Annotated in this window: 49 protein-coding genes and 2 pseudogenes (1 of these 51 running past the window's edge); 24 read left to right on the top strand and 27 right to left on the bottom strand. The window is 70.6% G+C overall.

Annotation, left to right across the window (positions count from 1 at the left end):
* The 4 genes from GUY59_RS13365 to GUY59_RS13350 all read right to left on the bottom strand — a co-directional run.
* On the bottom strand, positions 1–213 hold the 5' portion of the coding sequence (locus GUY59_RS13365) for a homoserine dehydrogenase (RefSeq protein ID WP_289513560.1). Its footprint begins 1,077 nt before the window's first position; 213 of the gene's 1,290 nt are visible here — the first part of the coding sequence; it begins with the start codon at positions 211–213; its stop codon lies beyond the left edge, outside the window.
* Positions 210–1,595, bottom strand: coding sequence for a diaminopimelate decarboxylase (lysA, locus tag GUY59_RS13360; RefSeq protein WP_138200035.1), 1,386 nt, complete (start codon positions 1,593–1,595; stop codon positions 210–212). The genes GUY59_RS13365 and lysA overlap by 4 nt, the downstream gene beginning before the upstream one ends.
* Before the next feature lie 125 nt (positions 1,596–1,720).
* Positions 1,721–2,344, bottom strand: a complete 624-nt coding sequence (locus GUY59_RS13355) for an anticodon-binding protein (protein ID WP_138200034.1) — start codon at positions 2,342–2,344, stop codon at positions 1,721–1,723.
* A 10-nt stretch (positions 2,345–2,354) separates the two neighbouring features.
* The gene (locus GUY59_RS13350; protein ID WP_201760817.1) at positions 2,355–4,202 is read right to left on the bottom strand and encodes a hypothetical protein; all 1,848 of its coding nucleotides are present in this window, start codon (positions 4,200–4,202) and stop codon (positions 2,355–2,357) included.
* Between the two features lie 74 nt (positions 4,203–4,276).
* Between GUY59_RS13350 and GUY59_RS13345 the strand changes: the two genes are divergently transcribed.
* Both GUY59_RS13345 and treS read left to right on the top strand, forming a co-directional pair.
* Positions 4,277–5,911 (top strand): asparagine synthase C-terminal domain-containing protein, encoded by a 1,635-nt coding sequence (locus GUY59_RS13345; RefSeq protein WP_138200033.1) that lies wholly within the window; start codon positions 4,277–4,279, stop codon positions 5,909–5,911.
* Between the two features lie 261 nt (positions 5,912–6,172).
* Entirely contained in the window at positions 6,173–7,909 is a 1,737-nt protein-coding gene (gene treS, locus GUY59_RS13340; RefSeq protein WP_138200032.1) for a maltose alpha-D-glucosyltransferase, read from the top strand.
* Here treS and GUY59_RS13335 read toward each other — a convergent pair.
* Genes GUY59_RS13335 through GUY59_RS13325 form a run of 3 tightly spaced genes read right to left on the bottom strand, consistent with a single transcriptional unit; the run spans position 7,896 to position 11,435 of the window.
* A complete protein-coding gene (locus GUY59_RS13335; protein WP_330849160.1) occupies positions 7,896–10,196 on the bottom strand; it encodes an ABC transporter permease in 2,301 nt (766 codons plus the stop codon). The genes treS and GUY59_RS13335 overlap by 14 nt on opposite strands.
* Positions 10,197–10,203: 7 nt before the next feature.
* Positions 10,204–10,932, bottom strand: a complete 729-nt coding sequence (locus tag GUY59_RS13330) for an ABC transporter ATP-binding protein (RefSeq protein WP_138200031.1) — start codon at positions 10,930–10,932, stop codon at positions 10,204–10,206.
* Entirely contained in the window at positions 10,929–11,435 is a 507-nt protein-coding gene (locus GUY59_RS13325) for a PadR family transcriptional regulator (protein ID WP_132334097.1), read from the bottom strand. Before GUY59_RS13325 ends, GUY59_RS13330 begins: the two co-directional genes overlap by 4 nt.
* Before the next feature lie 131 nt (positions 11,436–11,566).
* On the opposite strand from GUY59_RS13325, the gene GUY59_RS13320 reads away from it, so the two are divergent.
* From GUY59_RS13320 to GUY59_RS13290, 7 genes are all read left to right on the top strand, one after another.
* Complete coding sequence (locus tag GUY59_RS13320; RefSeq protein WP_252374868.1) at positions 11,567–12,814, top strand: ABC transporter substrate-binding protein; 1,248 nt, start codon at positions 11,567–11,569, stop codon at positions 12,812–12,814.
* A gap of 7 nt (positions 12,815–12,821) precedes the next feature.
* Positions 12,822–14,141 (top strand): ABC transporter substrate-binding protein, encoded by a 1,320-nt coding sequence (locus GUY59_RS13315; RefSeq protein WP_138200030.1) that lies wholly within the window; start codon positions 12,822–12,824, stop codon positions 14,139–14,141.
* A 12-nt stretch (positions 14,142–14,153) separates the two neighbouring features.
* The gene (locus GUY59_RS13310) at positions 14,154–15,530 is read left to right on the top strand and encodes an ABC transporter permease subunit (protein WP_138200029.1); all 1,377 of its coding nucleotides are present in this window, start codon (positions 14,154–14,156) and stop codon (positions 15,528–15,530) included.
* Positions 15,531–15,556: 26 nt separating this feature from the next.
* Positions 15,557–16,456, top strand: a complete 900-nt coding sequence (locus GUY59_RS13305) for a carbohydrate ABC transporter permease (RefSeq protein ID WP_132334114.1) — start codon at positions 15,557–15,559, stop codon at positions 16,454–16,456.
* A 98-nt stretch (positions 16,457–16,554) separates the two neighbouring features.
* Entirely contained in the window at positions 16,555–17,232 is a 678-nt protein-coding gene (locus tag GUY59_RS13300) for a uracil-DNA glycosylase (protein WP_138200028.1), read from the top strand.
* A 10-nt stretch (positions 17,233–17,242) separates the two neighbouring features.
* Entirely contained in the window at positions 17,243–17,569 is a 327-nt protein-coding gene (locus tag GUY59_RS13295; RefSeq protein ID WP_138200027.1) for a hypothetical protein, read from the top strand.
* Between the two features lie 151 nt (positions 17,570–17,720).
* Entirely contained in the window at positions 17,721–18,011 is a 291-nt protein-coding gene (locus GUY59_RS13290) for an MTH1187 family thiamine-binding protein (RefSeq protein WP_132334102.1), read from the top strand.
* Between the two features lie 85 nt (positions 18,012–18,096).
* Here the strand turns inward: GUY59_RS13290 and GUY59_RS13285 are convergent, their stop codons facing one another.
* The 4 genes from GUY59_RS13285 to GUY59_RS13270 all read right to left on the bottom strand — a co-directional run bounded on the left by GUY59_RS13285 (position 18,097) and on the right by GUY59_RS13270 (position 20,185).
* The gene (locus tag GUY59_RS13285; protein WP_138200026.1) at positions 18,097–18,378 is read right to left on the bottom strand and encodes an alpha/beta hydrolase; all 282 of its coding nucleotides are present in this window, start codon (positions 18,376–18,378) and stop codon (positions 18,097–18,099) included.
* 52 nt (positions 18,379–18,430) lie between these two features.
* Positions 18,431–18,643: a hypothetical protein gene (locus tag GUY59_RS13280; protein ID WP_138200025.1), complete on the bottom strand. Its 213-nt coding sequence runs from the start codon at positions 18,641–18,643 to the stop codon at positions 18,431–18,433.
* Between the two features lie 889 nt (positions 18,644–19,532).
* Positions 19,533–19,748 (bottom strand): heavy-metal-associated domain-containing protein, encoded by a 216-nt coding sequence (locus GUY59_RS13275; protein WP_138200024.1) that lies wholly within the window; start codon positions 19,746–19,748, stop codon positions 19,533–19,535.
* Positions 19,745–20,185 (bottom strand): nuclear transport factor 2 family protein, encoded by a 441-nt coding sequence (locus tag GUY59_RS13270; protein ID WP_138200023.1) that lies wholly within the window; start codon positions 20,183–20,185, stop codon positions 19,745–19,747. Before GUY59_RS13270 ends, GUY59_RS13275 begins: the two co-directional genes overlap by 4 nt.
* A gap of 79 nt (positions 20,186–20,264) precedes the next feature.
* Here GUY59_RS13270 and GUY59_RS13265 point away from each other — a divergent pair, with 79 nt between their 5' ends.
* Both GUY59_RS13265 and GUY59_RS13260 read left to right on the top strand, forming a co-directional pair.
* On the top strand, positions 20,265–20,861 hold the full coding sequence (locus tag GUY59_RS13265) for a TetR/AcrR family transcriptional regulator (protein WP_138200022.1): 597 nt from the start codon (positions 20,265–20,267) through the stop codon (positions 20,859–20,861).
* Positions 20,862–21,107: 246 nt separating this feature from the next.
* Positions 21,108–22,703, top strand: coding sequence for an FAD-dependent monooxygenase (locus tag GUY59_RS13260; RefSeq protein WP_138200021.1), 1,596 nt, complete (start codon positions 21,108–21,110; stop codon positions 22,701–22,703).
* A 245-nt stretch (positions 22,704–22,948) separates the two neighbouring features.
* Here GUY59_RS13260 and GUY59_RS13255 read toward each other — a convergent pair whose 3' ends face one another.
* The 4 genes from GUY59_RS13255 to glgX all read right to left on the bottom strand — a co-directional run bounded on the left by GUY59_RS13255 (position 22,949) and on the right by glgX (position 30,240).
* Complete coding sequence (locus tag GUY59_RS13255; protein ID WP_161714523.1) at positions 22,949–23,899, bottom strand: hypothetical protein; 951 nt, start codon at positions 23,897–23,899, stop codon at positions 22,949–22,951.
* A 393-nt stretch (positions 23,900–24,292) separates the two neighbouring features.
* Positions 24,293–26,020, bottom strand: coding sequence for a malto-oligosyltrehalose trehalohydrolase (gene treZ / locus GUY59_RS13250; protein WP_138202793.1), 1,728 nt, complete (start codon positions 26,018–26,020; stop codon positions 24,293–24,295).
* On the bottom strand, positions 26,010–28,154 hold the full coding sequence (gene treY, locus GUY59_RS13245) for a malto-oligosyltrehalose synthase (RefSeq protein ID WP_138202795.1): 2,145 nt from the start codon (positions 28,152–28,154) through the stop codon (positions 26,010–26,012). Before treY ends, treZ begins: the two co-directional genes overlap by 11 nt.
* Positions 28,147–30,240, bottom strand: a complete 2,094-nt coding sequence (gene glgX / locus GUY59_RS13240) for a glycogen debranching protein GlgX (protein WP_171055464.1) — start codon at positions 30,238–30,240, stop codon at positions 28,147–28,149. The genes treY and glgX overlap by 8 nt, the downstream gene beginning before the upstream one ends.
* Positions 30,241–30,453: 213 nt before the next feature.
* Here glgX and GUY59_RS13235 point away from each other — a divergent pair, with 213 nt between their 5' ends.
* Positions 30,454–31,023, top strand: coding sequence for a hypothetical protein (locus GUY59_RS13235; RefSeq protein ID WP_236667123.1), 570 nt, complete (start codon positions 30,454–30,456; stop codon positions 31,021–31,023).
* Positions 31,024–31,042: 19 nt separating this feature from the next.
* Positions 31,043–32,002, top strand: a complete 960-nt coding sequence (pip, locus tag GUY59_RS13230; protein WP_138202797.1) for a prolyl aminopeptidase — start codon at positions 31,043–31,045, stop codon at positions 32,000–32,002.
* Here the strand turns inward: pip and GUY59_RS13225 are convergent.
* Positions 31,968–32,516 carry a phosphatase PAP2 family protein gene (locus GUY59_RS13225; protein ID WP_138202799.1) on the bottom strand — a complete coding sequence of 183 codons (549 nt, stop codon included), beginning with the start codon at positions 32,514–32,516 and terminating at the stop codon, positions 31,968–31,970. The two genes, pip and GUY59_RS13225, sit on opposite strands and share 35 nt — an antisense overlap.
* A 179-nt stretch (positions 32,517–32,695) precedes the next feature.
* Here GUY59_RS13225 and GUY59_RS13220 point away from each other — a divergent pair, with 179 nt between their 5' ends.
* On the top strand, positions 32,696–33,490 hold the full coding sequence (locus tag GUY59_RS13220; RefSeq protein ID WP_252375050.1) for a universal stress protein: 795 nt from the start codon (positions 32,696–32,698) through the stop codon (positions 33,488–33,490).
* A 3-nt stretch (positions 33,491–33,493) separates the two neighbouring features.
* Here GUY59_RS13220 and GUY59_RS13215 read toward each other — a convergent pair whose 3' ends face one another.
* The 3 genes from GUY59_RS13215 to GUY59_RS48620 are packed head-to-tail and all read right to left on the bottom strand — an operon-like array spanning position 33,494 to position 35,853.
* Positions 33,494–34,612, bottom strand: a complete 1,119-nt coding sequence (locus GUY59_RS13215; protein WP_138202801.1) for a glycosyltransferase — start codon at positions 34,610–34,612, stop codon at positions 33,494–33,496.
* Positions 34,609–35,583: a glucosyl-3-phosphoglycerate synthase gene (locus tag GUY59_RS13210; RefSeq protein WP_138202803.1), complete on the bottom strand. Its 975-nt coding sequence runs from the start codon at positions 35,581–35,583 to the stop codon at positions 34,609–34,611. The genes GUY59_RS13215 and GUY59_RS13210 overlap by 4 nt, the downstream gene beginning before the upstream one ends.
* Positions 35,584–35,607: 24 nt before the next feature.
* Positions 35,608–35,853 (bottom strand): hypothetical protein, encoded by a 246-nt coding sequence (locus tag GUY59_RS48620; protein ID WP_236667122.1) that lies wholly within the window; start codon positions 35,851–35,853, stop codon positions 35,608–35,610.
* Between GUY59_RS48620 and GUY59_RS51340 the strand changes: the two are divergent.
* The 3 genes and pseudogenes from GUY59_RS51340 to GUY59_RS13200 all read left to right on the top strand — a co-directional run.
* A pseudogene (locus GUY59_RS51340) lies at positions 35,749–35,991 on the top strand (Gfo/Idh/MocA family oxidoreductase); the annotation flags it as partial. The gene GUY59_RS48620 and the pseudogene GUY59_RS51340 overlap by 105 nt on opposite strands.
* Before the next feature lie 39 nt (positions 35,992–36,030).
* A complete protein-coding gene (locus GUY59_RS13205) occupies positions 36,031–36,669 on the top strand; it encodes a Gfo/Idh/MocA family protein (RefSeq protein ID WP_236667121.1) in 639 nt (212 codons plus the stop codon).
* Positions 36,666–37,775: a zinc-binding dehydrogenase gene (locus tag GUY59_RS13200; protein ID WP_138202813.1), complete on the top strand. Its 1,110-nt coding sequence runs from the start codon at positions 36,666–36,668 to the stop codon at positions 37,773–37,775. Before GUY59_RS13205 ends, GUY59_RS13200 begins: the two co-directional genes overlap by 4 nt.
* 9 nt (positions 37,776–37,784) lie before the next feature.
* Here the strand turns inward: GUY59_RS13200 and GUY59_RS50690 are convergent.
* The 3 genes and pseudogenes from GUY59_RS50690 to GUY59_RS13185 form a co-directional block, all read right to left on the bottom strand.
* Positions 37,785–39,026 (bottom strand): annotated as a pseudogene (locus GUY59_RS50690) (MGH1-like glycoside hydrolase domain-containing protein); the annotation flags it as partial.
* Positions 38,957–39,742 (bottom strand): sugar phosphate isomerase/epimerase family protein, encoded by a 786-nt coding sequence (locus tag GUY59_RS13190; RefSeq protein ID WP_132335068.1) that lies wholly within the window; start codon positions 39,740–39,742, stop codon positions 38,957–38,959. The pseudogene GUY59_RS50690 and the gene GUY59_RS13190, both read right to left, overlap by 70 nt.
* Positions 39,739–40,773, bottom strand: coding sequence for a zinc-dependent alcohol dehydrogenase (locus tag GUY59_RS13185; RefSeq protein ID WP_138202815.1), 1,035 nt, complete (start codon positions 40,771–40,773; stop codon positions 39,739–39,741). Before GUY59_RS13185 ends, GUY59_RS13190 begins: the two co-directional genes overlap by 4 nt.
* 114 nt (positions 40,774–40,887) lie before the next feature.
* On the opposite strand from GUY59_RS13185, the gene GUY59_RS13180 reads away from it, so the two are divergent.
* From GUY59_RS13180 to GUY59_RS13160, 5 genes are read left to right on the top strand one after another with little or no spacing between them, the layout of a single operon-like run.
* A complete protein-coding gene (locus tag GUY59_RS13180; RefSeq protein ID WP_138202817.1) occupies positions 40,888–41,775 on the top strand; it encodes a sugar phosphate isomerase/epimerase family protein in 888 nt (295 codons plus the stop codon).
* A gap of 30 nt (positions 41,776–41,805) precedes the next feature.
* Positions 41,806–43,170, top strand: a complete 1,365-nt coding sequence (locus tag GUY59_RS13175) for an ABC transporter substrate-binding protein (protein WP_138202819.1) — start codon at positions 41,806–41,808, stop codon at positions 43,168–43,170.
* Between the two features lie 8 nt (positions 43,171–43,178).
* Positions 43,179–44,090, top strand: a complete 912-nt coding sequence (locus GUY59_RS13170) for a carbohydrate ABC transporter permease (RefSeq protein WP_201760815.1) — start codon at positions 43,179–43,181, stop codon at positions 44,088–44,090.
* A complete protein-coding gene (locus tag GUY59_RS13165) occupies positions 44,087–44,932 on the top strand; it encodes a carbohydrate ABC transporter permease (protein ID WP_252375051.1) in 846 nt (281 codons plus the stop codon). The genes GUY59_RS13170 and GUY59_RS13165 overlap by 4 nt, the downstream gene beginning before the upstream one ends.
* 4 nt (positions 44,933–44,936) lie before the next feature.
* The gene (locus tag GUY59_RS13160) at positions 44,937–46,106 is read left to right on the top strand and encodes an ROK family transcriptional regulator (protein ID WP_138202821.1); all 1,170 of its coding nucleotides are present in this window, start codon (positions 44,937–44,939) and stop codon (positions 46,104–46,106) included.
* Positions 46,107–46,110: 4 nt separating this feature from the next.
* On the opposite strand, the gene GUY59_RS13155 is transcribed toward GUY59_RS13160, so the two are convergent.
* Positions 46,111–46,860 carry a helical backbone metal receptor gene (locus tag GUY59_RS13155; RefSeq protein ID WP_138202823.1) on the bottom strand — a complete coding sequence of 250 codons (750 nt, stop codon included), beginning with the start codon at positions 46,858–46,860 and terminating at the stop codon, positions 46,111–46,113.
* Between the two features lie 64 nt (positions 46,861–46,924).
* Here GUY59_RS13155 and GUY59_RS13150 point away from each other — a divergent pair, with 64 nt between their 5' ends.
* The gene (locus tag GUY59_RS13150) at positions 46,925–47,836 is read left to right on the top strand and encodes a TIGR03619 family F420-dependent LLM class oxidoreductase (RefSeq protein ID WP_138202825.1); all 912 of its coding nucleotides are present in this window, start codon (positions 46,925–46,927) and stop codon (positions 47,834–47,836) included.
* Here GUY59_RS13150 and tpx read toward each other — a convergent pair.
* From tpx to icmF, 4 genes are all read right to left on the bottom strand, one after another.
* Complete coding sequence (tpx, locus tag GUY59_RS13145) at positions 47,806–48,306, bottom strand: thiol peroxidase (protein WP_138202827.1); 501 nt, start codon at positions 48,304–48,306, stop codon at positions 47,806–47,808. The genes GUY59_RS13150 and tpx overlap by 31 nt on opposite strands.
* Before the next feature lie 70 nt (positions 48,307–48,376).
* Positions 48,377–49,432 carry a helix-turn-helix domain-containing protein gene (locus GUY59_RS13140; RefSeq protein WP_201760814.1) on the bottom strand — a complete coding sequence of 352 codons (1,056 nt, stop codon included), beginning with the start codon at positions 49,430–49,432 and terminating at the stop codon, positions 48,377–48,379.
* A gap of 14 nt (positions 49,433–49,446) precedes the next feature.
* Positions 49,447–52,995 carry a S8 family serine peptidase gene (locus tag GUY59_RS13135; protein WP_201760813.1) on the bottom strand — a complete coding sequence of 1,183 codons (3,549 nt, stop codon included), beginning with the start codon at positions 52,993–52,995 and terminating at the stop codon, positions 49,447–49,449.
* An 88-nt stretch (positions 52,996–53,083) separates the two neighbouring features.
* Entirely contained in the window at positions 53,084–56,296 is a 3,213-nt protein-coding gene (icmF, locus tag GUY59_RS13130; RefSeq protein ID WP_138202831.1) for a fused isobutyryl-CoA mutase/GTPase IcmF, read from the bottom strand.
* A 104-nt stretch (positions 56,297–56,400) separates the two neighbouring features.
* Between icmF and GUY59_RS13125 the strand changes: the two genes are divergently transcribed.
* Positions 56,401–57,450, top strand: coding sequence for a glucose 1-dehydrogenase (locus tag GUY59_RS13125; protein ID WP_138202845.1), 1,050 nt, complete (start codon positions 56,401–56,403; stop codon positions 57,448–57,450).
* Positions 57,451–57,671: the final 221 nt, after the last annotated feature.

Genomic DNA, 57,671 nt, shown 5'->3' with positions numbered 1-57,671 from the left:
GTCGCGGGTCACCAGCGCCTCGGCGTCGATGGTGAACAGCTCGGGGGCGACCTCGACGTCGCGCTTGCGGCCCAGGCGCCGCACGGCGACGCCGGCCAGTTCGAGCGGGGCGCCGATGCGTGCGGCCAGGTCGCCGGCCTGCTCGTGCATGAGCCTGATGACCTGCGAGCCGACGACGCCACAGCCCAGCAGCGCCACTTTCAGCGGTTTCACAGCTGCCCCCTCAACAGGTCGTCCTCGGTCTCACCTTGCACGATCACGCGGCACTCGCCGCGCGACACGGCCACCACGGCGGGTCTGGGCAGGTAGTTGTAGTTGCTGGCCAGCGAACGGCAGTAGGCGCCGGTCGCCGCCACCGCGATCAGGTCGCCGGGGGCGAGGTCGGCGGGCAGGTGGCAGTCGCGCACGATGATGTCGCCGCTCTCGCAGTGCTTGCCGACCAGGCGGCTGAGCACGGGCTGGGCCTGGCTCTCGCGGCTGGCCAGCACGGCGGTGTATTCGGCGCCGTAGAGCGCCGTGCGCACGTTGTCGCTCATGCCGCCGTCGATGCTCACGTAGGTGCGCAGGCCCTCGACGTCCTTGACGGTGCCGACCTCGTAGAGGGTGATGCCGCCGGGGCCGACGATCGTGCGCCCGGGCTCGACCGTGAGGCGCGGCACGGGCAGGCCCGCGTCGACGCAGACCTTGGTGACGATCTCGCGCAGGCCGTCGGCCAACTCCTTGATGTCGGGCGCCTCGTCGCCGTCGATGTAGGCGATGCCGTAGCCGCCGCCCAGGTCGAGCTCGGGCAGCACCACGCCGTGCTCATCCTTGATCTGCACGAGCAGGGTGGTCAGCCGGCGCGCCGCCACCTCGAACCCGGCGGTGTCGACGATCTGGGAGCCGATGTGCGAGTGCAGCCCGACGAGTTGGAGCTGCGGCAGCGCGAGGATGCGGCGTACGGCCTCAGCGGCGGCGCCGGAGTTGAGCGACAATCCGAACTTCTGGTCGTCGTGGGCCGTCGCGATGAACTCGTGGGTGTGCGCCTCGACCCCGGTGGTCACCCTGACCATCACCTTGGGCCGCTTGCCGAGCCGCTCGGCGTGGTAGCCGAGGCGGGCGATCTCCTCGAACGAGTCGACCACGATGTGCCCGACGCCGGCCTCCAGAGCCCTGGTCAGCTCGGCGGCGGACTTGTTGTTGCCGTGCATGGTGATGCGGCCGGGCGGGAATCCGGCGCTCAGCGCGACGGCCAGCTCGCCGCCGCTGGCCACGTCGAGGCCGAGGCCCTCGTCGTGCAGCCAGCGCACGATCTCCTTGCACAGGAACGCCTTGCCGGCGTAGTGGACGTCGGAGTCGGCGAACGCCGTGGCGTAGTCGCGCATGCGCGAGCGCACGTCGTCCTCGTCGAGGACGTAGAGCGGGGTGCCGTGGTCGCGGGCCAGGTCGCGGACGTCCACGCCGCCGACGGTGAGCGCGCCCTGCGGGGCGCGCGCCGACGTTCGGGACCAGATCGCGGGGTTGATGCGGTTGATGTCGGCGGGCGCCAGCGGCGGGCGCTCGTGGGGCATCATCTCGGCGTGGCGGTCCCCGGCGGGATGGACGTATCGACTCACCCGATCGAGGCTATCGGAACCGCCAGCCCTCCCAGGACTCGTGACCACGGATCGAGACGGGATCACGCCTGGGGAGGGATATTTTTACGCCATTTCGCCGTTTGGCCGGATATTTTTGTGAGCCATCACAACCGATCCGGTCCGGTGAGCACCCTGCCCACCGCCTCCGCCAGCCGCACCCGCGCCGTGTGCACGGGCTCCGCCGGAGCGTCCCCCACCGGCACGGCGGGCGCGTGCTCGTGCGCGTCGTGATAGGCCAGCGCCAGCCGCACCAGGTACGTCTCCCACCTCGGGTCCCTGCTGACCAGCCGCCCCGGCAGCTCGGCCAGCACCCGCAGCACCCGCCGGTCGTACGGGCCGGACAGCAGCCCGGGGGCGAAGCCGTGCGAGGGCACCCCCAGCTGGCGCGCCCACCGCCGCACCGCGCACGCCCGCGCACGCCCGTACCGCACCACGAAACCGGGGTTGTCCCAAGAGCGCGGGAAGTCGGGCCATCCCGGCTCGGGGACGTCCGGCGGCTCCACCGACTCGACCAGCTCGCCCGGCACGTCCACGACGATCCGCAGGAGACCGTCCTCCCGCACCTCCACGGACGACACCCCGCCGAGCCGGCGCACCCGGCCGGCGAGCGTCGCGGCCGGGACCCGCCGCCTCAGCGCGGCGGCCGAGACGTACGCGGCCTCCCGCTCCCACGTCCCCTCGGGCGCCGGCGGCTCCCCCAGCACCTCGGCCAGCTCCCCGGGCGTCATGGGGGCCGGCTCAGATGAGGGCGTGCGGCTCGGCGGAGCCGTACTCGACCAGGTGGGCGGCGCCCAGCAGCCAGCGGTCCTCGTCGCGTACGCGCACGTAGCCGAAGCGGTCGGCCGAGAACACCTTGATCCCGTCGGTGCGGCACTGCCGCATCAGCACCTCGTCCCATCCGTCGGTGAGGTCGGCGAAGCGCAGCTCGCGCAGCGTGTTCCTGCGCGCGAGCAGGGTCGCTCCGGCGATCTCGGGCAGGTAGGAGTATTCGGCGTCCGGCTGCTTGAGCAGCGTGGCCTGCGGCTTGCGCAGGTGGGCGTAGTAGGCGGCCTTGCCGACGATGTCGGCGGTGCTGAACAGGAACGCCCGCCGCAGGTCGGACAGGTAGTGGGCGCCGTAGACGTCCCGCGGATCCATGACCGCCACCAGGTCCGCCTCGCACAGGTCGATGCCGGAGTTGAGCATCGCGCCCTCCGTCATCGACGGCTGCGGCCTGCGGTAGATCACGTCCACGTCGGGCAGCACGTCGCGGGCCCGCAGCTCGGCCTCCGGCGGCCCGATGACGATGAGCTGGTCGACGCCCGACTGCTTGGCGGCCTGGGCCAGCGCGTGCTCCATCAGGTAGGGGTCGAGTATGGGCAGCAGGACGGAGGTGTTGAGGGTGGCGCGGGCGCTGGGCAGGCCGATCGCGTCGAGCAGCTCGTCGATGCGCTCGGTCATCGTGCCCATCTGGTACGCCCTGCGCAGCGCCACGTGCGCCCGCCGCGCGTCGGGTTCGTCGCCGATGGGAGTGCCGCAGGCGGCGATCTCGGCCAGCCGCCACTGGGGCGTGCCCGGCGGGCAGTCGGCCGCGGCCGGCCAGCGGTAGGAGGTCAGCACGTCGGGGTAGGCCAGGTGGCCGGGCAGGAGCTGGTCGAGCGTGAGCACCCGGTCGATGCGCCCGCCGGCGAGCGGCAGCGGATTGTGCACCCGGGGCTGCACCCCGAACTGCAGCCGCGGCCAGGCCACGGTCAGGTCGGTCGTGAAGCGGTGCTCGAACAGCTCGGCCGCCGCGGCGTAGGCGGCCACGTCGCCCCCGGTGTGCCAGAAGACCGTGCGGATGCCGCGCTCGGCGCACCAGGCCAGCAGCGCCCTGAGCCCGTCGCCCGGCTCGCCGGTGATCTCCTCAGCCCACGGGCCCTGCGTGACCGACTCGACCACGAGCAGGTGGGGCACCTCCAGCGGGAGCAGCCTGGCGAAGTCGCGCGGTGTGAAGCCCGTCGTCTGCCGCCACTCGTAGCGCAGCAGCGCCTCGGCGTGGGGGTCGGCGATGACCGCGGCCGTCAGGTGGGGCCGCGTGTTGGGGCCGGTCGGCACGCGGAACGGCTTGAGTTTGAAGGAGGCGCCGTTGAGCGTCCTGGTGGTGCTGGTGGCCTGGAACGCCGCCCCCGGGCGCTCGTCCTTGGCCTTGCCCGCGCCGGCGACGGGCCTGCGCTTGGGCGCGGTCGGCCGCTTGACCGGCTTGGCGGCGCCTCTGAGGCCCTTGGCCAGGCGCACGGGGTTGCTCTTGCCGCTCTTTATGGCGTCGCCGAGCCGGTTCCAGCGCGCGACCTTGATCGAGGACAGTTTCCAGTTGGCCACCTCGGCCTGGAAGCGCTGCTCGGCCAGCTCCCTGCGGAGCTTGTCGGCCGCCGCCTGCTCGGCCTCCAGCCGTTGCTCGGCCTCGCTCAGCTGCTCGGCCAGCACCCTGGCCTCCTCGGTGCTCTGTTCGGCCGCCGCCAGCTTGGACTGGGCGGCGTCCAGCAGCCTCGCCAGCTCGGCGGCGCGCTCGGCCTGTGCCACGGCGTCCCGCAGCGCCCTCCGCGTGCTCTCCAGCTCAGTAGACAAAAACCGGCCCTCCGCTCTCTCGGCCCGGCAAAGGATACTCTTCTGCAGGAAGCGTCTCGAAGGGATGAGATCCGGTGCAGTTCAACGTGCGGCCCTACGTATGCGGCGCTCTCGGCCGGATCGACACCGCCATGCTCGGCAAACTGACCGCCGCGGGCCCCAAGGTCCGGCCGGCGCTCCAGACGGCCGAGGCCGCGCTGTTCAGCTCCACGCCGCTGCCGCCCTACCACCGGTCCCAGGGGTCGTTCGCGTTCTCCTGGGGTGAGCGCAGGCCCGCGGCTCCCGACGACTGGATGACGGTCGCGGAGACGTACGAGACACCGGGCCTGATCGGCGACGGCCGGCGGGTGACGCTGCACACGGGGGCGCTGGGCCTGGTCGACGTCTACTACGTGCGCCACGGCGACGCGGTCTACTTCTCGTCCCTGATCCAGCCGCTGCTCAACCTGGTGCCGATCGCGATCGACTGGGCGGCGTGGGCCTCGATCATCCAGGTGACGTTCCCGATGGGCGAGGCGACCCCGTACACCGAGGTCAAGCGCCTGCCCGGGTCGAGCGCGCTGGTGTTCGAGCACGACCGGCCGATGGTGGAGCGCCGGCTGCCGCGCTGGTTGCGCACCGAGCCGTACGAAGCGTGGATCAGCCCGCGGGAGATCGTCGAGCTGCTGCACGAGGTCTACGCCGGCTACGAAGGGCGCCCGCTGCTCGTGCCGGTCAGCGGCGGCTACGACTCGCGCCTGCTGGCGAGCGTGGCCAAGGCCCGCGGTGCCGACGTCGAGTCGTGGACGACCAGCCCCGACGACGGCACCGACACCGACATCGCGTTCGCCCGATCGATCACCAGGGAGCTGGGCATCCCGCACCGGGTGATCACGCAGGACGCCGCCGACTACCCGGCCGACACGGTCGACGTGGCCCGCAGGCTGGAATACCTGACGCCCCACCACGCCTGGTACGCCCCCTTCGCCAAGGAGGTGCACCGCTCGGGCCGCATCCTGATCGACGGCCTGGCGGGCGGGCCGCTGCTGAAGAACTTCATGGTCAGCGGGGCCGCTTTGGAGGCGAGGACCCAGGCCGAGCGCTCGGCCGCCGTGCTGAGGTCGTTGTCGCTGGGCGCTCCCTCGCAGCCGTTCCTGTCCAAGTCGGCGGCGGAGTGGATGGAAGAGACCGTACGCGAGCAGTTCGTGGCGGCCACGTCCATGCTCCACGGGCACCGGGCCGAGTTGCCGCTGTCGGTGCTGCACACCAGGACCGTGCGGGGCATCGCGCGCTCGGCGGTCAACCTGGTGGGGCCCGAGGCGTCGTTCGCGGCGCCGTTCATCCATCCCCGCTTCTTCGACGCGGCGCTGTCGGTCGGCGTGGCCCGCAAGGACAAGGGCCGCTTCTACCGCGAGGTGCTCCACGCAGCCAATCCGCGGGTGGCCGCGCTGCCCTCGACCAACGTCGTCAAGCAGCCGCTGCGGCGGGTGCCGCTGCGGTCGACGGCCGCTCCTGCCCGAAATTATTCGCACGGGATGCTGGAGACTCTGGTGAACCGGGTCCCCGGTCTGCTGTCGGATGAGCTGCACGAGGTGATCGCGGGCGGCCCTGACGCGCTGACCAGGTTCAACGGGTGGAACGATCGCTTTTGGGTGCGCGGATTGGTGCTTTTCGGGCTCTGGCTGAGCGACTTCGAAAACGACCTCTCGGACGTCGCACCACCTTTTTAGTGAACTCTGGGTAACAGGGTGATTACATACGGATCTCTCGGGTATGAACCCGGCACAGCAGAAGCGGGTTCCGGAAAGCCAACGGGCTGGTAGTGTTCGGCCCGTAAGCGCCGCACAAACGGGCACCAGATCACAAATCCGGTCTCGTTCATGGGCATGGAGTTCGCAGGGATGACGACTCCAGGCGGCGCGGTCACCAGATAAGAACGCCGGGGCAACCGGTGACTTCGTCCTGCCCACATCTCTTCCTGTGAGCGACATATGATCAACGCATCCCCAACACCGGAGCCGATCTCCGAGGCGTTCGTCTCGGAGGATCCAGCCTGGTACAAGCGGGCGGTGTTCTACGAGGTCCTCGTCCGGGGGTTCAAGGACTCCAACGGCGACGGCACCGGCGACCTGCGCGGTCTCATCGAGAAGCTGGGCTATCTCGAGTGGCTGGGCGTGGACTGTCTGTGGCTGCTGCCGCTGTACGAGTCGCCGCTGCGCGACGGCGGTTACGATATTTCGGATTATATGAAGATCCTCCCGGACTTCGGGGATCTGGGCGATTTCGTCCAGCTGATCGAGCGGGCCCACGAGCGCGGCCTGCGGATCATCACCGACCTGGTGATGAACCACACGAGCGATCGGCACCCCTGGTTCCAGGCCTCCCGGCACGACCCCGAAGGTCCGTACGGCGACTTCTACGTGTGGTCCGACCACCCCGGCGCCTATCCCGACGCGCCGATCATCTTCGTCGGCGCCGAGGAGTCCAACTGGACCTACGACCCGGTGCGCAAGCAGTACTACTGGCACCGCTTCTTCCACCACCAGCCGGACCTGAACTATGACAACCCGGCGGTGCAGGAGGCGATGCTGGAGGTCCTGCGGTTCTGGCTCGACCTGGGCATCGACGGGTTCCGGCTGGACGCGGTGCCCTACCTGTTCGAGCGCGAGGGCACGGCGTGCGCCGGGCTGCCGGAGACGCACGCCTACCTGAAGAAGATCCGCGCGGAGATCGACCGGCTCTACCCCGACCGGGTGCTCCTGGCCGAGGCCAACGGCTGGCCCGAGGACGTCGTCGAATACTTCGGCGACCCGACCACCGGCGGCGACGAGTGCCACATGGCCTTCCACTTCCCGCTGATGCCGCGCATCTACATGGCGGTGAAGAAGGAGACCCGCGAGCCGATCTCCGAGATCATGTCGCTCACGCCGAAGCTTCCCGAGTCCGCCCAGTGGGGCATCTTCCTGCGCAACCACGACGAGCTCACGCTCGAGACGGTGACCGAGGAAGAACGCGACTACATGCACAAGGAATATGCCAAGGACCCGCGCATGCGGGCCTACCTCGGCATCCGGCGCCGCCTCGCCCCGCTGCTCGACAACGACAGGGACCGCATCGAACTGTTCACGGCGCTGCTGCTCAGCCTGCCGGGCTCGCCGGTCATCTATTACGGCGACGAGATCGGCATGGGCGACAACATCTGGCTGGAGGACCGCGACTCGGTCCGTACGCCGATGCAGTGGAGCCCCGACCGCAACGCCGGGTTCTCCAACGCCGACCCAGGACGCCTCTACCTGCCCGCGGTCATGGACCCGATCTACGGCTTCCAGGCGGTCAACGTGGAGGCCCAGCAGCGCCATGAGGGCTCACTGCTGCACTTCACCCGCAAGATGCTGGAGATCAGGCGCAGGCACCCGGTGTTCGGGGTCGGGGCGTACACCGAGATGTGGTCCTCGAACCCGTCCGTGCTCACCTACGTGCGCGAGGACCGCGACGACGCGATGTTGTGCGTCAACAACCTGTCGAAGTTCCCGCAGCCGGTCGAGCTCGACCTGCGCCGCTTCGAGGGCATGGTCCCCGTCGAGGCGCGCGGCGGGGTGCGATTCCCGCCGATCGGCGAGCTGCCCTACCTGCTCACGCTGCCGGGCCACGGGTTCTACTGGTTCGCGCTGAAGCGGGAGGAGTCGGCGCGGGCGGGCTCGGTGAGCGAACCCGTCAGCGCGCGGTGACCGGCACCTGGGCACGGGCCGCGCGGCGGGCGGGGATCAGCGCCACCGCCAGGGCCGTGCCCACGGCGATCAGCACGGCCACGGCCAGCGTCAGCGGCGAGGGCGGCCGGCCGATGCCGGCGCCCACGCCGCTGGTGTGACCCTGCAGGTCGATCAGCCAGGTCACGACGGAGGCGCCGACGGCGGCGCCCGCGCCGACGCCGAGCACCACCAGCAGCCCGGTGCCCGTCACGAGCGTGGCCATGACCTGCCGCGGCGTCAGGCCCATGGCCTTCAGCACGGCCAGGTCCAAGGCATGGTCACGCAGGCCCAGCGCGCTCGCGGTGAGCAGGTTGGCCAGGCCGATCAGGGCCAGCACGGCGATCAGGGCCACGATCACGACCCTGATGATCGACAGGCGGTCCGCCGGGTTGACCACGGCCTGCACGTCCAGGCCCTCGGCCGACTCCGCCAGCAGCCGCCCCCGCACCTCCGCCCGGTCGGTGCCTGGTTTGAGCGCGAGTGCGTAGTATTCCGGCGGTACGGAGTCCTTGGCGGCCAGGCTGTCCAGCCCCACCGACAGCACCACGCCGTCCTGGTCCGGCTCGACGGTCCTGCCGACGATCCTGACGATCAGCGGCGAGCCGCCCACCGTCAGCCGCACCCGGTCGCCGATCTTGATGCCGAGCAGGTCGAGCAGGCCCTGCCCGGCGACGGCCTCGCCCTGGCGGGCATAGCTGCGGCCCTCCACCACGGGGAACGGGTAGGGCTGCGTCGAGCTGCCGATGGCCCGCACCCGCACCGAACGCGCCTCCCCCGGCGCCAGGGCGTTGACGTCGGTGCCCGGATAGACCGCGGCCACGTCCCTGTCACGCCCGGCGATGCGCCTGGCCTCCGACGCCTCCAGCTTGCCCGGCCTGACGTACAGGCCGGCGTGCTGGCCGACCTGCTCGGGATGGCTGAGGAAGTTGTCGAGCGTGGCCCACACGCCGAGGCCGATCGTGATCATCATCATCGGCACGGCCAGCCCGAACGCCGTCAGGAACGCCGGCACCCGCCTCGTGAACGCGTCCCTGGTGCCGAGGACGAGGGCCGGTGGGAGGCGTACGAGGAGAGCCATCCTGGCCAGCCGCGACAGGTGGCCGCGCGGCGGCGAGGCGGGCGCCGCGGGGATCGGCGGCGTGCGGCCGCCGCGCCACGCGGGCAGCCCCACCGCGGCCAGCACCACCAGCGCGGTGCCCGCGACGATGGCCAGCACCGGCATCGGCGCCACGGAGGTCGGGCCGAGCATCACGGCCATCACCCCCCAGCCCGCCACCGCGCCGAGCGCGACCCCGAGCAGGCCGAGCGCGCCGTGCTCGACCACCAGCAGCAGCGTGACCTGGCCCCTGGTGAAGCCCATCGACTTGAGCGTGGCCAGGTCGCGCAGCTGGCCGAGCACCCGGCCACCCGCCGCGTTGGCCAGCGCGAGCGCCGCCGCCACCAGCCCGACCACCCCGAACAGCGCGAGCAGCGTGCCGAGCAGCCGGTTGTCCAGCTCCATGGCGCCCCTCACCTCCCGCCAGGTGTAGACACGCTGGAGCCGCTCCTCCAGCATGACGACCACACGCTGGGAGACGACCTGGGCGGCCTCGGGGTCGGCCAGGCGCAGCCCGGTCACCCACTCGCTGCGGCCCAGCATGGGCTCGATCCGGTCGAGCGTGACGGGCAGTACGTAGGCCAGGCCCGGCGTCCACTCGGGGTAGAAGCCGTGCTCGGCGGTGTCGGCGATGCCGCGTACGTACAGGGTGTGGCGCTCGCCGCTCAGCGCGATGATCGTCAAGGGCGCCCCGACCCCGAGCCGCAGCGAGGACGCGAACGACCGCTCGACGACCACGCCGTCCGGCTGGGCGGGGTCGAGCCAGTCGCCGTCGGCCACCAGCGGGTGCGCCACCCGCGCCGGCGTCTCCGGCATCGCGCGCAACGCGGCGGGCTCCCGCTTGCCGTCCTGGGCCACGGTCACGGGCGCCGAGCGGTACGGGCCCGCGATCCGCGTCACGCCGTCGATGCCCCCCAGGGCGACCTCGGGGCTGTCGCCGGTGTAGAACCACACGTGGGCGCCGTCGGTCTGGGCCGACAGGCTCCGCCACGGGTTGGTGCCGTCCTCCAGCAGGGTGGCCGCGGTGATCAGCGCGGCCACGATGCCGGCCACGGCCAGCACCGTCAGCACCGCCTGGGCCTTCCTGGCCCGCAGGTCGGCCCTGATCCACCGACTGCCCGCCAGCGCGGTGCTCACCGGCCGACCGCCGGTCGCGTCGTCGTCGCGCACTGTTCGCTCACCGCAGGTCGATCACTTCACCGGCCGTGCGCGTACGTCTGCGGGCGATGCGGCCGTCGTCGGCGATCTCCCCGTCGAACAGTGAGACCACCCGGTCGGCCAGGGCGGCCACGCGGGCGTCGTGGGTGACCATGACGATGGTCTGGCCCTTCTTGTGCACCTCGCCGAGCAGGCGGAGCACGTCGCGCGTGTTGCGGCTGTCGAGGTTGCCCGTGGGCTCGTCGGCCAGCAGCAGGCTGGGCTCGTTGGCCAGCGCCCTGGCCAGCGCGACCCGCTGCTGCTCGCCGCCGGAGAGCTGGGCGGGGGCGGCGTCGGCCCTGTCGGTCAGGTCGAGCGCGCCGAGCAGGCTCTCCCTGCGCTCGCGGGCCACCTTGGGCGCGACCCCGGCCAGCAGGGCGGGCAGCTCGACGTTGTCGCCGACGGTCATGTTGGCGACAAGGTTGAAGAACTGGAAGACGAATCCGACCTTCTTGCGCCGTAGCAGCGCCCACGCGCTCTCGGAGAGGGTGTCGACACGTTTCCCGTCGAGCCAGATCTCGCCGCTCGTCCTCGCGTCGAGTCCGCCGAGCATGTGGACGAGCGTGGACTTGCCCGAGCCGGACGGACCCATGATCGCGACGAACTCACCCGGCTCGACCTGGAGATCCACCCCACGCACCGCGGGCACGGGGATGGCACCATCCTGGTAGATTTTGACCAGATTGACCGTTTTCAGCACGGCGCTCATGCCAGATCCTCCTGGCAACGTTCCAGCCAGTCAAGATCCGCCTGGAGGTGCAGCATGGCGCCCTCGATGAGGAGTATCGCCACCCGGTCGGTCGGTGAGGTGCGGTCAAGGAGGTCGTTGAGGTCGCTCATGAGCGACAGGTAGTGGCGGCGCTGCCTGTTGATCAGCGCCATGCGGTCGGCGATGCCGGTCAGCGGGGCCAGGACGAGCTTCATGAAGAACTCGTCGCGCACGCGGGGGCCCTCGGTGGGCTCGTCGACCCAGGTGGTGAGGTGCTCGCGGCCCTTGGCCGTCAGGTAGTAGACCTTCTTGTTGGGCCGGTTGGACTGCTCGACTCCCACCGCCCTGACCAGGCCGTCCTTCTCCAGCCTGCCGAGCGTCACGTATATCTGGCCGATGTTGGGGGAGGGATAGGCGCTGCCGAAGGTCTGCTCCAGAGCTTGCTTGAGCTCGTAGCCGTGAGCCGGCTCTTTGGCCAGGAGCGCCAGCAGGTGCAGCCGCACCGCCCCACCTCCCCGCTGTGTTACGCATGCGTTACGAAGATATCCGTTGACCTACAGATTACCGCTGTGCATAACATGAATGCATCTACCTAACATGAATGTAAACCCTCTGAACACACGGAGGAAACAGAGTGCATCGTCCGCTCGCGCTCCTGCTGGCCGTGGCCCTCACGGCCGGATGCGCGGCGGCGGGCGACCAGGGCGGCGGCACGACGGGGACGGGCGGCACCGGGCCCATCACGTTCGCCACCGGACGCGACACCACGGCCTACCTGCAACCGCTGCTGGACCGCTGGAACCAGGCCCACCCGGCCGAGAAGGTGACGCTGCTGGAGCTGCCCGAGGCCGCCGACGAGCAACGCGCCCAGATGGTGGCCAACCTCCAGGCCCAGAGCAGCCGTTACGACGTGCTGGGGCTCGACGTGGTGTGGACCGCCGAATTCGCGGAGAACGGCTGGATCATCCCCCTGGAGCGCGGGTTGTTCCCGCTCGACAGGTTCCTGCCGCCGGTCGTGGAGACGGCCGTCTACAAGGGCAAACTCTGGGCCGTCCCCTACACGAGCAACGCGGGGCTGCTGTACTACCGGACCGACCTGGTCGGCAAGCCGCCGAAGACGTGGGCCGAGCTGCGCGACCAAGCACGAGAGATCACGAAAAAACATGACATAGACGGCTATGCCGGGCAGTTCCTGGCGTACGAAGGGCTCACGGTCAACTTCTCCGAGGCCGTCCAGTCGGCCGGCGGCCAGATCGTCAGCCGCGACGGCAAAGAGGTGACCCTCGACCCCGCCCAGGGCGCGACCGCGCTCGGCTTCCTGCTCCAAGGGCTGCGCGAGGGCTGGATCCCCGAGGAGTCACTGAGCTACAAGGAGGAGGAGTCGCGCCTGGCCTTCCAGGAGGGCAGGCTGGCCTTCGCCCGCAACTGGCCGCATGCGTACGGCCCGGCGAAGGCCAGGTTGGGCGACAAGGTCGCGGTCACCAGGCTGCCGGGGCTCGACGGGCCGGGGTCGAGCACGCTGGGCGGCGCCAACCTGGCCGTCAGCGCCTTCTCCAGGCACCAGCACACCGCGCAGCAGTTCATCCGCTATTTCACGAGCCTGGAGAACGAACGCCGGGTGCTCACCGAGGGTTCGTTCCCGCCCGTGTGGACCGAGCTCTACGACGACCCCGCACTGATCAAGCGCTTCCCCTACCTGCCCGTGCTCAAGGAGAGCATCCTCGCCGCCAAGACCCGGCCGGTCAGTGCCAACTACAACCAGCTGAGCCTGGTGATCGCCAGTTCGGTCGCCAAGGCGCTCGGCAACCCCGACACCGAGTCCGCCGACGACGTCGCGGCCTCCATGAAGTCCGAGCTCGAAGAGATCATCAAAACCCAGTGAGGCAGCCATGCGAAGAAGCAGAGCAGCAGCGATCCTGGCCGGGCTGGCGGTAGCGGTCGCCGCCTGCGGCAACGCGCCGACGACGACGGAGCCCACCGCCTCGGGGTCCGCGCCGGCCGGCGGCGACAAGACGCTCGAAGGCGTGACCCTCGAGGTCGCCGCCAAGTGGACCGGCGCCGAGCAGAAGAACTTCGAGCAGGTGCTCAAGGCCTTCACCGACAAGACGGGCGCCAAGGTCACCTACGCCTCCACCGGCGAGGACACCGGCGCCTACCTCGGCCCGCGCATCCAGGGCGGCAACCCGCCCGACGTGGCGATCCTGCCGCAGCCCGGCCTCGTCCAGCAGTACGCCGACCAGGACGCGCTCAAGCCGCTGAACGACGCCGTCATCAAGGAGATCGACACCAACTACACCCCCTACTGGAAGGAGCTCGGCTCCGCCGACGACCAGGTCTACGGCGTGCTGATCAAGGCGGCGCACAAGTCGCTGGTCTGGTACCGCTCGCAGGCGTTCGAGGACGCGGGTGTGCAGGCGCCGACCAACTGGGACGAGCTGGTCAAGGCATCGCAGACCGTCGCCGACTCCGGCACGCCGCCGTTCTCCTTCTGCGGCGCCTCCGGCTGGACGCTGACCGACCTGTTCGAGAACGTCTACCTCTCCACCGCGGGCCCGGAGAACTACGACAAGCTCTCCAAGCACGAGATCCCCTGGACCGACCCCACCGTGGCCACCGCGCTGGAGAAGATCCAGCAGATCGTGAGCAAGGAGGAGTTCCTGGTCGACGGCGTCTCCGGCACCATGCAGACCGACTTCCCCTCCTGCGTGAGCAAGGTCTACGGCACCAAGAAGGCCGCCATGGTCATCGAGGCCGACTTCGTGGCCGTCGAGGCAGACCAGGCGGGCGCCAAGGTCGGCGAGGACGCGAAATACTTCCCGTTCCCCAAGGTCGGTGACACCGCCCCGGTCGTGCTCGGCGGCGACATCGCGGTGGCCATGAAGGACTCCCCCGGCGCCATGGCGCTCCTGCAGTTCCTTGCGTCCAAGGAGGGCGGCGAGGTCTGGGCCAAGCTGCCGGGCTACCTGTCGCCCAACAAGAACGTCTCCCCCGACAACTACCCCGACGAGCTGACCAAGCAGCTCGGCCAGACGATCGTCTCGGCCGGCGACGCCGTCCGCTACGACATGTCCGACCTGGCCCCCAGCGCGTTCGGCGGCACCGACGGCAAGGGCGAGTGGAAGGTGCTGCAGGACTTCCTGCGCAAGCCCAGCGACGTCAAGGGCGCCCAGGAGGCGCTCGAAGCCGAGGCCAAGAAGGCCTGGAAGTAAAGAGGTAAGGCCGTGACCGAACGGTTGGACGGCCCGCAGGGCCCGCCCGCGGACACCGCGGGCGGGCCCTCCACCGGACCGGCTGAAACCCCCCAACGCAAACGACGCCTCGGCCCCTCGCCGGCGGTCGCCATCGCCTTCCTCCTCCCGGCGGCGCTGCTGCTGGGCATCTGGGTGATCTATCCGATCGCCTACTCCCTCTTCCGGAGCCTGTTCGACGCGACGGGCAGCGGGTTCGTGGGACTGGGCAACTACACCACGATCTTCCACGACGCCGGCACCCTCACCACCATCCGCAACAACCTGATCTGGGTGGTGGTCGCGCCCATCGTGGTGACCACGATCGGCCTGATCTTCGCGGTCCTGACCGAGCGGATCAGGTGGGCGACGGCGTTCAAGCTGATCGTGTTCATGCCGATGGCCGTCTCACTGATGGCGGCCGGCGTGATCTTCCGGCTCGTCTACGAGGAGAGCCCCGACAAGGGCCTGGCCAACGCCGTGCTCACCACGGTGCACGACACGTTCTCCTCCTCGCAGGGCTATCCGGAGGCCCGCCCGCGCGGGGGCGAGGAGTCCCCTGTCGCCGAGCAGGGCGGCGCGGTCGTCACCAAGCAGCCCGCCCAGGCGGGTCAGCCGGTGCTGGTGCCGATCGTCGGCGTCAAGCCGGAGGTGATGCCGGGCGACGCCCAGCCCGCCAGGACGCCCACGGGCGGCGACGGGCTCCAGGGCACCGTGTGGTTCGACTTCACCCCCGGAGGCGGGGGCACGAACAACGCGGTAGACGGCGCCGAGAAGGGCCTGCCCGGCATGACCGTCGAGGCGGTGCGCGACGGCCAGGTCGCCGCGACCGCGACGACGGCCGAGGACGGCTCCTTCGCCTTCGAGGGGCTGCCCGCCGGCTCCTACGTCGTACGGCTGCCCGCCTCGAACTTCGAGGCCGCCTACGGCGGTCTGAGCTGGCTCGGCCCCACGCTCATCACCCCGGCGATCATCGGCGCGTTCGTCTGGGTGTGGGCCGGCTTCGCCATGGTGCTGATCGCGGCCGGGCTCGCGGCGATCCCGCGTGACGCGCTGGAGGCGGCCCGCATCGACGGCGCGAGCGAGTGGCAGGTGTTCCGCAAGATCACGGTGCCGCTGCTATCGCCGGTGCTGCTCGTCGTCTTCGTGACGATGATCATCAATACGCTGAAGGTGTTCGACCTGGTCTTCATCATCGCGCCGGCCTCGGTCCAGCCACAGGCGAACGTGGTCGCGCTGGAGATGTGGCGCGTGTCGTTCGGCGGCGGCAACAACCAGGGCCTGGGCAGCGCGCTGGCCATCTTCCTGCTCATCCTGGTCCTTCCCTTCATGATCATGAACATCCGCCGGTTCAGGAGGGAAGACACGTGAGCGAGCCCAACGACAGGGAGGGGCACATGACCACGGCGACGGTCACGGCGCCGACCGAGACGCGGGCGGGAGCGCCGCGCAGGAGCCTCGCGGGAAAGCTCGTCGACCGCCTCGGCGGCGGGGCGGTTCAGGTCGTGATGGTGCTGCTCGGCCTCTTCTGGCTGGTGCCGACGCTGGGCCTGCTCGTCGTCTCCATGCGTACGTCGCAGGTCAACAGCGCCGAAGGCTGGTGGACCATCTTCACCAAGCCGGCCGAGCTGACCATCGCCAACTACGCCAACCTGCTGGGCAGCGGCTTCACGGCGTCCTTCTGGAACACCGTGCTGATCACCGTGCCGACCACGGTCCTGGTGATCGGCATCGCGGCGATGGCGGCGTACGCGTTCGCGTGGATGGACTTCCCCGGCCGCGACACCTCGTTCCTCATCGTGGTGGGCCTGCTGATCGTGCCGATCCAGATCGCGCTGATCCCCGTCGCCTCCCTCTACGGCGCCGCCCAGATGTTCGGCTCGATCGCCGGCGTGGTGCTGTTCCACGTGGCGTTCGGGCTGCCATTCGCGATCTTCCTGCTGCGCAACTTCTTCGTCGGCATCCCGAGCTCGCTGCTGGAGGCGGCCCGGATGGACGGCGCGTCGGAGTGGAAGATCTTCGCGTCGGTGGTGTTCCCGCTGGGCAAGCCCGCCATCGCCTCGCTGGGCATCTTCCAGTTCCTCTGGGTGTGGAACGACATGCTCATCGCGCTGGTCTTCGCCGACACCGGCAACCAGCCGATGACGAAATATCTGCAGTCCCAGATGCGGCAGTTCGGGTCGAACGTCGACATCCTGTCGTCCGGCGCGTTCCTGTCGCTGATCATCCCGCTGGTGCTGTTCTTCGCGTTCCAGCGGTACTTCGTCCAGGGCATGATGGCCGGCTCGGTCAAGTGACCTCGCGGGCGCCCGCCGTACCAATGTGATCATTCCGGTACGGCGGGCGACCGCGTTTCGCCCGCAAGCCGTACCAGACATGGCTAAGCTTCACGGCCATGGCTGGTCGTCCCCTTCATGAAGTCGTCGAGGCCGGATGGGCGCGGGCGCTTGAGCCCGTCGCCGCGCAGATCTCCCAGATGGGCGAGTTCCTGCGCAGGGAAATCGCCGAGGGCAGACAGTACCTACCTGCCGGCGGGCACGTGCTGCGGGCCTTCAACCAGCCCTTCGACGACGTCAAGGTGCTGATCGTCGGCCAGGACCCCTACCCCACGCCCGGCCACCCCGTCGGTTTGTCGTTCTCCGTCGCGCCCGACGTGCGGCCGCTGCCGGGCAGCCTGGTCAACATCTACAAGGAGATGGAGAGCGACCTCGGCCTGCCCCGCCCGGCCAACGGCGATCTCACGCCGTGGGCCGAGCAGGGCGTGCTGCTGCTCAACAGGGTGCTGACCGTGATGCCCGGCAAACCCGCCTCCCACCGGGGCAAGGGCTGGGAGCAGGTCACCGAGCAGGCCATCCGCGCCCTCGTCGCGCGCGACAAACCGTTGGTCGCCATCCTGTGGGGGCGCGACGCGCGCAACCTGGCGCCCATGCTCGGCGACGTGCCGCGCGTCGAGTCCGCCCACCCCTCGCCGCTGTCGGCCCGCAGCGGTTTCTTCGGCTCGCGGCCGTTCAGCCGCGCCAACGAGTCGCTGGTTCAGCAAGGTGCGGCGCCTGTGGAGTGGAAGCTCCCCTAACATCGTCGCCATGACTGATGAACCGAAGTTCCTGCGTCTGACGGTCGAGCTGACCGTCGAGGTGCTCGACGTGGACGCATTGCAGGCGGCGGCGCTGGCCGAGATCCGGCATCCCGACGCCGACCTTTCCGAGGAAGAGCGCACCGAGCAGGCCGAGCTCGTCTCCGCCGACGACTCCGGCGCCTCCGCGCTGCAGTGGCTGATCGAGCCCGACCACGTGCTGCAGCTCGTCGACCACATCACCGAGATCGAGCCGCGCGAGGCCGTGCTGGGCGTGGAGCCGTCCGAAGGCCCCAGCGAGGACGAGGAAGAGGAAGACGAGCACGACCACGGGTGACGTTTGCCGGACTGGTCAGCGGCGGCCACGGCGTTCGACGGCGTCGTGGCTCTTCGCATAGCCGCCGCCGATACGATCGAGGGCCCGGCATGGCGCGGAGCAGCGGGAGCGGCTCCTGCGCGAATCGGTCGTCCATCGCAGGAGGCACACAGTGATCGTCGCATTCTCCATCACCCCGCTGGGCGTCGGTGAAGGGGTGGCCGAGCCCGTCGCCCGCGCCGTCCAGGTGGTGCGCTCCAGCGGGCTGCCCAACCGCACCGACGCGATGTTCACCACGATCGAGGGCGAGTGGGACGAGGTGATGGACGTCGTCAAGCGCGCGGTGGACGCGGTGGCGGAGGTCGCGCCCCGCGTGAGCCTGGTGCTGAAGGCCGACCTCCGCGAAGGTGTCACGGACGGCATGACCTCCAAGCTGGAGGCTCTGGAACGCCACCTCTCCTGATGTCACCGGAGCGGCCGGACGAACGCGGACGTCGGCTTCCGCTACGCCATCCCCCGCGCGCCGGAATTGGGAGGGCATCGATGGCTCAGAGCTTGCACCGGGCCCCTTCGGACGGGGACTTCAAGTCGATCAGGTAGGCGGCCACGGTCCTGTTGACGCAGGCGTTGCCGGCCATGAGGGCGCCGTGCTGCTCGCCCTCGACGGTGAGCAGGCTGCCGCCGAGCGTCCTGGCCAGGGTGATGCCGCCCTCGTGCGGCGTCGCGGCGTCGCCCGTGACGGAGATCGTCAGCGTGTCGGGCAGGCCCTTGATGCCGGTGGCGTACGGAGTAGCCGAGCGTCGGCTTGACGGGCCAGTACTCACAACCATCGCGCGCCTCCTTGATCGGCCGACCGGGGTCGGAGAACGGCGCCGCCTTGTTTCACGCCCGGTTCAACGCTGTCTCCTCCTTCGGCGTGTGGCGATCCTCGTCCAGACAGTTGATCGCCAGCGTGGCCTCGATCGAGTCGGGATAGGCGCCGTCGGCGCTCCGCCCGTGGTAGGCGTCGCGCAACTTCAGCAGGGTGTCGCCCTTGCCGGCCCTCAGCTCGGCGATGCCGGCGATCGCGGCGGGCCAGAGCGCCTTGCTGTACATCGCGGCTATCACCCCCTCGACCGCCTGTCCGTACGTCAGCCCGCGCCCGCCGGACGTCCGCGCAGGCTTGTCGATCAGCGGCCGGACGAGGCCCTGGGAAGACCTTGGTGGCGCGGCCGGGTTCGGTGCCGAGCGGGCAGCCCTGGCTGGTGGCGCATGACGCGGCCATGCGCTCGAACGAGCGCTGCATTCCGGTGGCCTGCTCGACGCGCCGCTCGTAGGTGTCCTTCAGCGGATTGAACGCCCCGTCGAGCACCAGCGCGCGTACCCTCAGCGACCCGATCGGGTCCTTACCGCGCGCATGGACGCGCAGCAGTGCCAGCTCCGCCTGCCTGCCTTTTGGGTTCCGGTAGTCGAGCGGCACCTTGACCGCGCGCACTCGGCCTTGACGGCCGGCGCGTCCGGCGTCGGCTTCGGCGCATCGCACGGCTTGAACGCCGGCTTCTGCCCGTAGAAACGGTCCAGGCCGGGACCGGAGGGGGCGGACCGCTGACAGACCTGGCGGGACTGGCTGGACTGGCCGGCTGCCTGGCCGGCCGTTCGGCCTCCTGACTGGCCGGCGCAAGCGCCGATCAGCAGTGCCGGAGCCGCGACGACGGCTGGTGGCTTGCGGTATGACATGTACGTTCTCCCATGGTTTCAGGCGATGTCCTCAGGAGATGCGGCCTGAGGGCCCGAGCAGGCTCACGTGGGGCGTGAACGTGCTGTTCGACACCGACCCAACAGCGTGCCCTTGGGACACGGTCAAGGGGCGTCGTTACACGACCGGCGGTCTCGTACGCGATACGTCCGGGCGCCGCTTGAGCATGCCCTTGGGGCATGGTGTGAACTGGACGACGAGGGAGGTGGACGATGGCGTGGAGCACCCGTCAACTGGCACATCGCCACCTCACGTGTCTTGGGCGGTGAGCTCGTAGCCCGCCTCCTCGACGGCGGCGCGCACATGCACGAGGTCCAGCTCCCGGTCGCTGGTCACCGAGACCCGGTCCGCCTCGACGTGCACCTCCACGGCGGTGACGCCGGGGACGCGGTCGAGCTCCTCGGTGACGGCGTCCGCGCAGTGCCCACACGCCATGCCGTGCACGATGTAGGTGGTGGTGATCACGCCGGCGCCTCCTGCTTGCCGAGCGCCGAGGTCGCCTGGTCGCCCTTCCCTGCGGCGGGGACGGTGCGGGTGAGCATGTGCGCCCTGCGCATCCGCCCGTCGCCGGCGAACTGCCCGAAGAAGTACACCTCCATGGCGAACTCCTTCTTACGCTGCTGCACGTGCAACGTATAGCGCGCGGCGATCCGATCGCCGTCCGCCACTGCTTCGTGCACCTCCATACGGCTGATGGGCCGGTTCTTACGCACCGGGCGGGTGTGCGCAATGAGTTTGTCCCGGTCCATCCGGTGACCGTCGGCTATCTCGATGATGTCCTTGGTGTGATAGCGGTCCACGATCGCCGCCGGATCCTCGTCGTCGCGCAGGAGCTCTTCGGAGAAGGAGGTGAAGAACCCGGCGATGAACTCCTTGGGGTCGCTGTCGCTGAGTGGACGCACGTGGGCTCCCCGTCGGCCGTAGTAACTTTGACAGCATGTAAGATATGCATATGTGCTCAACTTTGGCAAGGTGTAAGAATTGAGTTCACCCCCGGCCCGCGCCCGCCGTGCCGACGCCCGGCGCAGCAGGGCACTCATCCTGGACGCGGCGATCCGGCTGCTCAACGCGCAGCCCGACGCCAGCGTCGACGCCATCGCCACCGCCGCGGGCGTCACCCGCCAGACCGTCTACGCCCACTTCCCCTCGCGCCAGAGGTTGCTGGCGGCGGTGCTCGACCAGCTCACCGAGGAGACCGTGGCCGAGATGGACGCCGCCGACCTCGACACGGGGCCGGCGGCTGACGCACTGCTGCGGCTGATCGACGCCGGCGCCAGGACGACCGGGCGCTATCCCGTGCTGATACAGGCGCTCAGCGCGCTGTCCGTTCCTCCAGGGGAGGACCAGGCCCGGCACACGGCGGTCGCCGCCCGGATCAGGCGCGTCATCGAGCGCGGCCTGCGGACGGGAGAATTCGACCGCCGCCTCCCGGTCGGCTGGCTGGTCACGGCCACCATCACGCTGAGCCACGCCGCGAGCGAGGAACGCACCGCCGGGCGCCTGCCCACCGAGGAGGCCGACGAGGCGCTCCGCATCAGCCTGCTCCGCCTGCTCGGCGCGGAACGACCGCCCGGCTGAGGTAGCCCCCGCGGCCGAGGTAACCCTCCGCGGCCAGGACCGCATCCCAGAGGCGCAGCAGGCGGCACAGCGTTGACACCCGGATGGCGCCGAACTCCGAATGGGCCCGCCCGACCCGCCTCTGCCCGGCCCCGCCTGTCCTGCCCGGCCAGCCCGCATTTCGAGATATATCTTGACCTAGTCATAGACGCGACATATCGTGTTGCTCGCCAACGCGATAGTACGTGTTACGGAAGGTGGCGGGCAATGGAGCGAGAGCGGGTGCCGATCCTCGTGGTCGGCGGCGGATACGCGGGGCTGAGCGCGGCGACGCTCCTGGCCTGGCGCGGAGTGCCGGTGACCCTGGTCGAACGGCACCCGGGCACCTCCATCCAGCCCAAGGCGTTCGGCGTCGGGCCACGGGCGATCGAGCTGCTCCGCCCCGTGCCGGGTATCGAGCAGGAGCTGAGCGACATCTGGGCGGGCATCGGCGACAACCTGCGCATCGCCATCGCCAGGAGCCTCGTCGATCCGGACCCCCACTTCGTCATGGAGGACGGGCAGGAGGAGCTCGCCTTCCTGACCGGCATCACCCCCGCGGCGAACGTGGCCGCTCCCCAGGCCGCGATCGAGCGGGTGCTGCGGCGCAGGGCCGAGGCGCTCGGCGCCGACCTGCGCTTCTCCACCGAGCTGATCTCGCTCGACCAGGACGACGACGGCGTGACGGCGGTGATCCGGGGCGAGGACGGCGAGCGCGTCGTGCGGGCGGACTACGTGGTGGCCGCCGACGGCTACCGCAGCCCCCTGCGCCGGATGCTCGGCGTCCCCACCTCGGGCAAGGGCGTGCTCGGCGCCATGTGCTCGATCATGTTCGACGCCGACCTGACCGGGCTCGTCGAGGACCGTACGGTCACGCTCTGGTATCTGCAGAACGACGTCTTCACCGGCGCCATCGTGACCGGCACCGGAGTGGGCGCCCACGTGCTGGGCGTCAACCACGCCGAGGGCGAGAGCGCGGCCGGCTACACCGACGAACGCTGCGCCGAGCTGGTGCGCATCGCGACCGGCCGTCCGGACCTGGACGTGCGCATCCTGGACAAGACGACGTTCGCCCTGGCGCACGTGCTCGCCGACACCTATCGGGCCGGCCGGGTCTTCCTCGCCGGCGACTCCGCCCACACCATGCCGCCCACCGGCGGGCAGGGCGGCAGCACGGCGCTCCAGGACGGCTGCGACCTCGCCTGGCGGCTGTGGCTGGTCGTCACGGGCCAGGCGGGTCCGGCCTTTCTCGACACGTACGACGCCGAACGCCGCCCCATCGGCGCCATGACGGCCGACGCCCAGCTCGCCAACCTGGGCGTACGCATGCCTCCCGAAGCCCGCCACGGCTACCCGGAGCCCTTGCAGGACTCCGCGGCCTGGCTCATCGGACACCGTTACCACTCCACCGCGATCCTCGACGAACCCGGCGACGACGGCTCGATCCTGGAGGATCCCCGCGTGCCGCACGGCCGCCCCGGCAGCCGGGCCCCGCACGTGGTGCTCGACTGGGAGGGGCGACGCGTCTCCACCATCGACCTGTTCGGCTCCGGCTTCACGCTCCTGGCCTCCAGGGAAGGGGGCCAGGCCTGGATGGACACGGGCCGCCAGGTCAAGGAACGGCTCGGTGTGCAGCTCACGCGCCTCCTCGTGGACGTCGAGCTCATGGACGTGGAGGGACGCTTCCACGAGGCGTACGGCGTCAACAGGGGCGGCGCCGTACTGGTCCGGCCTGACGGGTATGTGGCATGGCGCTCGCCCGGTCCCGTCGAGGACCCGGCGGCCACCCTGGAGCGGGTCATGCGCCAGATCCTCAGCCGCTGACCGGCTCCGGGAGCGACCCGGCACTCCCACTTCCAGCGCCGGCCCACGACCCGCTCCACCAGCTTCGTCCCACACAACCTGCCGGGCCACGGGGCACCCGCGAGGCGAGCCGGTCAGCCAGGACGTGTGTCCGGACGGCCAGGGCCGACGTGGACCTCCCGGCACGCAGGTGTGTAGTGGCGGCCTGGGGGGTCAGGGTGGTCCGGCCGTCAGGCGACGAGGCCGAGACCCGAAATGGCCACCGGTCACGCGGCCAGGGCCGAACCTGGGGGTGGGTGGGCGTCGGCCAGGGAGGCGTGGGAGGTGCCCTGGGTGGCGCAGAGCCAGTCGTTGGTGGAGCCGGTGAAGCCCGAGGGCGGCCCGACCTTGAGGCAGGTGATCCGGCCCGTGCCGGGCGCGGGCCCTACTTTCAGCCGCCGGACGCCGCCGGGCCCCACCGCACCGGCTTCGTACGGGGTCAGCCGGACGCGGAACGGGAGGCCGCTGTCGGGCTGGATGTGCAGGAAGTCGCCGATCGTGCGCCGGGTGGCTCCCGGATGGGTCGTGACGTAGGCCAGATGGTCGGTGACCAGGCAGTGGGCCACCGTACGCAGGAGGTTGGTTGCGCACAGGTTGTGGGCGCAGGCGGCACCGTCGAGGGTGATCTCAGGAAGACCGAACCGGCGCAGCCCCCGCGAGGTCACCCGGAGGCAGGAGCAGTCGCCCTTCCCCGCCGGATCCCACGGCGGGCCGGGGACGGCTTCGTGGACCTGGACGTCCCAGGCCAGCCAGTCGTCGTTGAGGTGGAAGGTCGCGGGCTCGCCGGGGCACCGCCCGCAGGTGAGGATGGCGGCGCCGGTCATGGGATCGATCAGCAGCCCGTCGCACTCGCGGGCCAGTGCTCTGGCCGCGGCTCTCGCCGCCTGCACGCCGGCCGGAAGCCTGTGCGGCGGCGCGGTGGCGGACACGACGACATGGTGTTTCGTCCGCCGCAGGAGCCGTCTCTCCTCGTCGCCGAGGGTGGCGCCGGTCGGTCTCCATGGGCTCGGGTGATGGGTCACGGTCAGGTCCCCGCGCCGCACAGCGCTGATCGCGGCCTTTCTGTGCGGGTCGCCCACCCGCCAGGGCACGAAGGTATCGGCGTCGAACGTCAAGTGCTCCATGGCCACCACGAACCGGGACGTCAGGGTGCGGGGCAACGGAAAAGTTAGTTTCATGAGCGGCCTCCGTACGGATCGGGACGAGTGTCGAAGCGGTGAGGCACTCAGGATCGACGAGCCCGGAGACCCTTGGGCGGGTAGAGCGGCGTTCTGTGGACGGCGACGGGTTCTCCACAGGACAGCGAACGTCCACGCGAAACCCGGTGGTGGCACGACGTCAACGAAGCAGAGCCCACACCACGCGTTCGTTCATGCCGCTGACGCCACCGTCGTCATCCGGCTCGCGTAGGGCCGGGATCGTTCCGGCGCGACCCGGATCGGCGACGGAAAAGAAGTCACCTCGGTTTCACCCGAGCCCTGGAAAAGGCTCTTGGCCTGGACGGCGAACCGAGCGCGGTCCCTCAGGAGGCGGAGAAGCGCGTCCAGATCCGCCGCATCGGGGTCCCCTTTTTATCGCGTCCGTACGTAGGCGGGTGGGCGGCAGATCAGCAGGGACTGGCCCGGTAGCCGTACCCCCTCGCCATCGGCCGTCACCGGCTCGTCCGAGGCCAGCACGATCGTTCCCGGCGTCAGGGGCAGCGTCACCGAGTCGGGAGTGAAGTTCACCAGTACGGCCAGCGAGCCCCGCCACATGATCAACCAGGCTCCGTGCGGGTCCGTCTCCACGCGCACCCGGTCGAGGCGCGGGTCCGACAGTTCCGGCAGGGCCTTGCGCAGCGCGATCAGGTCGCGGTACCAGCACAGCAGCGACCAGTGCGCCTCCTCCTTCACCTCGCTCCAGTCGAGTTTCGAGGCGAGGAACGTCTCCTCCGCGGAAGGGTCGGGCGCGTCCCACGCGGGCCAGAACCCGACGAACTCCCGCTCGCGCCGTTCCGCCTCGGTCTCGCGCAGATGGGGCTCGACGTGGTCGGAGAAGAACAGGAACGGCGAGCGCGCCCCCCATTCCTCGCCCATGAACAACATCGGCGTGAACGGCGAGGTCAGCAGCAGGCCCGCGCCGAGCTTGAGCGCGGGGATCGGCAGCCGGTCCCCCTGGGGCCGGTTGCCGATCTGGTCGTGGTTCTGCAGGCAGGCGACCAGCCGGTGTCCGGGAACGCCGGCGTACGAGCGCCCGTGCGCGCGCCCGCGGAAGGTCGAGTAGGTCCCGTCGTGCAGCACGCCTGAGGTCAGCACCTTGGCCAGCGCGGGCAGCCGGGCGAAGTCCTGGTAGTAGCCGTGCGACTCGCCGCTCACCGCGCAGTGCAGCGCGTGATGGACGTCGTCGTCCCACTGCGCGGTCATGCCGAGCCCGCCGGCCTCCGGCGCGCGCACCATGCGGGGGTCGTTGAGGTCGGACTCGGCGATCAGGAACAGGGGCCTGCCGACGGAGCACGCCAGCGCGTCCACCTCCTCGGACAGCTCGGCCAGCAGGTGCTTGGCGCGCTTGTCGTGCAGCGCGTGCACGGCGTCGAGCCGCAGCCCGTCGATGTGGAAGTCGCGCAGCCACTGCAGCGCGTTGCCGATGAAGTAGCGCCGCACCTCGTCGGAGCCGGGCCCGTCCAGGTTGACCGCCTCACCCCAGTAGCTTCCCTCGAAACCGGCGAAGTACGGGCCGAAGGGCCGCAGGAAGTTCCCCGACGGCCCGAGGTGGTTGTAGACGACGTCGAGGATGACGCCGATGCCCGCCCGGTGGCAGGCGTCCACGAACGTCTTGAGCCCGTCGGGCCCTCCGTACGTCTCGTTGACCGCGTACAGGTCGACCCCGTCGTAGCCCCAGTTGCGCCCGCCCGGCACGGGAGCGACGGGCATGAGCTCCACGAAGTCGACGCAGAGCTCGGCCAGGTGCTCCAGTTTCTCCGCGGCCGCCGCGAACGTGCCCTCCGGCGTGAACGTGCCGACGTGCAGTTCGTAGATGACCGCGCCGCGCAGGTCGCGGCCTTTCCAGTCGTGGTCGGACCAGGTGAAGCGGCCGTGGTCGTAGACGGCGCTCTGCCCGAAGACCCCCTCGGGCTGACGGCGGGAGCGGGGGTCGGGGTAGGGTCCGCCGCCGTCGACCACGAAGCCGTACGCCGTCCCGTGCCCCGCCTCGGGCACGTCGGCCGACCACCAGCCACCCTCACCGGGGGACATCGCCCGGCGCCCCTCCATGACCTCCACCTCGACTGCCGTGGCCTTGGGCGCCCAGACCTCAAAGATCATGTCTCTCCAGGAGTGCGACCGGATACTGACCGAGCAGGTGCGCGAGCGGCATGCGCCCGGTGTGCCGGACACCGGTGAGCAGGTCGCGCCAGGTCCCCATGGGGAGCGTGAGCGTCGTGGCGCCCCAGCCCGTCGCGGCCAGACGCACGGGAAGCCGGGTGGCGACGGCGACCGCGCGCGGCCGCTCGCCGGAGTCCTCGCCGCCCCGGGCGAAGGCGATGACGTGCTCCGCCGCCCGCCCTTCCGCCCGCAGCGGCAGGTACGGCCCCGCGCCGCCGAGCCGCCGGCGCAGCCGCAGCGCCTGGGTGGTCACGAGCTGCTTGGCCGTGTCCCAGGCGGTCACGGGCTTGGGCGGGAAGGACACCGGCCGCCGGTTGTCCGGGTCGACCAGCGAGAAGTCGGTGATCTCGTTGCCTTGGTAGACGTCCGGCACGCCGGGCATCATGAGCTGGACGAGCTTGGCCCCGAGGGAGTTGGACATCGCGTACGGCTCGATGCGCGCGGTGAACTCCCCCACGGGCAGCCGTACGGCCGCCTCGGCGAAGTCCCGCAACTTGCGCTCATAGGACGGATCCGGATTTTTCCAGGAAATAGCCGTCTTCGCTTCGCGCGCGGCCTTCAGCAGGTAGTCCGTGAACCGCTCGGCCGAGATCGGCCACGCCGCCATGAGGTTCTGCCAGGCCAGATAGTCGAGACTCGGGTCGAAGCTCAGCGCCGACGACCACTCCGACACGGCGGCGGCCCACTCGTCCGGCAGTTCCGACAACACCGACAACCGGGCCCGCACGTCCTCCGAACGTTTCGTGTCGTGCGTCGACAAGGTGGTCATCGTGTACGGCCGCAGCTCGGCGCAGAAGTCGTGGAAGTCCTCCACCGGGAAGCCGAACACGTCCGGCTCACCACCCACCTCGTTGAGGCAGGCCAGCGGGAACCACCGGTAGAGCGCCGTGTCCTCGACGCCCTTGGCCATGACCGGGCCGCAGGTCTGCTGGAAGCGGATGATCGCCTCGGCGGAGCCGTACAGGACCTCGCGGACGAGCGGGCGCACGGCGGGAGAGCACGCCTCGGCGGCCAGCTCGACGGTCTCGACCGACTCCGGCGGCGGCTCCTCCCCCGGCACGACGTACGCGCGGTAGACCGGCATCGCGGCGAGCAGCTCCCGCACGGCGGCGGGCTCACAGCCGGTGGCCCTGGCCAACCGGTCCACCTCGGAGCCGAGGAACAGGTCGAGCACCTCCCGCTTGGTCTGCGCCATCACGGGCCGGTAGTCCGGGGGCTGCCCGGTCCGCTCGCTGAAGAGCCGGACGAGCGGCTCCCTGCCGGCCGGGTCGACGAAGAGGCCGTTGACGCGGTTGAGCACGTCGTAGCCGGTGGTGCCGTCGCAGGCCCAGTCGTCCGGCAGCCGCTCGGGTCCGATGAGGATCTTCTCGACGACCGTCCACGCGCTGGCCGCGCGCCTGCGCAGGCGTTCGAGGTAGTCGCGCGGGTCGGCCAGCCCGTCGGGGTGGTCGACCCGCAGGCCGTCCACCAGCCCCTCGTCGAGCAACCAGAAGATCACCTCGTGCGTGGCGAAGAAGACCGCCGGGTCCTCGACGCGCAGTCCGATTAACGACGAGACGTCGAAGAAGCGCCGGTAGCCGGGGCCCTCGCGCCAGCCGACCAGCCGGTAGTGGCCCGGGTAGGGGTAGGCGTGCTCGTGGTAGCGCAGCACGTCGCCGTCGACGACGGGCTCGACGTCGTCTCCCAGCACGGGCAGCGCCACCGTGCCGTCGACCCAGTCGATGTCGAACCAGCGCGCGTACGGCGAGGCCGGCCCGTCCTTCAACACCGACCAGAACTGCGCGTTCACCGTGTTCATGTGGTTGGGCACGATGTCCACGACCACGCCCAGGTCATGCGCGGCCAGGTGCAGGGCCATCTCCCTGAAGCCGGTCGCCCCGCCGAACTCGTCCCTGATCCTGGAGTGGTCGGTGACGTCGTAGCCGTGGCGCGACTCGGGCGTGGACTGCAGGATCGGCGACAGGTAGACGTGGCTGACGCCGAGGTCGCGCAGGTAGCCGGCGATCTCCGCCACCTGGGCGAACCCGAAGTCGGGCGTCAGCTGCAGCCGGTAGGTCGACGTGGGCCTAGACACGACGCAACACCCGTACGCTGCGGCCCGGCACCGCGACCGCCTCGCCGGCCCGGCACATCCGCGAGCCCACGTTGATGGGCATGGCCGTGTCTATCTCCGTGTGCCACATCTCGCCGTAGTCCTTGGGGATCGTGAACTGGATCGTGTCGTGGTGCGCGTTGAACAGCAGCAGGAACGAGTCGTCCCTGATCGGACGCCCCCGACGGTCGGGCTCGGTGATGGCGTCGCCGTTGAGGAAGACGGCCAGCGACTTCGCGTATCCGACGTTCCAGTCGCTGTCGGTCATCTCCTCCCCCGACGGGGTCAGCCAGGCGATGTCGCTCAGGCCACGCACCGGCTTGCCGTAGAAGAACCTCCTGCGCCGGAAGACGGGATGTCTTTTGCGCAGCTCGGCCAGGCTCTGCGTGAACTCGAGCAGCAGCCAGTTCTCCCTGATGTCCGACCAGTCGACCCAGGTCAGCGCGTTGTCCTGGCAGTAGCCGTTGTTGTTGCCCTGCTGCGTGCGGCCCAGCTCGTCGCCGTGCGAGAGCATCGGCACGCCCTGGGACAGGAAGAGCGTGGTGAGGAAGTTGCGTTTCTGCTGCTCGCGCAGCGTCTCGACGGCGTCGTCGGCCGGGCCCTCCGCGCCGCAGTTCCATGAGCGGTTGTCGTCGGTGCCGTCGCGGTTGCCCTCCTTGTTGGCCTCGTTGTGCTTGCCGTTGTACGAGACGAGGTCCTGGAGGGTGAAGCCGTCGTGGCAGGTGACGAAGTTGATGGAGGCGGCGGGGCGGCGGCTGTCGTCCTGGTAGAGGTCGCTCGATCCGGTGAACCTCGACCCGAACTCCGGCAGCGTGGCCGGCTGCCCGCGCCACAGGTCGCGGATCGTGTCGCGGTAGCAGCCGTTCCATTCCGTCCACCGCGACGGGAAGTTGCCCACCTGGTAGCCGCCCGGACCCACGTCCCACGGCTCGGCGATCAGCTTGACCTGCGACAACACCGGGTCCTGCTGCACCAGGTCGAAGAACGAGCTCAGCCGGTCGACCTCGTGCAGTTCCCGCGCCAGCGTCGAGGCCAGGTCGAAGCGGAACCCGTCGACGTGCATCTCGATGACCCAGTAGCGCAGCGAGTCCATGATCATCTGAAGGACGTGCGGCGAGCGCATGAGCAGGCTGTTGCCCGTGCCGGTGGTGTCGACGTAGTACCGCTTGTCGTTCTCGACCAGCCGGTAGTAGTCGGGGTTGTCGATGCCCTTGAACCCCAGCGTCGGACCGAGGTGGTTGCCCTCGGCGGTGTGGTTGTAGACCACGTCGAGGATGACCTCGATGCCCGCCTCGTGCAGGCCCTTCACCATCGCCTTGAACTCCAGCACCTGCTCACCGCGCTGCCCCTGGCTGGAGTAACGGTTGTGCGGCGCGAAGAACCCGATCGAGTTGTACCCCCAGTAGTTGGACAGGCCGCGCTGCTCGAGCACGTGGTCGGTGACGAACTGGTGCACCGGCATCAGCTCCAGCGCCGTCACGCCCAGCTTGGTCAGATGGTCCAGGATCTCCGGGTGGTGCAGCGCCGCGTACGTGCCGCGCACGTGCCTCGGGATCTTGGGGTGGCAGATCGTCAGCCCCCGCACGTGCGCCTCGTAGATCACGGTGTCGTGGTACGGCGTCGCGGGCGGCCGGTCGTGCCCCCAGCCGAAGAACGGGTTGATCACGATCGACCGCGGCACGTAGGGGGCGGAGTCGAGGTCGTTCCTGGTGTCCGGCTGGCCGAACCGGTAGCCGTACGCCGCCTCGTGCCAGCGCACCCCACCCTCGATGGCCATCGCGTACGGGTCGAGCAGCAGCTTGGCCGGGTTGCACCGCAGCCCGCGCGCGGGGTCGTACGGCCCGTGGACGCGGTAGCCGTACCGTTGCCCCGGGCCGATCCCCGGCAGGTAGCCGTGCCAGATGAACCCGTCCACCTCGGTGAGCGGCACCCTCGACTCCGTGTTGGCCTCGTCGAACAGGCACAGCTCGACCTTGTCCGCGACCTCGGTGTAGAGCGAGAAGTTGGTGCCCGCGCCGTCGTAGGTGGCCCCGAGCGGATAGGGGTCTCCGGGCCAGATCTCGATCATCGAGGCTCCCTTGCGGTCTCTCCCCATGTTCCGTTCCCCCGCTCTACCGGACAAGCCCGGGCCCCAGTGACGACCTTGTACCTTCCCCCCATCGGCCCTTCATTACTCCGCTGAACATTCACCCAGGTCAAAAGGGTGTACCGGGCCACGGTCGGCCGGTACGAGGGGGCCCCGCGTCGCGCGCAGGCGGCGGCGGTTCGACAAGATGGACGGATGAGCGTTGAGTTGATGGTCTGGGACGAGCCGGTGCCGATCAGCAGGGACCAGGCGCGCGCCACCTACCTGGCAGTCAAGCGCGGCGAGCCCGGCGGCGACGTGCCCGCCGTCGCCAAGGAGCTGCCGGGGCGGATCACGCTCTATCCGGGGCACGTGCTGGTGACGATGGAGCTCGACACGATGGACGAGCTGTCCGCGCAGGTGTTCACGATCGCGCGGGCGCACGGGCTGGTCTGCTACGACCCGCAGCGCGACCTCGTGCACAACGTGGCGCCGCTGGGTGTCTACGAGGGCATGCAGCTGCACACGGGTGACGGCATGGTCGTGCACGACCCCGACCTGGCGCTGGTGCACGACGTGCTGGCCACGCTCTCGCCGCAGAACCCGTTCGCCGCGCTGGTCAACTTCGGCCGGCACTTCCTTCAGGTCTCACCCGGCTACGAGCTGGAGTACAAGGAGGGCACGCTCGTCAGCACGACGGTGCCGGAACTGGCGGAGGTGCGCCAGGCCTTCCACGAGTACGCCACCGGCGACCGGTCGTTCCTGGCCCGCCACACGTGGGCGTGAGGTGGCAGGATCGGACGGCATGAGAACTCTGTACCCGCCCCTCGAACCGTACGACTCCGGCCTGCTCGACGTGGGCGACGGCAACCAGGTCTATTGGGAGGTCTGCGGCAACCCGGACGGCAAGCCCGCCGTCATGCTGCACGGCGGCCCCGGCGGCGGGTGCAACGCCAAGCACCGGCGGCAGTGGAACCCCGACCTCTACCGGATCGTCCTGTTCGACCAGCGCAACTGCGGCCGCAGCCGGCCGCACGCCGCCGACCCGGCCACCGACCTCGGCGCCAACACCACGTGGCACCTGGTGGCCGACATGGAGCGGCTGCGCGAGCACCTGGGTATCGACGCCTGGCAGGTGTTCGGCGGCTCGTGGGGCAGCGCGCTGGCGCTGGCGTACGCCCAGACGCATCCTGACCGGACGACCGAGCTGGTGCTGCGCGGCATTTTCACCCTGCGGCCCCAGGAGCTGCGCTGGTTCTACCAGGAAGGAGCCTGCCATCTCTTCCCCGACCTGTGGGAGCGGTACATCGCGCCGATCCCCGTCGAGGAGCGCGGTGACCTGATCACGGCGTACCGGGCGCGGCTGGAGGGCGACGACCCGGGGGCGCGGCTGGCGGCGGCCAGGGCGTGGGCGCAGTGGGAGGGCGCCACGATCACGTTGCTGCCGGATCCCGAGCTGGTGACGGAGTTCGGTGAGGAGGAGATGGCCGTCGCCTTCGCCAGGATCGAGAACCACTACTTCCACCACGGCGGCTGGTTCGAGCCCGAGCAGCTCATCAGGGACGTCGGCAAGATCCGGCACATCCCCGCGGTGATCGTGCAGGGCCGCTACGACGCCTGCACGCCCATGACCACCGCCTGGGACCTGCACAGGGCCTGGCCCGAAGCCGAGTTCCACGTGGTGCCCGACGCCGGGCACGCCTACTCCGAGCCGGGCATCCTGGGCCGGCTCATCGCGGCGACAGACGGCTTCGCGCGAGCCTGACGGCGGGGGTGACGGCGCCCACCGTCAGCAGGGCGAACAACGGCGCGAGCGCCAGCCCGAGCAGGAAACCCGCGGCGACGTCGTGCGGATAGTGCACGCCGACGAACACGCGCGAGAACGCCATGACGGCCGCCAGCGGGAACACCACCCAGGCCAGCGAGCGCCGGACCAGCACGAGCGTGGCCGCCGCGCCCGCCGCGATCACCGAGTGGTTGCTGGGAAACGACCAGTCGTCCAGGGGCGGGCAGGCGGCGATCGTCGCGATCCCGCCCCGGCACGGCCGGTCCTCCCTGACGACGAGCTTGAGCACTTCGCTGACGGCGTACGTCAGCACCACTCCGGCCGGGCCGGCGATCACCAGCGCCAGGTCCCGGGCGGGCCCTCGCCACGCGCGCCAGGCCGCCACCCCGAACAGCGCCACGAACACGAATAACCCGGCGTCCGTGCCGACCTCGGCGAACACGTGGAGCCATTCGGGCGTGGCCAGGGCGAAGTCGACGATCTCCTCGTACACAGGTGTCCAATCGGTGAATGAGCGATGGACATGACCTTACGAACTGAGATCATCAGATGCCTCCATCATGAGGTGGAAAGTACGGAAAAGCCTCAGCCGAAAGACCGACTTCCCGGCCGGGCGGCAAGGGCTCGGGAGGCTTCGCGTATTCCCTGTTCGGAGCGGGTAGGGAGGCACTCGTGATCGGTGAGCACGTGATCGTCGGCTACGCGGACGACGTGGGTGGGCGGGAGGCGCTGGCGCTCGGCGCCGCGATCACGCACATCACCGGCGGCGAGCTCACGGTCGCCACGATCTACCCGCCGGGCAGCCCGGGGCTGGCGGTCGAGGCGCAGGCCAACCTGGCGCACGCGGCGGACGCGCTGGGGGACACTCCGGCCGAGTACATCACGTTCGAGAGCAGGGGCACGGGGCGAGGGCTTTCGGTGCTGGCCGGGAGGATCAGAAGCGACCTCATCGTGGTCGGCTCCGGGGCGGGAGGCCGGCAGGGCCGCATCACGATCGGCTCCACCTCCAACCACCTGCTCCACCTGTCGCCCGAGGCGGTCATGCTGGCGCCCGCCGGGCACGTGCCCGTCGGCGAGCTCGCCCGGCTGACGCTGGCCTACGTGCACCGGCCGCAGTGCGACGAGGCCGTCGAGCGGGTGGCGCAGGCGGCACTGCGGCTGGGGGTTCCGCTCCGGCTGATCACCCTCGACCTGCGTACGGACGACCAGGGCAAGCTCAGGGACGATCTCGCGCTGGCTGTCCGGCTGGCCTGGGAGACCACGGGCATCGAGGCCGAGTCGGAGGTGGCCGAGGGACACGACGTGGCCGCCGCGATGGAGGACCTCGACTGGCTGCCCGGCGAGCTGCTGGTCTGCGCGGCCGGCGAGGACGCGCAACCGCACCGGGTGTTCCTCGGCGAGCTGGCCATGAAGGTGCTGAGGGCCGCCCCCTGCCCCGTCACCGTGCTTCCCCGGGGTTTCTCCTGAGGGTCAGCGAGCACGCGCGACCTGCTCGTACAACTTCAGGTAACGGTCAGCCATGACGGACGGAGCGAAGCGGCGGCGGGCCTCGCGGCGGCACTCCTCCGGGTCCAGCTCGTCCACCCGCAGGATCCACTCGGCCAGCTCCTCCTCGGTGTCGGCCAGGAAGCCCGTACGGCCGTGGTCGACGATCTCCGGCAGGCAGCCGCGGCGCAGGCCCACCGGCGGCACCCCGAGGGCCAGCGCCTCGACGACGGCCGTGCCGCCGGGCTCGTCCCACTGAAGGGGGAAGAGCGCGGCCCTGGCGGAGGCGTAGAGCAGGTCCCTGGCCTGGCCGCCGACCGCGCCGACCCACCGGACCAGTTCCTCGTCGAGATAGTGGGACACCTGGTCGAGGTGGTAGCGCACGTCCGGGTGGCTGTGCAGCGGGTGGTACGGGTTCTGCGCCACCACGTCCAGCTCGGCCGCGGAGGTCCGGCCGCACACCGGTCCGGCCAGCACCAGCGGCAGCCCCAGCTTCTGGCAGATCCTGGCCGCCACGTGCTGGCCCTTGAGCCCGCAGATGCGGCCCATGACGACGAAGTGCTCGCCGCGCTCTGTCCTCAGGTCGCCGTCGGCGAGCGGGGTGGCCAGGTGGATCGCGCCGAGCGAGGCCGCGCGCAGGGCTTCGGGGGCGCGGGCGAGCTGCGACTCCGACACGCCGTTGACCGCGACCGACGGCGGGAACGCGCCATAGAAGGCCGGATGTTTGTGCAAATCCCAGTGGAGGGTGTGCAGGACGGGCGGCCCGGCGAACGCCGACAACACCGCGGGCCCCACCACTTCGAGATGGTCGTGGACGAGGTCGATGTCGTCGCGGGCGCGCAGCTCGCTCACCACCCTGGCCTGGTGCGCGTGCGCGATGCCCATGACCTGGTTGTACGGCTTCTGCAACTCGGGGAACTGACCCTCGTCGTAGACGCTGACCAGCTCGTCCACCGCGAGCGTGCTCGATCCGGCGGCGGCCAGCACGACGCTGACGCCTCGCCTGCGCAGCTCCGGCACGAGCGTGGCGACGACGTTCTCGATGCCGCCGTATCCGGGGGGCGGGGTGGACAGCCACGGCCCCGCGTTCATGAGGACTTTCATGCCATATCCTCCTCCAGGACGAGGGAGGCGAGCGGAGGTCGCTCCGCCACGGCCACGTCCACCAGGTCGGCCCGCCCTTCGAGCCCGAACTGCAGCAGCGTGTGCGCTGGGGACGCGGGCGCGAGCACCCGGCCCTGCCGTTCCAGGCGGGACCAGGCGGTCTGCATGATCTGCCCGGCCATCCGGCCGAGCGCGTCGATCGGCTGGTGGGTGTGCGTACGGTGCCCCAGGTCCACCTGGGCCATCGCGTCGAGCCCGACGAGCTGGAGCAGGTCGACGAGGAGGCCGAACTCCACGCCGTACTCGGTGACGAAGGGCACCCGCTCCAGTGCCTGGCGCCGGGCGGCGTACTCACCGCCGAGCGGCTGGGCGAACCCGGCCAGTTCCGGCCAGAACATGTTGAGCAGCGGCCTGGCCACGAGCTCGGTCACGCGGCCGCCGGCGCCGCGCCGTACGACGCCGTCCTCCCCCGTGTACGGCCGCTCGTAGGCCGCCTTGACGAACTGGATGCCGGGGTCCGTCAGCAGCGGCCCGAGCAGGCCGGACACGTAGTGGGCGCCGAAACTGCGCAGGTCGGCGTCCACGAACACGACGACGTCGCCGTGGGAGGCGGCCAGCCCCTTCCACAGCGCCTCGCCCTTGCCGGCCAGCGGCGGCAGATGGGGGAGCACCTCGTCCTGGGCCACCACCCGGGCGCCCGCCTCGCGTGCCCGCTCGGCGGTCGCGTCGGTGGATCGAGAGTCGACGACGAGCACCTCGTCGACGAGCGGCGCCCGCTCGACGAGGTCACGGCGGATGGCGGTGACGATGTCGCCCACGGTGCTCTCTTCGTTGTGAGCGGGCAGGACGACGCTCACCGTCGTGTTTCCCTTGGCGCGGTTTAAGGTGTCGACCGGCCACGCGGCAGCGGTGCTCGAGTGCGGGCCGTACCACTTCTGGACCTTGGCCAAAGCGCGCAGATCTGTCTCCATGCAGTCAGCCCCGATCTCATGAGGTCACGACAACTGCCCGATACAGGCGCTTATGAACATGTTTGTTTGATGACCGCCAGATGTGGCATATGCGGGATTGTGTCCCCAATGACCCGCATCGGCATCATAGGCGCCGGAAATGTCGCCGCTCGCCATGCAGACGTTCTGTCCGGATTCCCCGACGTGACGATCGCCGGGATCGCCGACACCGATCCGCGCCGAGCCGAGGATCTGGCGGCGCGGCATGGCGCCCGCGCGTACGGCGGCCATGCGGACCTGCTCAGTGCCGGCGGCCTGGACGCCGTCTACATCTGCGTACCGCCTTTCGCGCACGGCGCCCCAGAGTTCGACGTTTTGTCATGTAATCTCCCAATCTTCGTGGAAAAACCGCTGTCCTTGGAGCTCCACACCGCGGAAAACATCTCCGCGGAAATCGACAGGAGGTCCTTGCCGTCCGCCGTCGGGCACCACTGGCGTTACCGCAACATCGTCGACCAGGCCCGCGACCTGCTCGACGGCCGTCCCGTACGCCTCGCGCTCGGCCACTGGCTCGGCACGGTGCCCCCGGTCGGCTGGTGGCTGCAGGCCGGCATGTCCGGCGGCCAGATCGTCGAGCAGGCCGTACACGTGCTCGACCTCGCCCGCGTCCTGGTGGGCGAGGTGACGATGGTGCATGCCGTCCCCTCCGAGCACACGGGACAGGACGGCGAGATCGACCGGGCCACAGCCGCGGTCATGCGGTTCGCCGGCGGCGCGGCCGGGCTGCTGGCCACCTCCTGCCTGCTGGCCCACCAGCACCGGGTGGGGCTGGAGGTGTGTGCCGAGGGCATCGCCCTGGACGTCAGCGAGACCCGGCTGCTGATCGACGGCCGGCGCGTCATCGAGGACGACGGGCAGGCGAAGACCCGGGTCGACCGGGAGTTCGTCAACGCCGTGCGGGGCGTGCAGGCGGACGTACGGGTGCCGTACCGGGAGGCGCTGCGCACGCACCGGCTCGCCCTCGCCCTGGCCAGGTCGGCCGCCGAGCACAGGCCAGTCGCCCTCGCCCCCGACGCCGGCCGGCTGCCGGCCGGGGTGAGCCCATGAACACGAACACCGTCGTCAGCGTCGAGGCGCCGGGTGAGGTCTGCCTGGTCGAGGAGAAGCTGCCCGGCGTGCCCGAGGGCGGGTTCATGGTGGAGACGGTGTACAGCGGCGTGTCCGCCGGCACCGAGCTGACCTTCGTCAAGGGCAGCAACCCCTACCTGCACTCCAGCTGGGACCCGGCGCTCGGGCTGTTCACGGAGGGCGTGCCGTCGGTGGCCTATCCGGTGCGCGGCATCGGCTACATGCAGGTGGGCCGCGTGGTCGAGACGCGCACCCGGGCGGTTGCCGAGGGCACGCTGGTCGCGATGTGTTACGGGCACCGCACCGCGTACGTGGCCGACCCGATGACCGACAGGTTCGTACGGGTGCCGGACGACCTCGACCCGCTGCTCGGCGTCTACGTCGCCCACATGGGCCCGATCTGCGCCAACGGCCTGCTGCACGCCGCCCACGACCTGAACGGCCCGGCCGTCAGGGACCTCGGCGACGGCGTGCGCGGGCGGCGGGTCGCGGTGGTGGGCGCCGGCGTGGTCGGGCTGCTGACCGCGAGTTTCGCCCTCTCCGCCGGCGCGGCCGAGGTCGTGGTGGTGGACGAGACCCCGGAGCGGCTGGCGGTCGCGCGGGCGCTCGGCGCGGACGGCCTGGCCGCCGGCGACGACCCGGCGGTGGCGCTGAAGCGGCGCTGGCGGCACGGCCAGAACGACCGCGGCGCCGACGTGGTGTTCCAGTGCCGCGGCCAGTGCCGGGCGCTGGCCCTCGGGCTCAGGCTGCTGCGCCCGCAGGGCACGCTGGTGGACCTGGCCTTCTACACGCAGGGAGCGCAGGAGGTGCGGCTCGGCGAGGAGTTCCACCACAACGGGTTGTCGCTGCGCTGCGCCCAGATCGGCCGGGTGCCGCGTGGCCTGGCGCACGCCTGGGACAGGGAACGTCTCTCGCACGAGACGATCCTGCTGCTCAGGGAGCGCGGCAGGCTCCTACAGGAGCACGTGATCACCGACGTCGCCGGCTTCTCCGAAGCCCCCCGGCTGCTCACCGACCTCGCCGCCCGCCGCAGGCACACCCTCCAGGCCGTGCTCCGCCACGACGTCGAGGATGAGGGCGGCTGACCAGCTGAAGTCGTGGCAGCCGTGGCCGCGCAGCGTGAACGGGTCGAAGTACTCGCGGAACCCGGCGCCGAACACCGCGGCGATCATCCCTTCGGCGAGCGGCGCGGCCAGGTCGGGGCGGCGGTCCTTGAGACCCTGCCAGACGAGCCAGGCCAGGTTGATCCAGCTCGGGCCGCGCCAGTAGCGGGCGGTGTCGAACTCGGGCGCGGACGGCGAGTAGCTCGGCAGCACCCCGTCCTTGAGCGCGAACCGGTCGAGCGCGGTGCCGACCAGCGCGTTGACGATCTCGCGCGGCAGGCCGGGCAGCAGGAGCGGGGTCAGCCCGGCGGCGCTGCTGGAGCGGACCAGGCAGCCCGTACGCACGTCGCGGGCGTGGAAGAGGCCGTCGTCGTAGAGGTGCTCGACCATGGCGGCGGTGATCGAGGCCGCCTCGCGCTCGTGCGGCGCCGGGTCGAGCCCGCACTCTGCGGCGATCTTGGCGAGGGTGGACTCGGCGACGCCGTACGCCGCGTTGAACAGGGGGTCCTCGACCTGGAACGCCCCGGGGTCGCGGTAGCCGGAGTCGCGGTAGGCGCGGGCGAGGGCGACGTACCGTTGGTAGTCGCGGTCGGTGGGCCGCTCGTCGGCGCTGACGGCGTCGAGGTCTTTGCGCACGAAGCCGGCCGCGCCCGCCTCGACCGCCTGGAGCGGCAGGTCCCAGGCGGGGCTGTTGTCCATGCCCGACTCCCAGGGGTGCACGATCGAGACCAGGCCCTCGGGAGACCGCCGGGCGACGCGCAGGAACTCCTGCTGGGCCACGAGGCGCGGGTAGATGCGGCGCAGGAACGCCACGTCGGGCTCGGCCAGGTGCGTCTTCCACGCCGCCAGCGCGTGGACCGGCGGCTGGACGAGGCCCGAGGTCGCGGAGCCCGACGGGGCTCGCGAGCGCCAGAACGCGGGGCCGGGGAAGTACGCGCCGTCGGGCACCGCGGGGTTGAACACGATGTGCGGCACCCGGCCGTCGTACCACTGCGCCCCGAACAACGACAGCAGCTCCGTACGGGCCCTGCGCGGCGACCAGCGGGCGTTGCCGATGGCGACGAAGGCGGAGTCCCAGCTCCACTGGTGCGGGTAGAGACGGCGGGAGGGGATCGTGTAGCCGCCGTCCCAGTTGCTCACCAGGACGCGCACGGCCGCGCGGATCACAGGTATTTCCTGACGAAGGCCGCGGTCTGGGGTAGGACGATCTCGGGCTCGCCGCGCAGCCGGCATTCGAGCGCGAGATAGCCGTCGAAGCCGACGGCGTCGAGCGTGGCCAGTTGCGCGCCCCAGTCGAGGTGGCCGGTGCCCGGCTGGTTCCTGTTGGACTCGCTGATCTGCATGTGCGCGATGTAGGGGGCGGCCTCGGCCAGCGAGCGGCAGGGGTCGTCCTCCTCGATGTTCATGTGGTAGGTGTCGCCGACGATCCTGATGGAGTCCATCGCGCAGTAGGAGACCGCCTCGGCCAGCGTGTTGACCATGTGGTTCTCGTAGCGGTTGAGCGGCTCCAGCATGATCAGCACGCCGTTGCGCTGCGCGTGCTCGCCGAGGATGCCGAGCGCCTCGGCCAGCACCTCGCGGTCCTCCGCGGCGCTGCGCGGCGGCTCGAACGGCGGCAGCCTGCGCGAGAACTGCCCCCAGGAGGCGGGGGTCATCACGCCGATGCCACCGAGCTCGCCGATCACGGTCAGCTGGGACCTGAGCTGCTGGATGGCGTCCTTGCGCTTGGCCGGGTCGAAGTCGCCGATGAAGTGCGGCATGTCCACGCACACGGTCGGCATGACCACGCCGTCGGCCAGCGCCCGCTTGAGCTCGGTCAGACGGCCCGCGAAGTGGAAATCGCCCTTGCCGCGCAGCTCGATGGCGTCGAACCCGGCGTCGACCGCGAACGCGTACTTCTCCTGCAGCGTGCGGCCGGGAAGAAGCTGCTCCTGTACGGCGAGCTTCACTGTGACTCCTTGAAATCGAAGACGAGCTGGAGCACCTCTGACGGGTGCCGGTCGAGCAGGTCGTAGGCCTCGGCGGCCCGCTCGGCGGGGACGACGTGCGTGACCAGGTCACGCGCCTCGACCTCGCCGCGGTGCACGAGCTCCATGAACGTGCGCTGCAGGCGTTCGACGTCCCAGCGGTGCGCCAGCCACGAGGCGACACCGCCGATCTGGGAGGAGACGAGCTGCACCTGGTTGTGGTGGAACTCCTCCCCCAGGCGCAGCCCCATGCCGTCGCCCTGGTAGAAGCCGGCGGCCACCACCCGGCCGCCCTTGCGCACGGTCCTGATGGCCTCGTGCAGGCCCTGGTGGGTGCCGCTGAGCTCGATGACGGTGTCGGCGCCCTCGACGCGCTTGCGCATGAACTCGGCGACCGACCCCGAGGTGACGTCGAACGTCTCGGCCGCGCCGAACGCCCTGGCCCGTTCGAGCCGGTCGGCGATGGCGTCGGCGGCCACCACCCTGGCGCCGCTGAGCACGGCCAGGCGGGTGGCGAGCAGCCCGATGACGCCTTGGCCGAAGATCGCGACCTGGTCGCCGAGGTGCACGTCGGCGGCGTGTACGGCGTTGAGCGCGATGGCCCCGACCCGGGCGAGGACCCCGCTCAGCGGGTCGGCCCCTGGAGGCATGACGTGGCCGACGAGTGTGGCGGCCGGCACGACGGCCTCGGCGCGGTGGCCCCAGATGCCCCAGACGACGCTGCCGGGAGGAGGGGCGGCGACGTCGGGCGCCGCCTCCACCACCTCGCCGACCTCCTGGTAGCCCCATCCGGCCAGCGGGTAGGCATGCGTCTGACCGTCGACGAAGAGCCGGCGCTCGGTGTCCCACTTGCGGCTGAGATAGGGGTTGGTGCCTCGATATGCGGTGAGTTCGGTGCCCGCCGAAACTCCCGAGTAGATCGTGCGTACGCGCACGGAACCCGGCACGAGCTCGGCGGGCGACTCGGAGTTGACGCGGACTTGGCCTGGCTCTTCAAAGGTGATGACGCGCATTCCCCCACACTTACGCTTTATGATCAGACAAAAATCAAAGATTTAGTTGTTGTTTGCACACCATAGTTGCGCTTGTAACGGTCGCAAGTCTACGACTTCCGCTTGGAGGTGCTGATGAAATTGGGGTTTCTGACAACGTGTCTTCCGGAAAGCGACCTTACCGACATCGCTCGATGGGCGGCAGGACAGGGCTTCGAGGCCCTCGAAGTGGCGGGCTGGCCGTCGCCGGACGACCGAAATCACATCAGAGTAGATCGTTTTGATGACGCAGAACGTGATCGGGTCGGGCGCATCTTCGCGGAGACCGGACTGACGCTTTCCTCGATCGCCTACTACGAGAACAATCTGCACCCTGAGCAAGGGGCGCAGGTGAACGCCCACGTCAGGCGGTGCGTGGACGCCGCCGCCGCGCTGGGCTGCCCCACGGTCGGCACGTTCGTGGGCCGCGACCCCGGGCTGCCGGTGGCCGACAACCTCAAGCGGGCCGCCGACGTCTTCGGCCCGCTGGTGGAGTACGCCACCCGGCACGGCGTGGAGATCGTGATCGAGAACTGCGTGATGAAAAGCTGGCATCCCGATGGTTATCCCGGAAACCTGGCCTACTCCCCCGAGCTGTGGGAGTGGATGTACACGCTCGGGCTCAAGCTCAACTACGACCCCTCGCACCTGGTGGCGCTCGGCATCGACCCGGTCGCGGCGTTGCGGCCCCATCTCGCGAACGTCGCGCACGTCCAGGCCAAGGACACCGAGTTCCTGCCCGGCAAGCTCGACCGCTACGGTTTCCACGGCCCGATCAGCGGCGAGAAGGGCTGGTACCGCTTCCGCGTGCCCGGCCTCGGCCGGGTCGACTGGACCCGGGTGATCGACGTGCTCTACGAGGGCGGATATGACGGTGTGGTCTCCGTGGAGCACGAGGACCCCGTCTGGAGCGGCAGCACGGCGAGGGTGCAGACCGGTCTAGGTATCGCTTACCGCACGTTGCGTCATCTCATGCCTGGGTAAATGCGGCGTATCCCAGCAGAGGAGCGCGCCATGCCGAAGAAGGTCACCGCCGTCCTCTCCGCCGCACTGCTGTCCGTCGCTCTGACGGCCTGCGGCGACGACGGCGGCGCATCCGGGAACGACCAGATCACGGTCTGGACGGAGGAGAACCTCCCCGACCGGATGGCCGTCCAGAACGCCGTCATCTCCGAGTTCACCCAGAAGACCGGGATCAAGGTGAAGCTGGTCGGCGTGGCCGAGGACCAGTTCAGCCAGACCCTGACGGCCGCCGCCGCGGCGGATGACCTGCCGGACGTGATCGGGGCGCTACCGCTGGCCGCCGTACGCGAGATGGAGGCCAACGACCTGCTCGACACCGAAACGCCGGCCCAGGTCGTCGACCGGCTCGGCAGGGAGACGTTCTCGCCACGCGCGCTGGAGCTCGACAGCTCCGGAGGCACGCTGCTCGCGGTGCCCAGCGACGGGTGGGCGCAGCTGGTCCTCTACCGCAAGGACCTGTTCGACAAGGCGGGGCTGGAGCCGCCGGACACGTACGAGAGGCTGGAGGCCGCGGCGGCGAAGCTCAACACGGGCGGGGTGGCCGGCATCACGATGGCGATCGCGCCGAAGGACTCGTTCACCGCGCAGAGCTTCGAGCACGTGGCGCAGGCGAACGGCTGCCAGCTGGTCGACAATTCCGGAAATGTCACCCTTGACTCGCCGCAGTGCGTGCAGGCCTTCGCGTTCTACGGCAAGCTGGCGCGCGACTACTCCGTCAAGGGCAAGCAGGACGTCGACTCCACCCGCGCCAACTACTTCGCGGGCAGGGCCGCCATGACGATCTGGTCGTCGTTCATCCTCGACGAGCTGGCCGGGCTGCGGAAGGACGCGCCGCCGAACTGCCGGGAGTGCCGTTCCGACCCCGAGTGGCTGGCCGCGAACACCGGGGTGGTCACGGCGCTGAAGGGCCCCCAGGGCGGCGCGCCCGCGCAGTACGGCGAGATCGTCTCGTGGGCGATCACCCGCGACGCCGCCAAGGACCCGTCCGCCGCCTTCGTCTCCTACATGATGAACGAGGGGTACGAACGCTGGATCGGCATGGCGCCCGAGGGGAAGTTCCCCACCCGCGAGGGCGTCGCGGACCGGTGGGACGACCTGCCCGCGGGGGTCGACGCCAAGAAGCCGCTGGCCGACGTCTACCCCGCCGACGTGCTCGACGCCCTGCGCGAGAGCCCCGGCACGTTCGCCCGCTGGGGCATCCCACAGGGGCAGGGCAAGCTCGTCGGCGCCACGATGGGCGAGCTGCCCGTGCCGAAGGCGCTGAGCGCGGTCGCCGACGGCTCCCTGACCCCGCAGGCCGCCGCCGCGCAGGCGAAGCGCGAGGTGGAGTCCATCAAGCGCGGGATCCGCGAATGAGCCCGCTCATGCGGCCCCGGACCCTGCGTGAACAGGAGGGACGGGCCGGCCTGGCCCTGATCTCGCCGACTCTGGTGATCACGCTGGTCGTGGTGGTGCTGCCGCTGCTCTGGGCGATCATGCTGGCGTTCCAGGACGTCCGGCTGATCAACATCCGGCAGGTGGGCCTGTTCGGTCGTTACACGCTGGAGAACTTCTCGTACGTGATGTCCGAGCCGGGTTTCTGGCCGGCGCTGGTCAACACGCTCGTCTACACCGTCGCGGGCACGGCGTTGTCGATCGCGATCGGGCTGGTCACCGCGCTGGCGCTGCGCGACAGGTTCAGGGGACGGACCCTGGTCAGGGCCGCCGTCCTCATCCCGTACGTGGCCCCGGTCGTCGCGGTGGCGTTCCTGTGGGAGACGATGCTCAACCCGCAGTACGGCATCGTCAACACCTGGCTCAGCGAGCCGATCGCGTTCCTCACCCAGGCCAAGGGCGAGTTCCTGGGCGTCGAGGTGCCGGTGGCGCTGCTGACGGTGATCGCGTTCGAGGCGTGGCGGTACTTCCCGTTCGCGTTCCTGTTCATCCTGGCCAGGCTGCAGGCGCTGCCGGCCGAGCTGGACGAGGCGGCGGTGGTCGACGGAGCCACGCCCACCCAGCGGTTCCGTTACGTGATCATGCCGCAGCTGTGGCGGATCATCGCGCTGCTGTCGGTGCTGCGGTTCGTGTTCACGTTCACCAAGTTCGACGACGTCTACCTGCTGACCGGCGGCGGAGCCGGGACCGAGGTGGTCAGCGTGCGGGTCTACACCTTCCTGACCGCGCGCGACGACATCGGCGCCTCGGCCGCGCAGGCCATCGTGCTGGCGATCTTCCTGGTCGTGTTCCTGACGCTCTATCTGCGCTTCTTCGCGGGAAGCACGGGTGAGCGGCCGTGAGCAGGGACAGGTTCGAGCGGCGGCTGTTCGCGGTGCTCAGGCCGCTGGTGATCGTGTTCCTCTTCCTGATCACCGCGTTCCCGTTCCTCTACATGGTGATGTTGTCCGTACGCGACATCCAGGAGCTCATCCTGGAGCCGGGCTCGCTCTGGCCGCGCGACCTCACCCTCGACACCTACGTGGACGTGCTGACCAGGCAGGGTTTCCTGACCTTCCTCAGGAACAGCACGATCGTGGCGGTGGCCTCGGTGGCGGTCACGCTGCTGGTCTCGATCCCCGGCGCGTACGCCGTCGCGCGGCTGCGCTTCTTCGGGCGGCGGCAGGTGCACTTCCTGTTCCTCGCGGTCTACCTGTTCCCCGCGATCGTGCTGGCCATCCCGCTGTTCGTGCTGCTGACGATGCTCGGCCTTCGGGGGTCGCTGGCCGGGCTGATCCTCGTTTACATCGCGCAGACGGTGCCCGTCACGGTATACATGCTCCGCAACTACTTCGAGACCGTGCCGCAGAGTGTCGAGGAGGCGGCGGCGATCGACGGGTGCACGAGGCTGTCCACCATCTGGCGGGTGGTGTTGCCGCTGTCCAAGCCCGCGCTGATGGCCACCGGCCTGTACGCGTTCATGATCGCCTGGAACGAGTTCCTGTTCGCCCTGCTCTTCCTGGTGGAGCGGCGGGAGAGCTGGACGGTTTCCCTGGGCCTGTCACAGCTCGCGGGCAGCATCGAGGTCCCGACGACGGTGCTGATGGCGGGATCGGTGGTGCTGACGCTGCCCATCGTGATCGTGTTCTTCGCCGGTGAGCGCCTGCTGACGGAGGGGCTCACGGCCGGAGCGGAGAAGGGATGAGGGCATGCTGACGGCCGGGCAGATCCTCCAGCACATCCGCCATGGCACCTGCCGGACGCGCAAGGAGCTGATCGAGCACACCGGCCTGTCCCGCTCGACGATCACCGACCGGGTCGACCGGCTCATCGAGGCCGGCTACATCCACGAGTCGGGGGTGGCCGTGTCCGGAGGCGGGCGGCCGCCCTCGGTGCTGGCCGTGGACGCCACCAGGCGGCTGATGCTGGTGGCCGATCTGGGCGCCGCCCACGCCAGGGTGGCGCTGACGGATCTGGCGGCCAGGCCGCTGGCCGAGGAGCGCACTGACATGCGCATCGAGCTCGGGCCCGAGGCCGTGCTGTCGTGGGTGCGGCAGGCGTTCCAGCGGCTCCTGGACCGGGCCGGGCGGGCCGCGGGCGAGGTGTGCGGGATCGGCCTGGACGTGCCCGGCTCGGTCGACCACGCCACCGGCAGGCTGATCCGGTCGTTCCTGATGCCGGGGTGGGACGACCATCCGGTCGGCGAGGCCCTGGGCGCGGACTATGACGCGCCGATCATGGTGGAGAACGACGCGAACGCGATGGCGCTGGGCGAGTGGTGGTCGAGGTGGCGGGAAACGGAGTCGCTGGTCCTCATCAAGGTGTCGACCGGGATAGGAACCGGCATCGTGCTCAAGGGATCGATATATCGCGGCGTCGAGGATGCCGCCGGAAATATCGGGCATGTGCGGTTGCGCGAGACCGACGACCGGGTCTGCACCTGCGGCTCGCGCGGCTGCGTGGCCTCCATGGCCAGCGGCCAGGCCGTGGCCGCCGACCTCGGCCACGCGGCCAGCCGCGACGTCGTCCGCCTCGTGCAGGCCGGCGATCCCGAGGCCATCGCGCGCACCCAGGAGGCGGGGCGCACGCTGGGCGCGGTGCTGGCCACGGCGGTCAGCCTGCTCAACCCGGGCGTGCTGGTGCTGGCCGGCGACATGGCCGACACCAGGGAGCATTACCTGACGGGCATCAGGGAGATCGTCTACCGGCGCAGCCTGCCGTACACGACCGCCAACCTGGAGATCGTCACCACGTCGCTGGGCGAGCGGGCGGGGATCGTCGGGATGGCGGTCATCGTCATGCAGCACGTGCTCTCCCCCGCCGCCGTGGACGCCGCGCTCGGCGTGCACGGCCCCGCCGGCCGGGGGCGCGTGCGGTGACCGGTCAGGCCAAGGCGCGGCGGAGCAGAGAGGGCGCCTCCACGAGCGAGGGGCCGTACCACGTGAGCAGGCGCCCGCTGACCAGGGCACAGGCGAGCCCGGGGAACGCCTCGGGCCCGTCGGTCCCGGAGAACGCGTACGGCTCGTCCGGCAGCACCACCAGGTCGGGCCGGCGCTCGTTCAGCTCGGGCAGCGAGATCTTGGGGTAACGCTCGGCGTGGCCCGCGTAGAGATTGTCCACGCCGAGACGCCGCAGCACGTCGCCGGTGAACGTGTCGCGGCCGACCACCATCCACGGCCGCCGCCAGATCGGCACGATCGCCGTGCGCCGGGAGCCTTCTTGCGGCGTGTGCCACGCCCGCTCGGCCGCGTCGAGCCACCCAGGCCGGTCGCTGCGGCACGCGTACGCGAACATGCGGCCCAAGGAGGCGAACGCGTCGTCCAGGGTCTCGATCCTCGTCACCCAGACCGGGACGCCCGCCGCGCGCAGCGCCTCGATGTCGGGCGGGCGGTTCTCCTCGGCGTTGGCGAGAACCACATCGGGTCTCAGCTTCCTGATCGCGTCGAGGTCGGGGTTCTTCGTGCCCCTGACCCTGGCCACGTCGAGGCCGGCCGGGTGGGTGCACCAGTCGGTCGCACCCACCAGCGCCTCGGGCACGGTCGCCGCCACCGACTCGGTCAGCGACGGCACCAGCGACACGATCCGGCGTACGGTCTCCGGGATCTCCACGCGCGCACCGGTGTCGTCCTCCACGACACGAGCCTAAAGGCATGCGGACCCGTAGAATCCACGCCATGCGCCGGAGGACGACCGAGTGATGGACGTGGGGCTGGCCGTGCCTCAGTACGGCAGGTTCGCCGCGCTGTCGAGCGTGCTGCGGGTGGCGCGGGAGGCCGAGTCGATGGGGTTCGCCGGCCTGTGGGCGGGCGACCGGCTGCTGACGCCGCTGCGGCCTAAGGACCGTTACCCGGGTGGCGACGGCCGGGTGCCGGAGGCGCACCGGGTGTTCCTCGACCCGTTCGCGGTGCTCTCGGTGGCGGCCTCGGCCACCTCCTCCATCCGGCTGGGCACCAGCGCGCTCAACGCCTGCTGGTATCCCCCGGCGGTGCTGGCCCGCTCGCTCACCACGATCGACCACCTCAGCGGCGGCCGGCTGGACGTCGGCCTCGGGCTCGGCTGGTCGTCCGACGAGTACGCCGCCGCCGGGGTGTCCTGGCGTGACCGGGCGAGCCGTTACGACGCCACGATCGACGCGCTGGAGGCGATCTGGCGCGACGACCCCGTGTCTTTCGAGCACGAGTTGTGGACCGTCGTGCCCAGCCACATCGAGCCCAAGCCGGCCCGCCGCCCGCCGCTCTATCTGGGCGGTTTCGCCGAGCCCGCGCTGCGCCGCATCGGCCGCCGGGCCGACGGCTGGCTGACGGCCTCGCTGCCGATCCCGATGCTGAGCGCGATGTGGCGCACGGTGCGCGAGACGGCGGAGCGGGCCGGACGTGACCCCGGGGCGCTCCGCATGGTGCTGCGGACCAACCCCGAGATCACCGATCGGGGCAGGCCGCCCCGAAGCGGCACGGTCGCCCAGATCTGCGGCTATCTCGCCACCGCGGCGGAGGCCGGGGTCCATTCAGTGATCATCGACCTCCAGCACACCGCCACGAGCGACGAGCATCTACTGGAGCTGGCCGCGCAGTTCAGGGCTCACTTGAGCGCGGACAGCGCGGCGTCGTAGTCGGGCTCCTGCGTGATCTCCGGCACCAGCTCTGAGTAGACGACCTTGTTGTCGCCGTCGAGCACGACGACCGCACGCGCGGCCAGCCCGGCCAGCGGCCCCGACTCCTGCGCGACACCGTAGTCGGCCAGGAACTCGCGGCCCCGCATGAGCGAGAGCGTGGTCACCTTGTCGAGCCCTTCGGAACCGCAGAACCGCTTCTGCGCGAACGGCAGGTCGGCGGAGACGCAGAGCACGGCGACGTCGGGGTGCTCGGACGCCACCTGGTTGAAGCGGCGCACCGAGGCCGCGCAGACGCCGGTGTCGAGGCTCGGGAAGATGTTGAGCACCTTGGTCCGCCCGCCGAAGTCGGCGAGCGTGCGCTCGCTCAGGTCGTCGCCGACCAGGCGGAACGCCGGCGCGCTGTCGCCCGGCTTGGGGAAGGAGCCGCCTACGGTGATGGGGTTGCCCTTGAACGTGACGTCGGACATGAGTGCCTCCTGGTAGCGATGTTCGATTCACTGGATATCAGGTCATGCCCCTGTTCCACGAACCAGGGGGTCATGCCCAGCCGTGGCGGGCGGCGTGCCAGCCGAGTTGCACGCGCGTACGCACGCCCGCGACGTCCATGAGCGCGCGCAGCCGCCGCTGGAGCGTGCGCAGCGACAGGTCGAGCTGGCCCGCCACGGCCTCGTCGGTCAGCCCCGACAGCAGCAGGCCGAGGATCTTCCTGTCCAGTTCGGTGACCGCCGGCTCCGGCTGCTCGTCCAGCGTGCCGCAGTCGTCGGGACGGAGCGGGTAGGCCCGCTGCCACACCGCGTCGAACAGCGCCTCCACAGCGCTGAGCAGGCCGCTGCGGTGCAGCAGCACGGCCGCGGGCTCGCCGCCCGGCTCGGTGGTCAGGGGGACGAGGGCCAGCTCCCCGTCGGCCATGATCAGCTTGATGGGCAGTTTGTCCACCACCCTGACCTGCACGCCCCTGCGTACGGAGTCGAGGGTCATCGCCGCGACGCCGGGGGTGGCCAGCACCTCGCGCTCCAGCACCACGAGATATTCCACGCCGCGTTCGACGGCCTGGTCCTCGGCGGTGTTGTCTCCGGGCGGCACCGCCACGAACGGCGCCGTGGAGAACGAGCGCACCTGCTTGCCCGCCGCCCACTGGATCTGCAGGAAACGTTGCCGTACCGCTTCCATGCCCGTCACGACCTCGATGAGGTCTCCGGCGGCGCGGTCGGTGGCGGCCATCCTGTGCTGCTCGGCGAGCGCCACGATGGCCAGCTCCGCGGTGCGCAGTTCCTCCCTGCGGGCGGTGAGCAGGCCACCGAGCGCGACGGAGGGCGGCGCGGCCACGTGCAGGACGGGTGCGCCGGCCAGCCGCGAGACCAGGCCGCGCCCGATGAGGGCGACCAGGTCCTCCTCGACCGAGGAGCGCGAGCGGTCGAGCGCCTCGGCGAGCTCGGTGGCGTCGCGGGGCACGCCGATGAGGAAGCGGTAGACGGCCTCCTCGCCGGCTGTGAGACCCAGCGCTTCGAGCACGGTGCCCGCCTCTCCCCTCCTGGTCGGAACGCCGACCAGTATGGGAGAGACGACAGGGCCGAAGACGACATCAGCCCTCAATCGTGACTGCACGGTTATTCAGCCACGATCGCCCGGATGATCTCCTGGCTCACCGTGCCGCGCTCGGCGTGGGCCGCGGTGGCCTTCAGCGACAACGAGCCGCCGGCGCGTACGACCGCGTTCCACCTCCCCTTGCCGCCGGGCACGAGCCGCGCGTCCTGCCAGCTCTTCCCCTCGTCGTACGAGACCGACAACGTCGCCTTGTCCGCCTTGACCGGCGAGTCCAGCCACTCCTGCGTGGTCGCCGACACCGTGATCCTGGCGAGCGGGCCGAGCCGCTTGACGTCGTAGTCGAGCTGCAGCATCGGGATGTCCGTCTTGTACGGGCTGCCCTCGGGCGGCTTGGCCGAGACGAAGGTCCACTCGGTGCGGGTGCGCGTCGACGTGCCCCACCGCTGGGCGTCCCGGTCGACGTCGAGCGTGACCCGGTACGGCGACGGCTCGTCCGGCAGGCCGCTCAACGCCGTCAGCGACCGGCCGGGCGACTGCTTGACCAGCGTGTCGCCCTGGTAGAGCGCGATCGACATGGTGGCCCGCTCGTCCCCGCCACCGCCGGCGTGGCCGGGTGTGCCGTCGCTCAGCGGCGCGATGTTGAGCTGAATCCCGCCGGTGTTCGTGCGGAAGGGCCCCCAGTAGCCGGTGCCCAGCCTCGGCCGCACCACCGGCGCGAACCATTCCTGCGTGACCCGCCTGCCCGGCCGGTACGTGCGGTGCGCGTCGCGCATCTCCCAGTCGTCGTCACCGCCGAAGACGTGGGTCTCGTACCAGGCGTAGCCGCGGCCGGTGGTCACCCATTCGGTGCGCTCGGACGGGAAGTGCTCGCGTTCCCTGAACCCGATGGCCGGGCCCCAGCCGTCCTGGAGGTTGAAGCGGAACCCGCCGCCCTCCTGGCCCGTGGCGCCGCCGTGGTAGACGCCGCGCACCTCGGCCAGGCCACGGGGGCGGAAGGCCAGGTCGCGGTCGGGGATGGCGTCCTCGTGCAGGTCCACCAGGTCGTACAGGTAGGAGGGGTAGCGCTTCTGGGTGACCGTGACCTGCTTGCCGGCCAGGTCCGCGCCGCGGTCGCGGGTGACCAGCACGACCGGGATGGGCAGGGCCTCGCCGTAGGACTCGTAGAGGCGGCCCGGCCGGTCGTTGACGACCACGAGCAGCTTCGCTCCCGCCGCGACGGCCTGCGCCGCCCGCTCCTTGGCCGGCACCTCGGCGCTGCGCGTCACGATGACGGCCTTGCCCCTGGCGTCGACGCCCGCGTAGTCCTCGGCCGCGCCCTTGCCGGCGGCGACCGTGGCCAGGTGGGTGCGGCCGTCGGTGAGCGTGCTGCCGCCCTGCACGGTCGGCACCGGCTCCGGCTCTCCCTTCACGTCGAGGGTGAGCGCGGGCTCGCCGACCCGCCAGCGGGTCAGGTAGTCGAACGAGCCCTTCTCCACCTTCTCCGTCGGGGAGACGTAGACGGCGTCGTAGGCGACGGGCACGACGTAGGCGAGCCGGATCGGCTGCTTCTCCGGCACGGTCCTGGAGAAGTCGAGATGCAACTGGCGCCGTTCGCCCCGCTTGGGCGTCTTGACGCTCAGCGCCCTGGTCTCGCGCGCGTCGAGCACGACCTCGGTGTCCTCGCCGAGCGTGATCTCCGGGGCGACGATCAGGGCCATGCCGAGTTCGTCGGGCCGCTCGCCGCTCACCTCCAGCAGCGTGTAGGCCACATATGTGCCGGGCGGCAGGCGCAGCGTGCGCTCGCCCGCCACCTCGTAGGGCACCATGCTGCCGTCGAACCCGGCCAGCACCACCCTCCCGGTGGCCGGCTCGCCCTGCCGGTCGCGCAGCTTCAGCGTCAGGTCGTACAGCTCGCGCTCCTTGACCGCGCCGAACGCCGTGCGGACCACCGTCTCGCCGGCCGTGGCGGTGACCAGGCCGGAGTCCTCGTCGCCGGGCTCCAGCGCGGCCGGGTCGACGGTCAGGCTCGCCTCGGCGGTGCCGCCGGCGGGCACGGTGAGCGTACGGGTGGACAGCGTGGCCGCGTCGGAGCCGGTGACCTCCAGGCCGAGCGTCACGTCGGCGTCGCCGTCGTTGCGGTAGGCGATGGTCCGCCCGCTTCCGGGGTCGTCGCCCGCGTGCGGCCAGTCGTAGAAGGCCGTGGCCACCGAGCCGGTCGCGGTGAGCGCCGCCCTGGCCGCCGCGCCCACGTCGAGCCGGCCCGCCCCCTGCTCGAACGGCGCGTACGGCAGCGGCTGCGCCGCGCTCATCAGCGCGTCCTTGATGCGCTGCCCCGGCCAGCCCGGGTGGCGCTGCGCGAGGATCGCCGCCGCGCCCGCGACGTGCGGCGTGGCCATGGAGGTGCCGCTCAGTTCCTTGTACGGCCCGCTCGCCCCGGTGTCGTACGCAGAATGCGCCGCGTTGATCGCCACCCCGGGGGCGGAGATGTCCGGCTTGAGGCCGTAGGTGCCGGAGAGCGGCCCCCTGCTGGAGAAGCCGGCCCGCTTGTCCGCCTTGTCCACCGCGCCCACGGTCAGCGCCGAGGCGGCCGAGCCGGGCGAGCCGATCGTGCCCTTGCCGCCGCTGTTGCCCGCCGCGATCACGAACAGGGTGCCGTGCTGCTGCGACAGGGTGTCCACCGCCACGGCCATCGGGCCGGCACCGCCGTCGGGCTCGCTGCTGCCCAGGCTCATGTTGACGACCTTGGCCCTGGCAGCGGCCCACTCCATGCCCGCGATTATCCACGACTCCTGGCCGAAGCCGTCGTCGCCGAGCACCTTTCCGACGGCCAGCCGCGCGCCGGGCGCGACGCCCTTGTTGGCGCCGTCGGACGCGGCGCCGGTGCCCGCGACCGTGGACGCCACGTGGGTGCCGTGGCCGTTGACGTCCTTGACCTCCTCGCCGGGCACGAAGCTGGTGGACTCGGCGATCCGGTCCTTCAGGTCGGGGTGGGTGCCGTCGACGCCGGTGTCCAGCACCGCGACCGTGACGCCCGAGCCGTCCAGCCCGCCGGCCCACGCCTGCGGGGCGCCGACCTGCGGCACGCTCTCCTTCAGTGAGACCTTCGCCCTGCCGTCCAGCCAGACCTTGGCCACGCCGGAGCGTTCGGCCGGGCCGGCGAGCGCGGTCCAGAACGGGCGCGGGTCCGCGCCGACCTTCAGCGCCGCGCCCTTGACGCTGGGCAACGCGCGGACGATCTCCGCCCCCGTCATGGAGCGCGGCGTCGCGCCCCGGTAGGTGGCGATCACCGGCGGCGTGCCCCGGTAACCCATCGCGGCCAGGTGTGTGACGTTGAACAACCGCGCGTCCAGCCGGCCGGCCGCGATCAGCGGCATGGCCTCGTCCGGCAGGACGTACAGGTCGCCGCCCGTCTGCTGCAGCCGCACGCCGCCCGGAGCGCCCGCCGGGCGGTCCACCGTGACGACGTCCTGTTCGCCGGGGCCGTCCACATAGCCGACACGGTCGCCGGTGACGAGGGTGAGGTCCGTCTCCTGGGGCGCGGGCCCCTGGGCGGCGGCCGGGTCCGCGGGGGCGGTCAGGGCGGTCGCCGCGAGGGCCACGGCGAGCGCGCCCGTCAGCGAGGTGAGGGGCATGGTACGGATTTCACCGTTTCCGCCCTGCCCACGGGTAGGTCATCCGCTGACGGGAACCCGCCCTGACGGAATCCCGCCACCGGACGCCTCAGACGTTGCGGCGGTACTGTCCCCCGGCCTCGAACAGCGCGTCGGTGATCTGACCGAGCGAGCAGACGCGGGCCGCGTCCATCAGCACCTCGAACGCGTTCTCCTCCGACATCGCCGCCTCGCGGAGCCTGGCCAGCTGCGCGGGCGACTCGGAGCGGTTGCGCTCGTGGAAGGCGCGCAGGCGGTCGAGCTGCGAGCGCTTCTCCTCCTCCGTGCCCCTGGCCAGCTCCAGCGTGTGGGCATCGGAGTCCTCACCGTGCGCGCCGTTGCGGAAGGTGTTGACGCCGACGATGGGCAGCGAGCCGTCGTGCTTGCGCATCTCGTACAACATCGACTCGTCCTGGATCTTGCCGCGCTGGTAGCCGGTCTCCATCGCGCCGAGCACGCCGCCGCGGTCCGACAGCCGCTCGAACTCGCCGAGCACCGCCTCCTCCACCAGATCGGTGAGCTCCTCGATGATGAACGAGCCCTGCAGCGGGTTCTCGTTCCTGGCCAGGCCCCACTCCTTGTTGATGATGAGCTGGATCGCCATGGCCCGGCGCACCGAGTCGGCCGACGGCGTGGTCACCGCCTCGTCGAAGGCGTTGGTGTGCAGGCTGTTGCAGTTGTCGTAGATGGCGATCAGCGCCTGCAGCGTGGTGCGGATGTCGTTGAAGTTCATCTCCTGCGCGTGCAGGGACCGGCCCGAGGTCTGGATGTGGTACTTCAGCTTCTGCGAGCGCTCGCCTGCGCCGTACCTCTCCCGCATGGCCACCGCCCAGATGCGGCGGGCCACCCGCCCGAGCACGCTGTACTCCGGGTCCATGCCGTTGGAGAAGAAGAACGACAGGTTCGGGGCGAAGTCGTCGATCTCCATGCCCCTGGCGAGGTACGCCTCCACATACGTGAAGCCGTTGGCCAGCGTGAAGGCCAGCTGGCTGATGGGGTTGGCCCCGGCCTCGGCGATGTGGTAGCCGGAGATCGAGACCGAGTAGAAGTTGCGCACGCCGTTCCTGATGAACCACTCCTGGATGTCGGCCATCATGCGCAGCGAGAACTCCGTGGAGAAGATGCAGGTGTTCTGCCCCTGGTCCTCCTTGAGGATGTCGGCCTGCACGGTGCCCCTCACCGTCGCCAGGGTGCGGGCGCGCAGGTCGGCGTCCTCCTGCTCGCCGGGGTCGCGGCCGTGCTCGGCGCGGAACCGGTCGCGGGCCTGCTCGATGGCGGCGTTGAGGTAGAAGGCCAGGATCGTGGGGGCCGGCCCGTTGATCGTCATGGACACCGACGTGTTGGGCGCCGCCAGGTCGAAACCGTCGTAGAGCACCTTCATGTCGTCGAGCGTCGCGATGGAGACGCCCGAGGTGCCGACCTTCCCGTAGATGTCGGGCCGCAGGTCGGGGTCGTGGCCGTACAACGTCACCGAGTCGAACGCGGTCGACAGCCGGGTCGCGGGCTGGCCCTCCGACAGCAGCTTGAAGCGCCGGTTGGTGCGGAACGGGTCGCCCTCGCCGGCGAACATCCTCGTCGGATCCTCGTCGGCGCGCTTGAACGGGAACACCCCCGCGGTGAAGGGGAACATGCCCGGCAGGTTCTCCGAGCGCAGGAAGCGCAGCAGGTCGCCGTGGTCGGTGTAGCGGGGCAGGGCCACCCTGGGGACACGGTTACCGGAGAGCGTCTCGCGCCAGAGCGGGGTGTGGATCTCGCGGTCGCGGACCTTCACCACCAGCTCGTCGGCGGTGTAGCGCTCCTTGACGGCCGGCCAGGCGTCGAGCAGCGCCCTGCTCTCGTCGCTGAGCTCCCGCTCGGCCTGGGCCTCCAGCTCGGCCAGCCGCCCGTCCCCCTCCTCCAGCAGCGACCGTACGGCGGCGAGCTGCTGACGGCGTCGGGCCACCTCCGCCTGCGCGAGGGTCTCGGCGTGGTACGCGCGCACGGTCTCGGCGATCTCGGCCAGGTAGCGCGCCCTGGCCGGCGGGACGATGGCGGCCGAGGCCCTGGAGGTGCGCTCGGACACCCTGGGCAGCAGCCCCGGCCCGGAGCCCGGCAGCAGGAGCGGCTTGAGGTGCTGGTAGAGGGCCGTCACGCCGCTGTCGTTGTAGCGGGCGGCGATGGTGCCGAAGACCGGCATCTCGTCCGGGGAGACGCCGAACGCCTCGCGGTTGCGTACGAGCTGGCGGCGCACGTCGCGCAGGGCGTCCTCCGCGCCGCGCCGCTCGTACTTGTTGATCACCACGGCCTCGGCGAAGTCGAGCATGTCGATCTTCTCCAGTTGGGAGGCCGCCCCGAACTCCGGCGTCATCACGTAGACGGGCACGTCGACGTGCGGGACGATCCCGGCGTCGCCCTGGCCGATGCCGGGCGTCTCCACGATCACCAGGTCGTGGCCCGCGGCCCGGCAGGCGGTGATCGCGTCGTCGAGGCAGGCGGGCACCTCGTTGGCGGCGCCGCGGGTGGCCAGGGAGCGGAAGTAGGTCTGGGGTCCCAGGCTGTTCATCCTGATGCGGTCGCCGAGCAGCGCGCCGCCGCCGCGCCTGCGGGTGGGGTCGATGGCGATGATCGCGATGCGCAACTTGTCGTCGTTGTCGACGCGGAACCTGCGCACGATCTCATCAGTCAGCGACGACTTGCCCGAGCCGCCCGTACCCGTGATGCCGAGCACCGGCGCCCTCGCGTCGCCCTCCTTCGCGCCCGCGGCCCGCAGGCCCTCCAGCAACGCCGCGGGGGCGCGCCCGGACTCCACGAGGGTGATCGCGCGGGCCAGCGCCGCCTGGTCTCCTGAGACCACGGCCTCCAGCGAGGGCGGATCGTCCAGCTCGACGTCACACTCCTCGATCAGCTTGTTGATCATCCCGGGCAGGCCGTAACGCTGACCGTCCTCGGGCGAGAAGATGCGGGCCACGCCGCGCGAGTGCAGTAGCTCGATCTCCTCGGGGACGATCACTCCCCCGCCGCCGCCGTACACCCTGACATGGCCCGCGCCGCGCTCGCGCAGCAGTTCCACCAGGTAGGAGAAGAACTCCACGTGCCCGCCCTGGTACGAGCTGATCGCCACCCCCTGGGCGTCCTCCTGGATGGCGGCCGTGACGATCTCGTCGACCGAACGGTTGTGCCCGAGATGGATGACCTCGGCCCCCTGTGACTGGAGGATGCGTCGCATGATGTTGATCGCCGCGTCATGGCCGTCGAACAGGGCCGCGGCGGTCACGAAACGGACTGGGTGTACCGGGACGTGCACGCCTGTTCACTCCTTCGTGAGGGTGTCATCTCCGAAGATACTAGGACGTCCTACTATTTCCCAAGCCCGTCCGGGGTAGGGTCCCGGTGGAGGGGGTGAGCGTGATGCGTGCACTGACGTTCGCACCGGGCAAGGCGGGGACGCTCCGCGTCGAGGAACTGCCCGAACCCGAACCCGGACAGGGCGAGCTGCTCGTCCAAGGACTGGCCCTGGGCATCTGCGGCACGGACCGCGAACTGGCCGCCGCCGAATACGGCTGGCCGCCGCCGGGCAGGGAACGCATGGTCATCGGACACGAGTCGCTCGGCCGGGTGCTCGAAGCGCCCGAAGGGTCCGCCTTCTCTCCCGGAGACCTGGTGGTGGGCGTGGTACGCCGGCCCGACCCCGAGCCCTGCGGGGCGTGCGCGCGGGGCGAGTTCGACATGTGCCGCAACGGCCGCTACACCGAGCGGGGCATCAAGGACCTCGACGGGTACGCCAGCGAGCGCTGGGTCATCGAATCCGGCTACGCCGTGCGCCTCGACCCGTCGCTGGCGACCGTCGGCATGCTGGTCGAGCCCACATCCGTGGTCGCCAAGGCGTGGGAGCAGATCGAGCGGATCGGGTCGCGCGCCTGGTTCGAGCCGCGCACACTGCTCGTCACCGGCGCGGGGCCCATCGGGCTGCTCGCCGCACTCCTCGGCAAGCAGCGAGGGCTCGACGTGCACGTGCTCGACCGCGCCCCCGAAGGATTGAAGTCCAGCCTCGTGGAGGAACTCGGCGGCACCTACCACTCGGGCGCGTCGCTGGAGCCGTTCGCCGACGACAAACCGGACATCATCATCGAGTGCACGGGCGTGGGGACGCTCGTCATCGACGCCATGCGCACCACCGCCGCCGCCGGCATCGTCTGCCTGTGCGGCCTCGCCCCAGGAGGGCGTACGCACCGGGTGGACGCCGGGGTGATCAACCGGGACATCGTGCTGGAGAACGACGTGGTCTTCGGCACGGTCAACGGCAACCTGCGCCACTTCAGGGACGCGGCGGCGGCCCTCGCCAAGGCGGACATCCGGTGGCTGGAGCGGCTGATCACCCGCCGGCTGCCGCTCGAACGCGCACTGGAGGCCTTCGAACCGGACCACGACGTCAAGGTCGTCATCGACCTCCCGTCCTGACCGCCGGCCGCCTCGGCGGGGCGGCGGCCGGGTTCGCCGGTCCTGCCGGTGACCGGGCGGGGTCAGCGGGAGTCGTACGGGCGGCGCCGGGTGGGTGTGGTCTGCCGGGTGGCCTGGTGGGCGGAGCCGGCCGGGACGCGGGTCCTGGCAGGGCGAACGGGCTCGTCGGGGACCGAATCGCGCGGAGCGGGAGCCGGGCCGCGCTGGGCGGGGCGCTGGGC

Origin of the sequence: Nonomuraea sp. K271, from assembly GCF_009908215.1 — a bacterium.
GTDB lineage: Bacteria > Actinomycetota > Actinomycetes > Streptosporangiales > Streptosporangiaceae > Nonomuraea > Nonomuraea longispora.
Note: the sequence above shows the minus strand (reverse complement) of the source record. Positions and strands in the feature narration are given on the sequence as shown.

Bases quoted from the DNA above. Each gene is read 5' to 3' on its own strand.
- GUY59_RS13355 (WP_138200034.1), bottom strand. From the start codon at position 2,344: ATGACGCCCGGGGAGCTGGCCGAGGTGCTGGGGGAGCCGCCGGCGCCC.
- treS (WP_138200032.1), top strand. From the start codon at position 6,173: ATGATCAACGCATCCCCAACACCGGAGCCGATCTCCGAGGCGTTCGTC.
- GUY59_RS13330 (WP_138200031.1), bottom strand. From the start codon at position 10,932: ATGAGCGCCGTGCTGAAAACGGTCAATCTGGTCAAAATCTACCAGGAT.
- GUY59_RS13315 (WP_138200030.1), top strand. From the start codon at position 12,822: ATGCGAAGAAGCAGAGCAGCAGCGATCCTGGCCGGGCTGGCGGTAGCG.
- GUY59_RS13305 (WP_132334114.1), top strand. From the start codon at position 15,557: ATGACCACGGCGACGGTCACGGCGCCGACCGAGACGCGGGCGGGAGCG.
- GUY59_RS13300 (WP_138200028.1), top strand. From the start codon at position 16,555: ATGGCTGGTCGTCCCCTTCATGAAGTCGTCGAGGCCGGATGGGCGCGG.
- GUY59_RS13295 (WP_138200027.1), top strand. From the start codon at position 17,243: ATGACTGATGAACCGAAGTTCCTGCGTCTGACGGTCGAGCTGACCGTC.
- GUY59_RS13285 (WP_138200026.1), bottom strand. From the start codon at position 18,378: ATGGTTGTGAGTACTGGCCCGTCAAGCCGACGCTCGGCTACTCCGTAC.
- GUY59_RS13280 (WP_138200025.1), bottom strand. From the start codon at position 18,643: ATGTACAGCAAGGCGCTCTGGCCCGCCGCGATCGCCGGCATCGCCGAG.
- GUY59_RS13260 (WP_138200021.1), top strand. From the start codon at position 21,108: ATGGAGCGAGAGCGGGTGCCGATCCTCGTGGTCGGCGGCGGATACGCG.
- GUY59_RS13255 (WP_161714523.1), bottom strand. From the start codon at position 23,899: ATGAAACTAACTTTTCCGTTGCCCCGCACCCTGACGTCCCGGTTCGTG.
- treZ (WP_138202793.1), bottom strand. From the start codon at position 26,020: ATGATCTTTGAGGTCTGGGCGCCCAAGGCCACGGCAGTCGAGGTGGAG.
- glgX (WP_171055464.1), bottom strand. From the start codon at position 30,240: ATGATCGAGATCTGGCCCGGAGACCCCTATCCGCTCGGGGCCACCTAC.
- GUY59_RS13235 (WP_236667123.1), top strand. From the start codon at position 30,454: ATGAGCGTTGAGTTGATGGTCTGGGACGAGCCGGTGCCGATCAGCAGG.
- pip (WP_138202797.1), top strand. From the start codon at position 31,043: ATGAGAACTCTGTACCCGCCCCTCGAACCGTACGACTCCGGCCTGCTC.
- GUY59_RS13215 (WP_138202801.1), bottom strand. From the start codon at position 34,612: ATGAAAGTCCTCATGAACGCGGGGCCGTGGCTGTCCACCCCGCCCCCC.
- GUY59_RS13210 (WP_138202803.1), bottom strand. From the start codon at position 35,583: ATGGAGACAGATCTGCGCGCTTTGGCCAAGGTCCAGAAGTGGTACGGC.
- GUY59_RS48620 (WP_236667122.1), bottom strand. From the start codon at position 35,853: ATGGCCGCCGTACGCGCGGGCGCCATGCCGCGCCGCCAGATCCTCGGC.
- GUY59_RS13200 (WP_138202813.1), top strand. From the start codon at position 36,666: ATGAACACGAACACCGTCGTCAGCGTCGAGGCGCCGGGTGAGGTCTGC.
- GUY59_RS13185 (WP_138202815.1), bottom strand. From the start codon at position 40,773: ATGCGCGTCATCACCTTTGAAGAGCCAGGCCAAGTCCGCGTCAACTCC.
- GUY59_RS13180 (WP_138202817.1), top strand. From the start codon at position 40,888: ATGAAATTGGGGTTTCTGACAACGTGTCTTCCGGAAAGCGACCTTACC.
- GUY59_RS13175 (WP_138202819.1), top strand. From the start codon at position 41,806: ATGCCGAAGAAGGTCACCGCCGTCCTCTCCGCCGCACTGCTGTCCGTC.
- GUY59_RS13170 (WP_201760815.1), top strand. From the start codon at position 43,179: ATGCGGCCCCGGACCCTGCGTGAACAGGAGGGACGGGCCGGCCTGGCC.
- GUY59_RS13160 (WP_138202821.1), top strand. From the start codon at position 44,937: ATGCTGACGGCCGGGCAGATCCTCCAGCACATCCGCCATGGCACCTGC.
- GUY59_RS13150 (WP_138202825.1), top strand. From the start codon at position 46,925: ATGGACGTGGGGCTGGCCGTGCCTCAGTACGGCAGGTTCGCCGCGCTG.
- tpx (WP_138202827.1), bottom strand. From the start codon at position 48,306: ATGTCCGACGTCACGTTCAAGGGCAACCCCATCACCGTAGGCGGCTCC.
- GUY59_RS13135 (WP_201760813.1), bottom strand. From the start codon at position 52,995: ATGCCCCTCACCTCGCTGACGGGCGCGCTCGCCGTGGCCCTCGCGGCG.
- GUY59_RS13125 (WP_138202845.1), top strand. From the start codon at position 56,401: ATGCGTGCACTGACGTTCGCACCGGGCAAGGCGGGGACGCTCCGCGTC.